Annotated in this window: 50 protein-coding genes, 2 tRNA genes and 1 other RNA gene (1 of these 53 running past the window's edge); 19 read left to right on the plus strand and 34 right to left on the minus strand. The window is 33.8% G+C overall.

Features of this window, described 5'->3' with window-relative positions; translation table 11 throughout:
• Nucleotides 1-58, minus strand: a tRNA-Met gene (locus tag DNU06_RS14195).
• 106 nt (nt 59-164) lie between these two features.
• Here DNU06_RS14195 and era point away from each other — a divergent pair.
• The 4 genes from era (at nt 165) to DNU06_RS17860 (ending at nt 3,662) form a co-directional block, all read left to right on the plus strand.
• Nucleotides 165-1,040 (plus strand): GTPase Era, encoded by an 876-nt coding sequence (era, locus tag DNU06_RS14200; RefSeq protein ID WP_111064161.1) that lies wholly within the window; start codon nt 165-167, stop codon nt 1,038-1,040.
• A 1-nt stretch (nt 1,041) separates the two neighbouring features.
• Nucleotides 1,042-2,349: a ribosome biogenesis GTPase Der gene (gene der, locus DNU06_RS14205; RefSeq protein ID WP_111064162.1), complete on the plus strand. Its 1,308-nt coding sequence runs from the start codon at nt 1,042-1,044 to the stop codon at nt 2,347-2,349.
• 29 nt (nt 2,350-2,378) lie between these two features.
• Nucleotides 2,379-3,386 (plus strand): DNA polymerase III subunit delta, encoded by a 1,008-nt coding sequence (gene holA / locus DNU06_RS14210; RefSeq protein ID WP_111064163.1) that lies wholly within the window; start codon nt 2,379-2,381, stop codon nt 3,384-3,386.
• Between the two features lie 102 nt (nt 3,387-3,488).
• A complete protein-coding gene (locus DNU06_RS17860; protein WP_158526906.1) occupies nt 3,489-3,662 on the plus strand; it encodes a hypothetical protein in 174 nt (57 codons plus the stop codon).
• A gap of 77 nt (nt 3,663-3,739) precedes the next feature.
• Here the strand turns inward: DNU06_RS17860 and DNU06_RS14215 are convergent, their stop codons facing one another.
• Nucleotides 3,740-5,314 carry a T9SS type A sorting domain-containing protein gene (locus DNU06_RS14215; RefSeq protein ID WP_111064164.1) on the minus strand — a complete coding sequence of 525 codons (1,575 nt, stop codon included), beginning with the start codon at nt 5,312-5,314 and terminating at the stop codon, nt 3,740-3,742.
• A gap of 1,597 nt (nt 5,315-6,911) precedes the next feature.
• A complete protein-coding gene (locus DNU06_RS17865; protein WP_158526907.1) occupies nt 6,912-7,049 on the minus strand; it encodes a hypothetical protein in 138 nt (45 codons plus the stop codon).
• Between the two features lie 239 nt (nt 7,050-7,288).
• On the opposite strand from DNU06_RS17865, the gene DNU06_RS14225 reads away from it, so the two are divergent.
• The gene (locus tag DNU06_RS14225; RefSeq protein WP_111064166.1) at nt 7,289-8,122 is read left to right on the plus strand and encodes a CvfB family protein; all 834 of its coding nucleotides are present in this window, start codon (nt 7,289-7,291) and stop codon (nt 8,120-8,122) included.
• Here DNU06_RS14225 and DNU06_RS14230 read toward each other — a convergent pair.
• The 5 genes from DNU06_RS14230 to DNU06_RS18155 form a co-directional block, all read right to left on the minus strand.
• Nucleotides 8,119-8,874 (minus strand): LytR/AlgR family response regulator transcription factor, encoded by a 756-nt coding sequence (locus DNU06_RS14230; RefSeq protein ID WP_111064167.1) that lies wholly within the window; start codon nt 8,872-8,874, stop codon nt 8,119-8,121. The genes DNU06_RS14225 and DNU06_RS14230 overlap by 4 nt on opposite strands.
• Nucleotides 8,871-9,905 carry a sensor histidine kinase gene (locus DNU06_RS14235; protein WP_111064168.1) on the minus strand — a complete coding sequence of 345 codons (1,035 nt, stop codon included), beginning with the start codon at nt 9,903-9,905 and terminating at the stop codon, nt 8,871-8,873. Before DNU06_RS14235 ends, DNU06_RS14230 begins: the two co-directional genes overlap by 4 nt.
• 3 nt (nt 9,906-9,908) lie before the next feature.
• Nucleotides 9,909-10,943, minus strand: a complete 1,035-nt coding sequence (locus tag DNU06_RS14240; protein ID WP_111064169.1) for a DUF2141 domain-containing protein — start codon at nt 10,941-10,943, stop codon at nt 9,909-9,911.
• 106 nt (nt 10,944-11,049) lie between these two features.
• Nucleotides 11,050-13,209, minus strand: coding sequence for a TonB-dependent receptor (locus DNU06_RS14245; protein WP_111064170.1), 2,160 nt, complete (start codon nt 13,207-13,209; stop codon nt 11,050-11,052).
• 97 nt (nt 13,210-13,306) lie between these two features.
• On the minus strand, nt 13,307-13,651 hold the full coding sequence (locus DNU06_RS18155; protein WP_111064171.1) for a DUF6787 family protein: 345 nt from the start codon (nt 13,649-13,651) through the stop codon (nt 13,307-13,309).
• Nucleotides 13,652-13,773: 122 nt separating this feature from the next.
• On the opposite strand from DNU06_RS18155, the gene DNU06_RS14255 reads away from it, so the two are divergent.
• Together DNU06_RS14255 and DNU06_RS14260 are read left to right on the plus strand one after the other, a co-directional pair.
• Nucleotides 13,774-14,733, plus strand: coding sequence for a hypothetical protein (locus tag DNU06_RS14255; protein ID WP_111064172.1), 960 nt, complete (start codon nt 13,774-13,776; stop codon nt 14,731-14,733).
• A 16-nt stretch (nt 14,734-14,749) separates the two neighbouring features.
• On the plus strand, nt 14,750-15,592 hold the full coding sequence (locus tag DNU06_RS14260) for a universal stress protein (RefSeq protein WP_111064173.1): 843 nt from the start codon (nt 14,750-14,752) through the stop codon (nt 15,590-15,592).
• A gap of 17 nt (nt 15,593-15,609) precedes the next feature.
• Here DNU06_RS14260 and DNU06_RS14265 read toward each other — a convergent pair whose 3' ends face one another.
• The 8 genes from DNU06_RS14265 to DNU06_RS14305 all read right to left on the minus strand — a co-directional run bounded on the left by DNU06_RS14265 (nt 15,610) and on the right by DNU06_RS14305 (nt 22,947).
• Nucleotides 15,610-15,984: a 6-phosphogluconate dehydrogenase gene (locus DNU06_RS14265; RefSeq protein ID WP_146239260.1), complete on the minus strand. Its 375-nt coding sequence runs from the start codon at nt 15,982-15,984 to the stop codon at nt 15,610-15,612.
• Between the two features lie 11 nt (nt 15,985-15,995).
• Nucleotides 15,996-16,406 (minus strand): Holliday junction resolvase RuvX, encoded by a 411-nt coding sequence (ruvX, locus tag DNU06_RS14270; protein WP_111064175.1) that lies wholly within the window; start codon nt 16,404-16,406, stop codon nt 15,996-15,998.
• Nucleotides 16,406-18,301 (minus strand): Na+/H+ antiporter NhaC family protein, encoded by a 1,896-nt coding sequence (locus tag DNU06_RS14275; RefSeq protein ID WP_233503042.1) that lies wholly within the window; start codon nt 18,299-18,301, stop codon nt 16,406-16,408. The genes ruvX and DNU06_RS14275 overlap by 1 nt, the downstream gene beginning before the upstream one ends.
• A 528-nt stretch (nt 18,302-18,829) precedes the next feature.
• Nucleotides 18,830-19,468 (minus strand): 16S rRNA (guanine(527)-N(7))-methyltransferase RsmG, encoded by a 639-nt coding sequence (rsmG, locus tag DNU06_RS14285; RefSeq protein WP_111064178.1) that lies wholly within the window; start codon nt 19,466-19,468, stop codon nt 18,830-18,832.
• Nucleotides 19,469-19,963 (minus strand): 5-(carboxyamino)imidazole ribonucleotide mutase, encoded by a 495-nt coding sequence (gene purE / locus DNU06_RS14290; RefSeq protein WP_111064179.1) that lies wholly within the window; start codon nt 19,961-19,963, stop codon nt 19,469-19,471.
• A gap of 11 nt (nt 19,964-19,974) precedes the next feature.
• A complete protein-coding gene (locus tag DNU06_RS14295) occupies nt 19,975-21,123 on the minus strand; it encodes a 5-(carboxyamino)imidazole ribonucleotide synthase (protein WP_111064180.1) in 1,149 nt (382 codons plus the stop codon).
• A 67-nt stretch (nt 21,124-21,190) separates the two neighbouring features.
• Nucleotides 21,191-21,922, minus strand: a complete 732-nt coding sequence (locus DNU06_RS14300; RefSeq protein WP_111064181.1) for a hypothetical protein — start codon at nt 21,920-21,922, stop codon at nt 21,191-21,193.
• Between the two features lie 86 nt (nt 21,923-22,008).
• Complete coding sequence (locus DNU06_RS14305) at nt 22,009-22,947, minus strand: toxin-antitoxin system YwqK family antitoxin (protein WP_111064182.1); 939 nt, start codon at nt 22,945-22,947, stop codon at nt 22,009-22,011.
• A gap of 149 nt (nt 22,948-23,096) precedes the next feature.
• Here DNU06_RS14305 and nadA point away from each other — a divergent pair, with 149 nt between their 5' ends.
• Nucleotides 23,097-24,104: a quinolinate synthase NadA gene (nadA, locus tag DNU06_RS14310; protein ID WP_111064183.1), complete on the plus strand. Its 1,008-nt coding sequence runs from the start codon at nt 23,097-23,099 to the stop codon at nt 24,102-24,104.
• On the plus strand, nt 24,101-25,660 hold the full coding sequence (nadB, locus tag DNU06_RS14315; protein ID WP_111064184.1) for an L-aspartate oxidase: 1,560 nt from the start codon (nt 24,101-24,103) through the stop codon (nt 25,658-25,660). Before nadA ends, nadB begins: the two co-directional genes overlap by 4 nt.
• A gap of 178 nt (nt 25,661-25,838) precedes the next feature.
• On the opposite strand, the gene mqo is transcribed toward nadB, so the two are convergent.
• Nucleotides 25,839-27,326, minus strand: a complete 1,488-nt coding sequence (gene mqo, locus DNU06_RS14320; RefSeq protein WP_111064185.1) for a malate dehydrogenase (quinone) — start codon at nt 27,324-27,326, stop codon at nt 25,839-25,841.
• 78 nt (nt 27,327-27,404) lie between these two features.
• On the opposite strand from mqo, the gene DNU06_RS14325 reads away from it, so the two are divergent.
• Together DNU06_RS14325 and DNU06_RS14330 are read left to right on the plus strand one after the other, a co-directional pair.
• A complete protein-coding gene (locus DNU06_RS14325; RefSeq protein ID WP_111064186.1) occupies nt 27,405-28,205 on the plus strand; it encodes an N-formylglutamate amidohydrolase in 801 nt (266 codons plus the stop codon).
• Nucleotides 28,206-28,230: 25 nt separating this feature from the next.
• A complete protein-coding gene (locus tag DNU06_RS14330; RefSeq protein ID WP_111064187.1) occupies nt 28,231-30,663 on the plus strand; it encodes a CotH kinase family protein in 2,433 nt (810 codons plus the stop codon).
• Nucleotides 30,664-30,806: 143 nt separating this feature from the next.
• On the opposite strand, the gene DNU06_RS14335 is transcribed toward DNU06_RS14330, so the two are convergent.
• Together DNU06_RS14335 and DNU06_RS14340 are read right to left on the minus strand one after the other, a co-directional pair.
• A complete protein-coding gene (locus DNU06_RS14335; protein ID WP_111064188.1) occupies nt 30,807-31,790 on the minus strand; it encodes a glycosyltransferase family 2 protein in 984 nt (327 codons plus the stop codon).
• Nucleotides 31,791-31,792: 2 nt separating this feature from the next.
• Nucleotides 31,793-34,300 (minus strand): DUF5686 and carboxypeptidase regulatory-like domain-containing protein, encoded by a 2,508-nt coding sequence (locus DNU06_RS14340; RefSeq protein WP_111064189.1) that lies wholly within the window; start codon nt 34,298-34,300, stop codon nt 31,793-31,795.
• A gap of 177 nt (nt 34,301-34,477) precedes the next feature.
• Here DNU06_RS14340 and queA point away from each other — a divergent pair, with 177 nt between their 5' ends.
• Both queA and DNU06_RS14350 read left to right on the plus strand, forming a co-directional pair.
• A complete protein-coding gene (gene queA, locus DNU06_RS14345; protein ID WP_111064190.1) occupies nt 34,478-35,533 on the plus strand; it encodes a tRNA preQ1(34) S-adenosylmethionine ribosyltransferase-isomerase QueA in 1,056 nt (351 codons plus the stop codon).
• A gap of 70 nt (nt 35,534-35,603) precedes the next feature.
• Nucleotides 35,604-36,266: a 2-C-methyl-D-erythritol 4-phosphate cytidylyltransferase gene (locus DNU06_RS14350; RefSeq protein ID WP_111064191.1), complete on the plus strand. Its 663-nt coding sequence runs from the start codon at nt 35,604-35,606 to the stop codon at nt 36,264-36,266.
• A gap of 47 nt (nt 36,267-36,313) precedes the next feature.
• On the opposite strand, the gene DNU06_RS14355 is transcribed toward DNU06_RS14350, so the two are convergent.
• From DNU06_RS14355 to DNU06_RS14370, 4 genes are all read right to left on the minus strand, one after another.
• On the minus strand, nt 36,314-40,090 hold the full coding sequence (locus DNU06_RS14355) for a DUF7619 domain-containing protein (protein ID WP_111064192.1): 3,777 nt from the start codon (nt 40,088-40,090) through the stop codon (nt 36,314-36,316).
• Between the two features lie 152 nt (nt 40,091-40,242).
• A complete protein-coding gene (locus DNU06_RS14360; protein ID WP_111064193.1) occupies nt 40,243-41,694 on the minus strand; it encodes a glyceraldehyde-3-phosphate dehydrogenase in 1,452 nt (483 codons plus the stop codon).
• 64 nt (nt 41,695-41,758) lie between these two features.
• Nucleotides 41,759-42,625: a sigma-70 family RNA polymerase sigma factor gene (locus DNU06_RS14365; protein ID WP_111064194.1), complete on the minus strand. Its 867-nt coding sequence runs from the start codon at nt 42,623-42,625 to the stop codon at nt 41,759-41,761.
• Nucleotides 42,626-42,818: 193 nt separating this feature from the next.
• Entirely contained in the window at nt 42,819-44,081 is a 1,263-nt protein-coding gene (locus DNU06_RS14370; RefSeq protein ID WP_317048248.1) for an NAD(P)-dependent oxidoreductase, read from the minus strand.
• An 81-nt stretch (nt 44,082-44,162) separates the two neighbouring features.
• Here DNU06_RS14370 and ssrA point away from each other — a divergent pair.
• The 4 genes from ssrA (at nt 44,163) to DNU06_RS14395 (ending at nt 46,712) form a co-directional block, all read left to right on the plus strand.
• Nucleotides 44,163-44,564: a transfer-messenger RNA gene (gene ssrA / locus DNU06_RS14375) on the plus strand.
• Between the two features lie 96 nt (nt 44,565-44,660).
• Nucleotides 44,661-45,014, plus strand: coding sequence for a four helix bundle protein (locus tag DNU06_RS14380; protein WP_111064195.1), 354 nt, complete (start codon nt 44,661-44,663; stop codon nt 45,012-45,014).
• Between the two features lie 353 nt (nt 45,015-45,367).
• Nucleotides 45,368-46,219, plus strand: a complete 852-nt coding sequence (locus DNU06_RS14390; RefSeq protein WP_146239261.1) for a UbiA family prenyltransferase — start codon at nt 45,368-45,370, stop codon at nt 46,217-46,219.
• Nucleotides 46,206-46,712 carry a hypothetical protein gene (locus DNU06_RS14395; protein ID WP_111064197.1) on the plus strand — a complete coding sequence of 169 codons (507 nt, stop codon included), beginning with the start codon at nt 46,206-46,208 and terminating at the stop codon, nt 46,710-46,712. Before DNU06_RS14390 ends, DNU06_RS14395 begins: the two co-directional genes overlap by 14 nt.
• Here the strand turns inward: DNU06_RS14395 and DNU06_RS14400 are convergent.
• The 3 genes from DNU06_RS14400 to DNU06_RS14410 are packed head-to-tail and all read right to left on the minus strand — an operon-like array spanning nt 46,659 to nt 51,323.
• Nucleotides 46,659-48,773, minus strand: coding sequence for an efflux RND transporter permease subunit (locus DNU06_RS14400; protein WP_111064198.1), 2,115 nt, complete (start codon nt 48,771-48,773; stop codon nt 46,659-46,661). The two genes, DNU06_RS14395 and DNU06_RS14400, sit on opposite strands and share 54 nt — an antisense overlap.
• A gap of 14 nt (nt 48,774-48,787) precedes the next feature.
• Nucleotides 48,788-49,720, minus strand: coding sequence for a hypothetical protein (locus DNU06_RS14405; protein WP_111064199.1), 933 nt, complete (start codon nt 49,718-49,720; stop codon nt 48,788-48,790).
• Complete coding sequence (locus tag DNU06_RS14410) at nt 49,710-51,323, minus strand: hypothetical protein (RefSeq protein ID WP_233503043.1); 1,614 nt, start codon at nt 51,321-51,323, stop codon at nt 49,710-49,712. The genes DNU06_RS14405 and DNU06_RS14410 overlap by 11 nt, the downstream gene beginning before the upstream one ends.
• A 112-nt stretch (nt 51,324-51,435) precedes the next feature.
• Here DNU06_RS14410 and DNU06_RS14415 point away from each other — a divergent pair, with 112 nt between their 5' ends.
• Nucleotides 51,436-52,026: a hypothetical protein gene (locus tag DNU06_RS14415; RefSeq protein ID WP_111064201.1), complete on the plus strand. Its 591-nt coding sequence runs from the start codon at nt 51,436-51,438 to the stop codon at nt 52,024-52,026.
• A gap of 1 nt (nt 52,027) precedes the next feature.
• Here DNU06_RS14415 and DNU06_RS14420 read toward each other — a convergent pair whose 3' ends face one another.
• On the minus strand, nt 52,028-53,506 hold the full coding sequence (locus DNU06_RS14420) for an NAD(P)/FAD-dependent oxidoreductase (protein ID WP_111064202.1): 1,479 nt from the start codon (nt 53,504-53,506) through the stop codon (nt 52,028-52,030).
• A complete protein-coding gene (locus DNU06_RS14425; RefSeq protein WP_111064203.1) occupies nt 53,503-54,522 on the minus strand; it encodes an NADP-dependent oxidoreductase in 1,020 nt (339 codons plus the stop codon). Before DNU06_RS14425 ends, DNU06_RS14420 begins: the two co-directional genes overlap by 4 nt.
• A gap of 173 nt (nt 54,523-54,695) precedes the next feature.
• On the opposite strand from DNU06_RS14425, the gene DNU06_RS14430 reads away from it, so the two are divergent.
• A tRNA-Ala gene (locus tag DNU06_RS14430) sits at nt 54,696-54,769 on the plus strand.
• A 246-nt stretch (nt 54,770-55,015) separates the two neighbouring features.
• Here the strand turns inward: DNU06_RS14430 and DNU06_RS14435 are convergent.
• The 6 genes from DNU06_RS14435 to DNU06_RS14455 all read right to left on the minus strand — a co-directional run.
• Nucleotides 55,016-55,585: a DUF6252 family protein gene (locus DNU06_RS14435; protein WP_111064204.1), complete on the minus strand. Its 570-nt coding sequence runs from the start codon at nt 55,583-55,585 to the stop codon at nt 55,016-55,018.
• Between the two features lie 52 nt (nt 55,586-55,637).
• Nucleotides 55,638-55,976: a LytR/AlgR family response regulator transcription factor gene (locus tag DNU06_RS14440; protein WP_111064205.1), complete on the minus strand. Its 339-nt coding sequence runs from the start codon at nt 55,974-55,976 to the stop codon at nt 55,638-55,640.
• Nucleotides 55,977-55,983: 7 nt separating this feature from the next.
• Nucleotides 55,984-56,145: a hypothetical protein gene (locus DNU06_RS17870; protein ID WP_158526908.1), complete on the minus strand. Its 162-nt coding sequence runs from the start codon at nt 56,143-56,145 to the stop codon at nt 55,984-55,986.
• On the minus strand, nt 56,142-56,579 hold the full coding sequence (locus DNU06_RS14445; RefSeq protein WP_111064206.1) for a hypothetical protein: 438 nt from the start codon (nt 56,577-56,579) through the stop codon (nt 56,142-56,144). The genes DNU06_RS17870 and DNU06_RS14445 overlap by 4 nt, the downstream gene beginning before the upstream one ends.
• On the minus strand, nt 56,576-57,283 hold the full coding sequence (locus DNU06_RS14450) for a hypothetical protein (protein WP_111064207.1): 708 nt from the start codon (nt 57,281-57,283) through the stop codon (nt 56,576-56,578). Before DNU06_RS14450 ends, DNU06_RS14445 begins: the two co-directional genes overlap by 4 nt.
• A 330-nt stretch (nt 57,284-57,613) precedes the next feature.
• Nucleotides 57,614-57,671 carry the 3' portion of a hypothetical protein gene (locus DNU06_RS14455; protein ID WP_111064208.1) on the minus strand. 128 nt of this gene lie beyond the right edge of the window, so 58 of the gene's 186 nt are visible here — the last part of the coding sequence; its start codon lies beyond the right edge, outside the window; its stop codon occupies nt 57,614-57,616.

Below are 57,671 nucleotides of genomic sequence, written 5' to 3' on the forward strand. Positions count from 1 at the left end.
GACAGGACTCGAACCTATGACCTTCGGGTTATGAGCCCGACGAGCTACCAACTGCTCCACCCCGCAATATATTTTTAGTTAAATAACTTCTGTTTTAATTGCGAGTGCAAATATATATTTTGTTTCTTTGCAAAACAAAATATTTTGTCTTTAATTTAAAAAAAATGTCACATAAATCCGGATTCGTAAATATTATTGGAAGTCCAAACGTAGGTAAGTCCACTTTAATGAATCGTTTAGTAGGCGAGAAATTGTCTATAATTACCTCCAAAGCCCAAACAACTCGTCATAGAATTCTTGGAATTGTAAATGAAGAAGACTATCAAATTGTCTTCTCAGATACACCAGGAGTGTTAGACGCGCATTATAAATTGCATGAAAACATGATGAAGTTTGTTAATTCAGCTTTAAAAGATGCAGATGTGCTGTTAGTAATGACAGATATTTTTGAAGAAACCATGAATCACAAAGAAACATTGGCTAGAATTCAAAAAACAAGTATACCTGTAATTGTATTGATTAATAAAATTGATCTAGGAGATCAAACAAAGTTGGAGGCAAAAGTAGCACAGTGGGCAGAAATTTTGCCAAATGCGCAAATTTTACCAATTTCTGCACTTGAAAACTTTAATGTAGACCTCATCTGGGAAAAAATTATAGCATTGATTCCTGAAAATCCACCTTATTATGATAAGGATCAATTAACGGATAAGCCTTTGCGATTTTTTATCTCAGAAATCATTAGAGAAAAAATATTTGAACAATACAAAAAAGAAATACCTTATTCTACTCAAGTAGAAATAGAAGAATATAAAGAAGAATTAAAAATTGTTCGTATTCGAGCAATTATTTATGTAGAACGTAAAACACAAAAAGGAATCATTATTGGACACCAAGGCCAAAAATTAAAATATGTTGGTATTGATGCCCGTAAGGACATTGAACAATTCATAGGGAAACAAGTGTTCTTGGAAATGTTCGTCAAAGTAGATGAGAATTGGCGTGGTAACGATAACAAATTAGAAAAACACGGATATTAATATGTCGAATATAATTGCAATTGTTGGAAGACCCAACGTAGGGAAATCTACTTTATTTAATCGCTTGACAAAGTCAAAAAGTGCGATTGTTGAAGAGATGAGTGGGGTGACTCGCGATAGAATTTATGGCGTTTCAGAGTGGAATGGTCGAGCATTTAGTGTGATTGATACAGGTGGATATGTAAGGGGTTCAGATGATATTTTTGAATCAGAGATACGAAAACAAGTGGAAATTGCTATAGAGGAAGCAAACGCTATCATATTTGTATCTGATGTCACTGTTGGTATTACAGATTTGGACGAATCTGTAGCTGCGATATTAAGAAAGGCTAAAAAACCAGTTTTTGTTGTCGCAAATAAAGTGGATAATGCGACGAGAGCAAATGATGCTTTCGAATTTTTTAATTACGGACTGGGGGATGTTTACAACCTTTCGTCTATTAATGGATCCGGTACCGGTGAATTATTGGATGATTTGGTGAAAGTATTTAAAGATGATGTGGATGAAGAAGAGTCAGATGTTCCTAGAATTTCTATTGTTGGAAAACCAAATGTAGGGAAATCATCTTTTATTAATGCCATCACAGGGGAGCAGCGGAATATAGTAACCGATATTTCTGGGACAACTCGAGATTCGATAGATACAGATTTTAAATTGTTTGGTTTCGACTTTAAATTAGTGGATACGGCAGGTATTCGTAAGAAAAATAAAGTACATGAAGACATTGAATATTATTCTGTTATTCGTTCTGTAAGAAGTATTGAGTATTCTGATGTCTGTGTTTTGATGATAGATGCTACTGAAGGACTACAAAAACAAGATTTAAATATTTTTTATATCATTGAAAAGAATAAAAAAGGTGTTGTTTTATTGGTAAACAAATGGGATTTAATCGAAGATAAAAGTCCAGAGTATGTTAAGGAATATGAGGATAAATTAAGAGAAGATTTAGCACCATTTAATAATGTGCCAATTATTTTCACTTCTACTATTTCTAAACAAAGACTGCACAGAGCACTCGAGAAGACAATGGAGGTATATGCAAATAGAATGCAAAAAATCCCAACTTCTGAATTGAATAACTTCTTGCAAGATGTGATAGAACGAAGTCCGCCACCATCTGTAAAAGGTAAGTTTATTAAAATTAAATTTGTTACCCAATTACCTACGCATTCGCCTTCTTTTGCATTATTTTGTAATTTACCACAATATATTCGTGACGATTATAAACGATTTATTGAAAATAAATTACGCCAACGATTCAATTTTGAAGGGGTGCCAATTCGTATTTTCTTTAGAAAAAAATAAATTTAAGTAACCATCTATACTTTGTTAAAGTGACTTATAAAGACGTAATTAAAAATATAAAAAACAAGCAGTTCTCTCCCATCTATTTATTGCATGGGGAAGAGCCGTTTTATATGGATAAGATTGTCAATTATATTAGCAACAATGTATTGGATGCGTCAGAGCGAGATTTTAACCAAACTATTGTTTACGCAAAAGATACTCCTCCAATTCAAGTAGTAGATGCAGCTTCGCGTCTACCCATGATGGCCGAAAGGCAGGTAGTGATTGTAAAAGAAGCACAAGAGTATACAAAAGCAAGTCAATGGGAGGTGTTTGAAAGCTACTTTACAGCGCCTTCACCAGATACTATTTTGGTATTTGCATTCAAATATAAAAAATTTGATAAGCGATCAAGAATGTATAAGCTATTGGCTAAAACAGCTTTTGTATATGAATCTGTAGGTGTAAAAGACTATGAGCTGGGTAAGTGGATTAGAGCTTACGTAACAGAGCAAAAACAGCAAATTACGGATAAGGGGGTAGCCTTGATTGCGGAATTTGTAGGAAATGATTTGTCGCGACTAGCTAATGAACTAGAAAAATTGTTTTTGTTGGTGGAAGATGGGCAACAAATTACAGAAAAAGATATAGAAAAGAATATAGGAATCAGTAAGGATTATAATGTTTTTGAATTAGTAAATGCCGTTTTGGATAAAGATTTTCAAAAAGCACTAAAAATTATTAATTACTTTGAACAAAATCCAAAAGCAGCGCATATTATTACTGTAATTTCAAATTTATTAACTTTATATCAACGTCTATTTAAGATTCATTTCTTAAAAACTACAGATCCACGACAAATTGCAACGACATTAAAAATTCACCCATATCCGGCAAAAGAGATGCTTTCAAAAAAGTCAAAACATCCACCAAAAATCATATCTAGAAACTTTAATATATTGAGGGAGTATGATTTAACGGCTAAAGGGGTAGATGCTTCAGGTATACCTGATGCCGCCCTGATGAAGGAAATGGTGTTCCGCTTGTTGCACTGATATATGTTAAAAAAATAAAAAAAACAAAATATTTTGTATGTAAATTACAGTTTTGTTAAACTTTTTCCGTTTATTTGATAAACAAATTATTATTTTCAAACCATGGCTAGAAAGAAAACCAAAGAGAAAGTAGAGAAAATTCTTAATGAAATCAAAAATTCTACTCCAAAGTTTAAATTACAATTAGATAGTAAAACAACAATTACTTTAAAAACGCAAGAACAACTTGACAAATGGATGCTATTGTATCCCAAAGCAGAGTTGATTACTGTATAATATTTAAATTTTCAAAAAATTAAAGGCGACATTCATTAGAATGCCGCCTTTTTTGTTGGTGTGTTTTAAAAGCTATTTTATGCTTTAATCAATTTTAAAACCTTTGTTACTTGGTTGTCTTGAATTACTTTTACCATGTAAATACCTTTTGCCTTTGGTGCTTGAATGCGGTCTGTAGCATTCCTGTTTGCGCTTGAAGCAATTAACTTTCCATTCAAATCATAAATTTCAATGGTAAAGGTTCCTTCAACTGAAATACTAAATTGATCTTGAGTAGGGTTGGGAAAAAGCGCTAATTTGTTACTTGCTTCTTGCGTTTCATTTAAACCTAAAACCACTTGTTGACAGTAAAAATGTTGTTGTTCATTATAAAATAATTGCGCACTGTCTGCTACATCCAAAAGTCCATTCACATTCAGTAAGTTATTGCCGCCATTCCTTGAGTAAAGCACGGCATAGTCGTAACAAATAAAATCACCAGGAGCAAAATTATCAATTGGTGTTGAAGCGATAAAAGCGCGCCTGTCACCCACAGTATTTGAAGCGCTGGCTTCATTCCATGAATTTGGATCATTTGGGTTGCCATCATACATGAAATTGTGAGCTGTGTTGCCCCCTAGTCCATTACCTCCGTATGTAAATGGTAATCCATTCCCCCAAGAAGCGTTTAAAGCACGCCAAATACTAGAGTCTACCACTGGGTCACTTTGAATACCTCCTGCATTATTGTAAAATCCTGCTGCATTCATGTTGTGATTTAATAGCTTAACACCACAAGCTGGAGGATTTGCTCCAAACTTATAAGGATTAGACCCGCTATCATCAAAGGAGTCTCCATTATAACCGAAAACCATATTTTTATCGACCGAAGATCCTATGTAATCATCATTAATTCCACCAATGTCAAAATCAACGTAATTTCCAACGATCAATTGATTGTAGGTTTTCTGAGAGCGATTGATCACTTTTAAATTGATAAAGGTGGTGGAGTCCAAAAAACCGTTTACGGCGTATTGATACACCATAAAATGATATTCCATGTCCATATTCTTACCTCCTGAATGTGGGTGGTTGCCATCATTGTCGTTTAAAATAAAGTACATGGCTTCATCTCCTCTGATTAAGGGGTAGTCTCCTAATTGCGGCTCGTAGAGGTCGTTTCCGTTGTTGTCGACAAAAGGAGCTAAAAGTGATGCTTCACCATTGCTTGTATTTCCGTTCCCTGGCCAATTGGCAATATCGTATGGAGTGACATAGCTAGGTTGGCTCCAATGGTTTTTATGGGTTTGAATTTGAGAAGAGGTAATTGTGTAAATATAGTTGTATTGGTCAATAAAGTTTTGATTGCTGTAATTGTTTGCCACCGGTCCAGTCTTAAAATCTTTATTATTTGAGGTAAACATATTGGCACAAACACGTACTGAATCGTCTTCGTCTTTGGCGCCAATCCAAAAAGAACTATTATAAATGGTTTTAATGATTGTGCCCGAAGTGTCCATTATTCCATAGCCTGCAACATAAGTACTTGGATTTGTAAATAAACAAGCATCTGCATTCACATTGGCAAACATTTTATTGATGCTCAAAGTGTCGTATTGCGTCATGCCGAATTGAGAGAGCGTCAAGGTCAGTATCGTTAGTATATTTCTCATAATATTGGGGTTTTATTTATTAATAATCAATTTTGTGTAGTTCGTTTTTCCTTCTGAAATTACCTTTACGACATAAAGTCCATTCGGGATATCTAGTTCNAACTTTTACTGAATTGGTATTGTTTAATTGCTCGAAAACAGTTTTACCATTTAGGTCAATGATAGACAGGTTGTAATCTCCTTCGTAATATAAACTGATTTGATTTTGAGCCGGGTTAGGGTATAGGTTTAATGCTTGATTTGTTTGTTTAAAGTTATTTTCACCTAAAATTACATCTTCACAATAATTAGTTTGTTGGTCATAAAAGTTCTGAACATAGTCCGCCACAGCGAACAAACTGTCTACATTTGTTAAAGAATTCCCACCAGCTCTAGATGTTATTACTGCAAAGTCATAACAAATGATATCTCCTGGTCCGAAATTATCTATTGGGTCAGCGGTCAATAATGTTCGCCTATCTCCTAAAGAATTCATGTTGCTAAACTCTGTTGATGAACTTGTATCTGTAGGAGAACCATCATGCATGTAATTGGTTGGTATTGTACCGTTAAACCCATATCCGCCAACTGTCATTGGACTTCCATCACCCCATTTAGCATTTAAATAATTCCAAAATGTTGTGTCCTCAGTACCTCCTCCGCCATAATTTCCCGCATTTAAAAAAATTGCAGCTGACTGCATGGTTTGATTTAAAAGTTTTATGCCACAAGCAGGTGGATTTTCTCCGAACTTATATGGGTTTGACCCCGCATCATCAATATTGTCTCCATTATAGGCGTAAATTAAATTTCTTATGCTAGAGGATCCAGCAAGGTCATCTTCTGCACCTCCAATGTCAAAATCTGTAAAATTTGCCACTTTGAATTGTTGGTATGTGTTTTCAGACCTGTTGATTACTTTTAAATTAATGAAAGTGGTTGAGTCCAAATTACCACTTTCATGATATTGATATACCATTATATGGACTTCAATATTTAAAGGTGTTCGGTTTGTCATTGAAGTAAAGGGAGAAGCATCATTCAAGATGAAAAATGCAGCTTCATCTCCTCTAATTAATGGTACATCTCCATCCTCAGGTTGGTATAGAAGTGATCCATAATTATTGAAATAAGGGGCGAGAAGTGTGGCTTCTCCATTGCCAAAACTATTTGCTGGCCAATCTAAAATATTATTGGGTGTCACATATCCAGGGTCGTTAAAATGATTTAGATGATATTGAATTTCACTTTTAGTAACTGTATATACTTTAGTGTAACGTAATGGATAGTTAGGATGAAAATAGTCATCTGCAATTGGCCCAAATGATAATTGAACTGTAGAATTTACAGACCTATTTATTGAAGTGTGTAAATCGCCATTATTATCTAATCCACCAAACCAAAAGGAACTATTGTAAATTGTTTTTGGACCAGTAAAATCATTGGTTTTAGGGACTTCGTATCCTGCTCTATTGGTGTTGATGTTTGAAAAAAGAAAAGGCGTTGCCGATAAAAAAGCATTTACTTTATTGGCTTCAAGATGCACATATTGCGCCATTAGGCTTGTGCTAAAAAATAATGCACTAAAAAGAATAAATTTTCTCATAATATTGGGGTTTTATTTATTAATAATCAATTTTGTGTAGTTCGTTTTTTCAGTTGGATTAATTATTCCATAACCTGCTTCATAAGTAATAGGGTTTGTAATTAAACAAGTATCGGCATTCACATTGGCAAACATTTTATGAATGTTCAAAATGTCGCATCCTGCTCATACCAATTGTGTAATTACTATAATTATTAGGTAGATGTTTTTTTCATAGACATTTGGTTATTAATTAGATCCTAAAAGTAGGTTATCATGTTTTTATTTCAAAGTAAATAAAATCAGATGTTTATGAATTTTATACAGGTCTAACTAAAAAAAATAAATTTTATCTGTTATTCAAATAAAATAATTTGTAACTCTTATGGTTTGAATCGTATATTTGCATTATGGTTAATATTGGTAAAATAAATCACCTTACAATTGTAAAAGAGGTTGATTTCGGAATGTATTTAGACGGTGGAGAGGATTTTGGTGAAATATTATTGCCTTTGAGATATATCACGCCAGCTTGTATCGTCGGTGAATCTGTTGATGTTTTCATTTACCTCGATTCAGAGGATAGAATTATTGCGACTACTGATTTTCCATTGGCCATGGTTGATGACTTTGCATTGCTAGAAGTTGTGGATACTGCTCCAATGGGCGCTTTTGTAGATTGGGGCTTAGCCAAAGATTTATTGATTCCATTTGCCGAACAAAAAGCGGATCTAAGAATAGGGGAGAAGGTAATTGTGAAGATTTACCTAGATGAAATGACAGAACGTATTACAGGTTCGACAAAAGTAGACCGATTTTTAGACCAAATACCTCACGAATTTGAAACAGATCAAGAAGTAGGATTAATGGTCTATTCAAAAACTGATTTAGGCTATAAAGTAATTATTAATAATGAATTTTGGGGACTGCTATACGAAAATGAAGTTTTTAAACCTATTCAAAGAGGTGACTTTATTAAAGGATACATCAAGCAAGTCCGTGAAGACGAAAAAATTGATGTTTATTTGCAAAAAGCAGGTTATTGGAATATTGATAACGTAACCAAATCAGTGTTGGATAAATTAAAGTCCCAAGCAGGTTATATGGAAGTGACTGACAAGTCTTCTCCTGACACCATCAAACACATTTTTGGAATCAGTAAAAAGTCATTTAAAAAGGCAATTGGAAGTTTGTATAAAGAAAAGATTATTACAATTGAAGACAAAGGAATACGTTTACTTTAAGCGTCTATCCAACTTTTAAAAGCCTTTACTTTTTCTCTAGCAACCACTACTTCAACTAGGTTTAGGTGCGGAATTACTATTTTTAATCGGCTATTACTGTGTGCTATAATTTCAGTAATGGCTTGAATGTTAACAATGATTTTTCTATTGATTTTAAAGTAAAGCGTAGGGTCTAACAGATGAACTATTTCTTCTAGTGATTGATCTAAAACATAGTTACGCCCTTCATTGGTCAATAAGTAGGTCCCTTTTTGCTCACTGTAAAAGGCATTAATGCTTGTAATTGGGATGGATCTTATCTTTTCCCCAACCTTAATCATAAATCTTGATTTATAGGTTTTTGTCTCTTTGGTAATTTGTTGAATTAAATTTTGTAAATCTATCACTGGAGAAGCTGTTATTTGAAATTGTTCAAATTTGTTAATTGCTTTTTTTAAGCGTTCTTCGGCAATGGGTTTTAATAAATAATCTATACCATTGGTCTCAAAAGCTATGATGGCGTATTGGTCGTAAGCCGTAGTGAATACAATAGGACAATCAACTGAAATTTGACTGTAAATTTCAAAGCTCAACCCGTCTGCCAATTGAATGTCTGAAAAAATGAGGTCAACTTTTGTGGTTTGTAAAAAAGTAATACTCTCCCTTACCGTTTCTAACTTGGCAATAATTTTAAAGTGTGGCGCCAGCATACCTAATAATTTTTCTAAGCGAATTGCCGCTCTCGATTCATCTTCAATAATTAATACATTCATTTATCTGCTGCTTTTAGAATGGGTAATTTTACGATAAAGTAATCACTGTCAAACTTTACTTCAATTTGTTTGTTAAAAAAGGCATACTGCTGCTCCAAATTCTTTAAACCAATTTTGTTAGAGTGTATTTTATCCGTTTTTAATCGTATTTTGTTTTTGATGACTATGGTATCATCTATCCTTTTTATTGTAATATTTAAAGGATTTAGTGTGGAAACTTCATTGTGCTTCACTGCGTTTTCTACAATTAATTGTAAGGCAATGGGGACAATCAAATCGGTAGGGGTGGCATCTAAATCAATGGCCACATTCAGTTTGTCTTCGAATCTAATTTTGAGTAGGAAAATATATTTTTCTAAAAAGATTAATTCTTCTTCTAATGGTCGCAAATCATGGTCTTTGCTTTCTAATACATAGCGATACATGTCGCTGAATTTTTGGATGAATTTTACGGCTAAATCTTGGTCTTCATGAACCAACTCGGTCAACACGTTTAAACTGTTAAACATAAAGTGAGGGTTGATCTGGTTCTTTAATGATTCATATTTATAATTAAGCATTTCAGTTTTTAATTGTTCTCTAATTAATTCAGATTTTTTCCAATTCACAAAAAATCCAATAGCCCCAGTAATTAATGAAATAAAAAATGAAATATAAACCGGTAAGGCCCAATATGAAATTTCTTGTGTAATGGTTACTAAAGGGGATTGGCCTACCACTATCCATGTCATTATTGACTGCACAAAAGCATAAGCTAAAACCGAGTACAAAACAACTGATATTACGGTCCATATAAAACGCTGGAGGGGAAAATTCAACCAGTTGTATTTTTTATTTATTATGCCTTGAATATATGCATGGCCCAACCATTGTGTGATTGAAATGGCTGCAGCCCATACCACAGCAATTGCCATTCTTGTAATAGAAAAATTAAAGTTGAAAAATAAGAGCGTGATGATGCATCCCAGCCCTAGGTTTGCCAACAAAAATGACCACCAATTTTTAAAAGGGTATAGGATGCTGCTTTTCATGTTTTAGTTTCTTGTTTTTAAAGATAAGGTTAAATCTTTATCGAATGTAAAAATAGTCTCCTTGAAATCTGGTGCTTTCATTAATGCTTTTGCATTATTAGAAAATCCATAGCCCTCTGTCGGTCTTCCGTATTTATCACTGTCCATTTTCAGGTTTGAATTTTCATCATGAAAATAGGAGATGGAATATAGACCGGAGGCTAAATTTTTAATGAATATTGTTGATTTGTTCTGCTCAATAGATCCGCTGATGGTTTGAATGACTGTTTCGTTTTCATCTTTCACTTGCAGTAGCACGCTGCCATTGTTTGAAGCCAAATCAGTAATGTTTATCGTTAAAATATTTGACTTACTTGTAGTTATTGTGTCTACTCCCATTATGGTTACTTTTTCTTCTGGCGAACAAGATTTTGCCATGGTAATCAAATAGTTTTTACCCCAAACTGGATGGAATTCACTTTTTGGTGGAAAGCTGTCCCAAGTGGCAAGTAAAGCTTTTGCTTCTTCACATAATGGGGCTGTATCTGTCCCAAAAAATTGCGCTGTTCCATAAGCATTCGCAATTTTCAACTGTCTTGCTCTTAAATTTTCAGGGTCTAAAGCCAATGCCGTGCCTACGGATGTTGCGCTAAGTATTGAATATTTTTGTCCGCGTTCCATAGGATTTATACTCAATCGTGCGGTATAATACAAAGCTTCTAATGCGAACACTTCCGCTTCTTTTGTTGCTGTTTTTTTTAGTTTCTCTATACTTTGTTCAGCTATGTCAAGCAAGGCATCTTTTTCAGCGCCTACACCTGATTTAACATAATAATTTGCCATAATATAACACAGGGCATTATAATATTCAGGAAGCCAATTTTCAGTTGCTACATTCGCAATTTGTTGAAACTTAAAGGAAGTATTAGTGAACTCTTCCACTGTTTTAGAATTTTCATATTGCGTCAATGCTTCTTCCATTTTTTGTGCAAACATTGTATTTTGAGCGGAGCCATGAAAAGAAAGCAAAAGTGTTAGGGTAAGGATTAAAGTTTTCATAATATTCAGATTTAATGGTTAGTGTAAAAATGCTTCTATTCAGTTGTAAATAAAAATAAAGTATGCTGAATTGTTGATTATTACTGTTGAATTGTAATAATGAAGTTTATTGTATTTTATCCAGTTGGTTTTTGTCGCCAGTTTTACTTAAAGTGATGAAACAACCTATGATAAAAAAACGATCTGCTGGAGGAGTGATCAAGGCCTTTTCATAAACTCCTGCTTCATTCGGGGTATTTGCAAATTCATAGCCATAAGATTGTTTGTAGCCCAAAACATTTGTGGCAGAAGCATAAAAAATAACATTTTCGCGGTATAAAAAACTGGCGTTTAAATTCAAGGATTGGTAAGCACGCATTTGTTGGCAGTTAAATGAAATTTCATTGGGATCGTTAAAAAAACGAGGAGAAGCATAGGAAAAAGAAGCACCAAATAAGGTGCGTATTTTTCTAACCCAATGCTTGTATACTACTGATATATTATGTTTACTCGCAAATCGAGGTGTTGCTGTTGATGGGAAATTTAAATAATTTCTTTTGGTATCTAAATAGGAGTATGAAATCCAATAATCCCCATTCTTAATTGTTTTTTTATCCCTAACGAATAAGTCTATACCATAAGCCAAGCCATTTCCTTTATTGCTGTAATAAGCAGGATCGTAAAAAGGTAAAGCTGAATTGAATTTCACTAAGTTTTTGTAAGGTTTACAATATGCCTCTATTTTTAACGAACGTTTGTTTCTAGTGAAAGAATAGTTGAGTAGGTAATGATTGGCCAATTCGAATGTTAATTTGTTACTGTACAGCATAAAATCATTTTTTGGGGTTTGATAAAACTGTCCATAAGCAAATGACATTTGACTGTTTTTACTGATTTTGTAAGCCATGGATATTCTAGGAGAAAGTTTTTCATGTTTTAAATAGGTTGAATGGTCAAATCTTCCTCCAAAGCGTGTCACTAATTTCTTTGATAAATACCAATCAAACTCAATAAAAGATCCCAAGTGTTGGTCTGAAAATTCTTGATTCATGTTGGCTGCCGTACTTTTAAATTGTTGATTGTAATTATTGGTGAATACTTCAGCACCAGTATTCAACTTGAACTTTTTAGAAAAGGAATGTGTAAATTTGGATTTGAAGTGTAAGCCATTTGTCGTTTCTTCAAATAGGTTTGAATTGATATTTATGGTTTCAATATAATTGGTAAATGCACCGCTCAAGTACATTACCCATTCCTTGCCAATAATTCCTTTATATGAAGTGTTGATGTAGGTATTTTTGTTGGCCAAGTTCAATTTGTCTTCCACTTGACTGTCAATGTTAAAATCCATCAAGTCAAACTTTGTTTGAGAATAATTACCGTAGACTTTCCATAAACCTTTTTTTGTTTTTTTTCTGAAACTGATCGCCGATTCAATACTCTCTGGCATTTTGTTCCAATGAATTCCTTGTGGAACTAATTTCATATAGGGTGTTAAATTCGAATAGTCAACACTAGCAGTTACCGCCGTTTTTTTCCATTTCTTTGTACCTGCTAAACCCAGGCCAATTGACAATATTGAAATGTCTAATTGGTCTTCATTTTGCATGCCTTTGGTGTCGAGTAATAATACAGAAGAAAGCGCCTCGCCATATTCGGCAGAAAAGCCACCCGTACTAAAAACATTTCCTTCAAACATAAATGGATTGAATCTACTCCTAACAGAAGTATTGGGAGCAGATGCGTTGTATGGATTTTGTACCAGTGCTCCATCAATGTAGGTTTGACTTTCATCACTGCTGCCACCCCTTACAAATAGCTTTCCTGATTCTCCGTTGTTCGAAGTTCCAGGTAAATATTGTAATGCGTTTACCACATTTCCGCTAGCTCCAGGTGTTGTTATCATGTCTAATGCAGATAAAAGCACGGCTTTCTTTTTGTCGCCTGCTTCAAATGATCCTGCAGTAATTACAACGGCCTCTAATTCGTTGAATTTTTCCTTCATGCGAATATGTAAGTCTAAAGTGTCAGAATTAATGAGGTAAGGGATTTGTTGGGTTTCAAAGCCAATGTACTGGCAAATTAGGAGGATCGAATCGACTTTTTGTGTTTTAAATTTAAATACACCTTTTTGATTAGTGATTGTACCATCATATGTACCAGAAACAATAATGCTGGCACCAAGGAGAGGGGATCCTTTTTCATTGGTTATTTTTCCTGTAATGGTGTGCTGAGAAAAAATGTAATAGGGAGCTAAAAAGATTACGATTATCCATATTGCTTTCATAATATTTGATGGTTTAAGTCAAATATCAGTGAATACGAATGGAATTAAAAACGGTAGTCGACGAATTGTCGTTTGGGGTAGATGAATTGTAATTAAGTTATTTTTTTTTGCTAAATAGCTGTTTTATTCGACGGAAAGTTCGCTTTTCAAACTCCCAGAAAAAGTAAAATTGTCCAAGTATGAAGCCGTAAAACAACAATACAATATTGTAGATGGGTAATATTAGTAGGTAATAAAGAATCGAAAATAAGGTATTTGATTCACCTGATTCGGAAAAAAAACTGAGGACTGGTTTTTTTATTAAAAGAATAGTGGTACCCGTAATGGCAAACACAAACAAAATGGTAAGTACCTGTAAATAATTAACACCCCAACGTTTTTGGAGTTTTTCTATCCAACTCAAGTTAGATAAGTTATTCGGTGGCGTGTTTTTATCTATCATTTTAAATCAGTTGCAAATATAACAACTTTAAAGTTGTGAAATTTTAATTTAATCTTAACCTTTACTTAATAGTTAACACTAATTAATGTGCGTTTTTTGTACTGCATTTTTATGCTAAACGTATGGATTTTTCACTTGTTGTAATGTATTTAGGGTTTACTTTTGCTGCTTATTCAGTGGTAGGAAACGATACCATTCAAACCTTAGGTACTTTTTTAAGTTCTAATGAAAGAAAAAAGTGGTGGGTCCTTTGGCTGTTTGCAGGAGGGATTTTGAGTGTGACATTGATTTATGGTTATTATACACATAACGGTGACGTGTCTTATGGCAGGTTGGAAAAGTATCCGTTGCCCGAACATTTTTCTTGGTATTACCTTTTACCTCCCCTTATATTATTACTGCTTACCCGGACTGGTATTCCGGTGAGTACCTCCTTTTTGATTCTTACTTTTTTTAACGAGAAAAATTTAACCAGTATGGTAACTAAATCAGTTATTGGTTATTTGGTGGCTTTTGGGGCGGCTATATTGTTGTATTTATTGATTTCAAAAATTCTAGAAAAACGATTTATTGAAAACCCAATTTCAAAAAGAAGTAATATCATTTGGACCGTATTACAGTGGTGTTCTACTGGTTTTTTATGGTCCCAATGGTTAATTCAAGATTTTGCAAATATCTATGTCTATTTACCACGTCAGTTAGATATTGGTACCATGATTTTTTCTTTGGTAGTTATTTTAGCGCTATTGGCTTATATTATAGCTTCAAAAGGTGGCGCTATTCAGGGTATTGTGAAATCAAAGACCAATACAGTGGATATTAGATCAGCCACAATTATTGATTTTGTTTATGGCATTATTCTCTTTTATTTTAAAGAAATGAATGATGTACCAATGAGTACCACTTGGGTGTTTATTGGGATTTTGGCTGGTCGAGAAATTTCTTTAAATTTTGTGTTAAGAAAAAAAGAGGCCAGACGGGAAATGTTTAAATCTCTCGGTTCAGACTTAGTAAAAGTTTTAATTGGTCTTGTTGTCAGTATTATACTGGTGTTTATTGTTAAATTTTTTGCTAAATTGTAATGTGAATCATATAAATATGAAAAATATATTATTTCCTACAAACTTTACTGAGCATTCTAATAATGCATTTATCTACGCATTAGAATATGCAAAAAAAACAGGATCTAAGTTAGTGGTTTACCATACTTTTGATCCAAATGCCCCTATTTCAGAAGAGACAATCGCGTTTTATGGGGAAAATGATTTAAAAAACTTTATCTATAAAAAAGAAAAATTTCTTCCTTTTGAAAATTTAAAGGAAGCACACCATGCAAAAGATGTAAAAGTAAAATACATAGTAGAGGAGGGTGAATTTATTGCAAATGTAAAAGCATATATTGAAAAAAAAGAGGATAAGATTTCATTGGTGATTATGGGGGCCCAAAGGAACTCAAACCAATTATTCAATTTTTTTATGGAGACCAAAACATTGCAATTGGTTAGTAAAATTAATAAACCAGTTATTGCTGTTCCTAAACCGTTGAGTTTTGATGGTGCTATTGATAATATTGCCTTTTTAGTCGATTATCGGGAGGATGAAAAAGGACCGCTTTTGGAGATTTTGGCGCAAACCAAAACTTTTAACGCAACCTTACATGTCATACATGTCGACCTTGCCCATAGTGAGTCTATTGTCCCTCAAATGGATCAATTTAAAGACTCTTTAGCTTATGCAAATATAGATAAAGTAACTTTTAAGTCTATTGACTCGATTAATCTGCGCGATTCCTTGTCCGTTTATTGTAAGGAGAATAACATTGACATGGTTTGCTTAATCAATCATTATCGAAATTTTTACCAACGTTTATTTTCTTATAGTCTAGCTGAAATGTTAATTGATCATTTGGATATCCCAGTAATGGCTATCTACCAAGATTAATTGGAAAGAGTAAATGTTTATTGTTTACTTTTTATGTCGTATACAAAGTAATTGGTTTTGCCTTGCCAAGGCATGGCTTTATTAATCTCTTTGTAAGATACAGTGACTTTTTCTCCTTCAAAACCTTGAATCTTTTGATACATGGCTTCATCTTCTATGGAAAAGTCCCAAACGTTCCCCATAATACCTGTTGATTGGTCGGTACCAAAACCACCTAAATTTAATTGGCCTTCGTAGGTTTTGAAGAAGTATCCTTTTTTAGAAGTTTTTATCAAATGCCCAGTCCTAGTACCTTCGCTGTAAGTAAAGTTGGTAAACAAAAAATATAATATGACAAATAGAACCATGCCAATGCCGACAAAAATGATTATTCTTTTAAGAAGAGGGTGCATATTGATTTTTTTTAAAAACTACTCATATAGGATTGTAAAATAATACAAGCTGATATTTCATCTACCAAAGCTTTATTTTGCCTTTTCTTTTTACTTAAACCTGAATCTATCATGGTCTGAAATGCCATTTTGGAAGTAAACCTTTCATCAACCATTTTTATAGAAATATGACCAAATGTTTCTTCTAATTTTTTCTTTATTTCTTGAACCGGTATTGTATTGTGCGTGGGCTCACCATTCAGCCTTTTAGGTTCCCCTAAAATAATAGCGTCAACTTGGTGTTTAGCAAAATAAGTCACTAGGAATTTAAATAACTCTGGTGTGTTAACGGTAGTTAAACCCGAGGCGATTATTTGTAAATCATCTGTTTCGGCTATGCCAGTTCTTTTTGTTCCATAATCAAGTGCTATCAATCTTCCCATTAGGCTACAGATTTTTTTCCAAATATTTCAACAACTCCTATAATAACCAGAAATGCCAAAAGGAATGACATAAGTGGAGGTAAACCTAGCGCTGAAGGAATCGTGCCAGCAAATATGGAGATAGTCCCTACTGTTAATGCATAAGGGATTTGTGTTCTTACATGGTCAATATGATTGCAACCACTTGCTAATGAGCTTAAAATTGTTGTGTCTGAAATGGGAGAGCAATGGTCGCCTAAAACAGAGCCAGCTAATACCGAACTTACCACATTGTAAAAAATAGGCATGGCAATGTCCGGTGACATAGATTCATTCATGCATAATAGCCAAGCTGCTGGTAGAATTAATGGGTATACCAAAGCCATGGTCGACCAAGATGAACCTGTTGAAAAAGCAACAAAAGCAGCCAAGACAAATGTGAAGGCTGGAATTAGCCATGGAGATATTCTTCCATCAATTAAATGTGCTAAAAAGCTTGCCGTGTGCATGTCTTCTGTAACTAATGCAAGGGACCAAGCTAAAATCAATATCAATAAGGCTGGAATCATGGATTTAAACCCTTTAATAATCGTCTCAACAGTGTCTTGAAGATTCATGATTCTTTGAGATAAGGTCATTAATATAGCGACAAACATGGATGTTAGTGAGGCCCATAATAATGCAGTATAGGAATCTGATACACCAATTAAACTGCCTAATTTTTGACCAAAAGTATCGGCCGGCATTTTTAATAAATGCATGTCGTTCCAAATGTCTGACCAACTTTGGTAATTAGCGTTTTCATTTAGGTTTAATAAGTTACTTTCTAAACTTTGAAATCCTGTAACTAGTAATCCCAATAGTGTTCCTAAAACAATAATAGCAACGGGTAAAATCGCATTGATGGCACGGTGAGGAATGTTGCTTACTGGTTCTAAATCTTCTAATTCTGTTATGTCCCCATCATTCTCTTCCGGATTGACTATTACACCTGCTCTAGCCCTTTTTTCTGCAGTTAACATGGAGCCAAAATCCTTTTCTCGCCAAATTAAATAGAACATAAAAAAGAGGGTAAGTATGGGGTAGAATGAATAAGCCAAACTATTTAAAAATATACCGTAAACACCTTCGTCTATTTGCATAGAGTCGACATTAATTTTATCTAATCCATTTTGAATGTAGCCCAACTCGGCACCAATCCATGTGGTGACAAATGCAATGGCCGCAACAGGAGCAGCAGTGGAGTCAACTATGTACGCCAATTTTTCTCTTGAAATTTTTAATTTGTCCGTAATGGCACGCATGGTGTTCCCTACGACTAAAGAATTGGCATAATCATCAAAAAATATAGATAATCCTAAAAAGTAAGTGGTCAATTGTCCGCTTCTTGCATTTTTAGCATACTTTACAATACCATTTACAATACCTTTCATTCCTCCGTTTCGCGAGATTAAGGCGACTATACCACCAATTAAAACAGAGAAAACAATAACGCTTAAGTGTCCAGAGTCATTAAGTGCGTCAATAATATAGGTGTCAATTACCCTTAAAAATCCAGTAAATATTCCTAAAAACCCACTGTCGTAATAGCCAATAATGGCACCTCCTAAAAAAATGCCTGAAAATAAAGAAAAGATAACCTCTTTGTAGATAAGGGCAAAAAAGATGGCGAAAAGAGGAGGTAAAATCGACATCCATAAAGGGATAACTCGGTTAGTGGGCGGGTTGAATTTATAACCTTCTATATCTAATGTTTCCCCTTTTTTAAACTTGTGTGAAAAGCTAGGGTGCTCCCCAGAGAAATCGAGCTCAATTTTTTGATTGTTGACCGTGATGATGGCAGGGAAATTTTCTCCCACATTGGTAATGGATACATCAACTGCTACCCCGTCTAAAATAATTTCGGGGTAGTCCATTTTTAAACTCGATTGCCCAATTGAATTTATGGATATGAGGACAACAGTGAATAAAAAAAGAAATTTCCGCATGAAACAAAAATAAGAAGTTTGTTGAATTAAGCAACAGATAATAGGAGTATTTCGTTTATATCCTATAACTAAAATGAAAGTGCTTGTTTTTTTTCACGTCGTTTAAAACAGAATACCCAATACGGTTCAATTTTGAATGCATAAAGATTAGTAAGTTCTTTCCAATCTAGCGACACGCCCTGTACGGGTGTGGAACCAAGTATATTTACCTTTTGGATATAACAAATTGGTGTAGATTCTTGATATTTAAGTGTTGAAGGAATACTCAATCTTACCAATAAGAATCGTTTATGCCAATTTCTACCCGCGTACAATCTATCCCTAAATACCAATTTACTTTGGGGCGGCTATATCATTCATTCGTTAATTAGTACATTGCTTATACCATCTCTCCTCCTTTTTGAGGTGAAAAACACTGTTTAATTAGGGACTTTAGTCCTTTAGCTATGCTTTGTGTTAAGAATTCAAATCGACGTAAACTACTTTTTTGGTTTCAAAGAATTCCTCTTCAAAATGATCGGCTAAATGTAAAAACTCGTAATACTCTCTTACTGGTTTCATTTCATCTGTCAAGTCACCTCCTTTTAAGTATAAAAGTCCGTTAGGAAAGGCATTTTTGTCATTTTTCTTTATTTTTTTACGGACCCACATTAAAAATTTGGGCATGGCAGTTACTGCTCTGCTGACTACAAAATCAAATTTATGCTGAATATCTTCTGCACGGACTTGTTTGGCAATCACATTGGTGAGACCCAAAGCATCTTTCACTTCATCTACTACCTTAATTTTTTTGCCGATAGAATCTACCAAATAAAAATTTGACTCAGGAAACAGGATGGCTAATGGAATGCCTGGGAAACCACCTCCAGTACCTACATCTAATATGTCTGATCCGGGGACAAAATTAATGGCCTTCGCAATGCCTAAAGAATGCAATACGTGTTTTTCGTAGAAAGTATCAAAGTCTTTTCTACTCACTACATTAATTTGGTCGTTCCAAAGTTTGTAAATATCATACAACTGACCAAACAATTCTTTTTGATGATCGCTTAGGTCGGGGAAATACTTGTAAATTAAATCAACAGTTTGTGTCATTTAAAGCTTGTTATTTTCCATTTCTACTGCAGTTTTCAAAACCTTTTCTTTCAATTCCTCTTTGTAGGCTGTCAGTTTTTCAAATACTGCTGGATTGCTTGCCCCGATAATACTTGCTGCTAATAAACCAGCATTTTTAGCACCGTTTAAAGCAACAGTAGCGACAGGTATACCGCCTGGCATTTGTAGTATAGATAAAACTGAATCCCATCCGTCAATAGAATTACTCGATTTAATTGGAACCCCAATGACTGGCAATGCAGTTAAAGAAGCGGTCATACCTGGTAAATGCGCGGCACCACCAGCACCTGCAATAATTACTTTGATACCTCTGCCGTGTGCAGACTTTGCGTAATCATACATTCTTTCGGGTGTACGGTGAGCCGATACTACCGTGATTTCGTAGTCTATTCCAATTACTTTTAAAGCATCAGCTGCTTCTTGCATAATGGGTAAGTCCGACTTTGACCCCATGATTATTCCAACTTCTATCATTGTATTATATATTATGATTCGCTTTGAACACGAATCGTATTTTTTACTTTTATTGCTATTTCTTTTGCTTTATTTAAAGCGGGGTTGACTACAGTGACATGTCCCATTTTTCTAAACGGTTTGGTTTCTGCTTTGCCATATATATGAGGTGTTACACCAGGTAATGCTAATATTGCTTCCATTCCAGTGTATTTTACTTTTCCTGAATAGCCTTTGTCACCCAATAAATTGATCATGACACTCGGTATTTTGATATCCGTACAACCCAAAGGTAAATTCAAAATAGCCCTTAAATGTTGTTCAAATTGTGAAGTGATATTGCCTTCAATGGTATGGTGACCACTATTGTGTGGGCGTGGCGCAATTTCGTTGACCAATAATTCATTATCCTTGGTTAAAAATAATTCCACTGCTAATATACCGACAAAGTCTAGCTTTAATACAATTTGTTCCGCAATAGCAATGGCTTTTTTGCTGATTTCATCATTAATGTCTGCTGGAGAAAATAAAAATTCTACCAAATTTGCTTCAGGGTTAAACTCCTGTTCCACTAAAGGAAAAGTCTTGATTTCTCCATTTTCATTTCGGGCAACAATGACAGCTAACTCCTTTTCAAAATCTACAAATTTTTCAAGTACGGATGGTGCGTCAAATCCCTCAATGATATCATTCTCGTCGTGTAAAGCTAACACTCCTTTCCCATCATAACCACCCACACGCATTTTTTGCATAAAGGGCAACTCGGTGATGTAAGAAGAAATTTCGTTTCTATTTTCAATTAAATAAAATGGCGCAGTTGGTATTTGGTGCTTTTCGTAAAAAGCTTTCTGCGCACCTTTGTCTTGTATTAACTCAATGATATGCGGTTGAGGATAAACTTTTACGCCTTCTTGTTCTAGCTTTTTTAAAGCAGGAATATTTACATTTTCAATTTCAATGGTCAATACATCTTTGTCTTTACCAAAATTGTAAACGTCCTCGAAATTTTGAATGTCACCGTTTGTATAACTAAAGGCTGCAGATGAAGCAGGGCTTTCACTTCCTTTTTCAAGGATGTGCACATTTACATCAAAATTAATGGCGGCTTGAATAAACATGCGACCTAATTGGCCACCGCCTAAAATACCAAGTTTAAAATTATTGCTATAAAAATGTGACATGAAAAAAGTTTTGGCAAAGTTAAAATTTATTTATGAAATCTAAACAGCAGCCATATATAATCACAGCTTAATTATTTGATTCTGTCTCCTCTTCCACAACCTCTTCGTATTCTGTGAATTCCGCTTCTATAGTTTCTTCATTACCAAATCTTTTCTGTAAATTACCTTGGAAATTAAAATTTTGAAAAGGAGATGCTTTTGCTGTCGCTTCCTTAAAGGATTGACCAGTTAGCAATTTCCCAAGGATAGATGAGCCTCTGGAAATGGCGTTGTATAGCACAAAAACAGCTATAACCATAAAGATAAAACCGAAAAATGGGGTGTCATAAATGTTAATTATCGCGTCTGAAAACCAAGTAGTAATACCGTTTTCTATAAGACTTGGATTTAGAGATCCTAATACAAAAAAAACGATAGCACCAAGGATTAAAGCTACTTCTAATTTAGAGTCAAAACTAGTGGAGAAGCCTTTCATCATTTGACCTGCCATGCTTTTTATTTGTGCAAAAGCAGCTCTGTTTTGAAATTTACCGATTAAATAGAGTGTCATCAATATAGCGCCAATACTTATTGAAATGGCTGATGAATGGATGTACTGAGAATCAATATTGATGGTTTTAATAAATTGAATTGTAGTTCCTACAAATAATATATATTTTACAATTCTTAACGCGTTTGTTTTTACAGGACTTTTAATGCTGCTCGTTATAAAGTTGAAGGCAAATTTAAATAATCCCCATATAAATTCGAAGATGGTAAAACAAACGCCAAGTAAAAATAAGAATTGTAAAATTTTCATGTATGATTTTTTATAATTGTAGCAAAAACCATACGAAGTTAAGAACTAGCTCTAAAATTAGACAAGTTGTCAGTGAATTTTAAAAATTACTTCTTTTCGACTTCCTTTTCGTCAGTTTTATTTGTCTCGTCGCCATTTTCATTGTAAAAATGTTCTTCCAGTAATTTGTTTTTATCCCATTTGGCTTCATATTTTAAGGTGCCATCCTCATAATACTCTTCCCATAGACCGGTTTTTTCGCCCTTTTTGTAGCGTTCAATTATCCAAGTATTGCCATTTTGAAATAATCTTTTTACCTGGCCTTCTTTTTTGCCGTTTTTGAAGTTTTCAGTATATAATAATTTTCCGTCATCATAGTAATAAGAAGCCAAACCATCTTTCTCTCCTTCTTTAAAAAATTGTTCAATGGCTATTTGTCCATTTTCAAAATAGGTTTTATAAGCACCATCAAATTTGCCATTTTTATAGCCAATTTCTTTTTTAAGTTTTCCGGCTTCTCCATTACTTCCTTGAAAAAATTCTTTTTTAATTCCACTCAATCCTCCTGCTTTCCAGTTTTCAATTTTATAAATATTGCCATCAGGAAAATAATAAACATGCTTCCCTTCCGGTGCACCGGCATAATAATTTTTTTCCCATTTTAGTGTTCCATCTTCGTTATAGAATAACCAAGCCCCGTCTTCTTTTCCTAAATAATGAGACCGTATAAGATTAATAGTACCACTTTCGTAATAAATGGTGTCTTGTCCTTCGGCATGCCCGTCCACAAATTGGAGGTACATTTCTAGATTGTCGTTATTAAAACAAGATTTACAGTAACCGGTAAACGGTTTACCAGACTTTTGGTGAAAGACAGCCTTTTGGTCTTCGTCAAAATAAACCATTTCGGCACAATCTTTTACGCGTAAAAATCTGCTGTCGGTGCACTTAATCGCTTCTGTGGTTGGTTTATTATTCAATTCTGGTTGCGAAAAACCAACGGAAAAGAAACAAAGTAAAAAAGTGGTAAGGATATAATTTTTCATATTTTTTGTAGTTGCTAATAAGTTTGGTTCAAAATTTGTGCCTAAGTCTTTAAATAGGTTTTAAAACCTTTAAATTATAAAAAAACTAATTAAAACAGGTACGAATTTAGGTCGATTACTTAAATTTGAACAACGAAGACAACTTTAACATGGACAATACGATAAAAGAGGCAATCAAAAACGTTGAAAAAACAGGGTTTATTGATGTAGCCGTTTCAGAAGAAATTGATTTAGTGGCAGAAATCAATAAATTAAAAAAAGAAAAAAATGCAGTTATTTTAGCGCATTATTATCAGGAAGGTCCGATTCAAGATATTGCTGATTTTGTTGGAGATAGTTTAGCACTTTCTCAAAAAGCGGCAGAAGTAGATGCAGATATGATTGTATTTGCTGGTGTCCACTTTATGGCGGAGACGGCAAAAATTTTAAATCCAGATAAATTAGTGGTATTGCCAGATTTAAGAGCAGGTTGTTCTTTGGCCGAATCTTGTCCGCCAGCAAGTTTTAAAGAATTTGTGGATGCGCACCCTGATCATACTGTAGTGACTTATATCAATTGCTCAGCGGATATAAAAGCCTTGAGTGATATTGTTTGTACTTCCTCCAATGCCGAAAAAATTGTAGCATCTATTCCTGAAGGAACGCCAATTATATTTGCACCGGATAGAAATTTAGGTGCTTATATTCAAAAGAAAACGGGTAGAGAAATGCTTTTGTGGGATGGCGCTTGTTATGTACACGAAGCTTTTGATATTGATAAGATTTTAAAATTAGCCAAAGAAAATCCAGATGCTGAAATTATTGCACATCCAGAATCTCAAGCACATATTTTAAAAGTAGCAAAATACATTGGTTCGACCTCTGGCTTAATTAATCATGTGAAAACTTCTCCAAAAAAGGAGTTTATTATCGCTACGGAAGCAGGTATCTTGCATAAAATGAAAGCCGAAGTGCCGAATAAGAAATTAATTCCAGCACCAGTTGAAAAAGACGTTTCATGTGCTTGTTCAGAATGTCATTTTATGAAAATGAATAGCATGCAAAAATTATACTTATGCATGAAGCATGAATCACCCGCAGTTGTAGTGCCAATGGATATTAGTAAAAGAGCGCTTTTACCAATTGAAAGAATGTTAGAGATCTCCGCAAGAAAATGATACAATCCGATTTTTTAGTCATTGGGTCCGGTATAGCTGGTTTGACTTATGCTATTAAGGTAGCAGCCCAAAACCCAGATAAGACGGTGAACATTATCACCAAAAATAAAATAGACGAGTGCAATACTAAGTATGCGCAAGGCGGTATAGCTGTTGTACTCAATCAACACGATTCATTTCAAAGCCATGTTGATGATACTTTATTGGCAGGCGATAATTTGAATGATAAATCTGTGGTTAAAATTGTGGTGGAAGAAGCACCTGCAAGAATTAACGAAATTATTGAGTGGGGCGCTTCATTTGATAAAAGTCAAAATGGAGAATACGATTTGGGTAAAGAAGGAGGGCATTCTGCCAATAGAATATTACACCACAAAGATATTACGGGGTATGAAGTGGAAAGGGCATTGCTCCAAAAAATAGCCACAGCACCAAATATTCACGTTTACGAACACCATTATGCCATTGATTTAATTACAGATCACCATTTAGGGTTAAGTGTAAATCGTTTTTCTGAAAACCATTGTTATGGTGCTTATGTATTAGACAATAAAACAAAGATAATTCACCGTACCCTGGCAAAAGTTACTTTATTAGCAACAGGTGGCATAGGACAAGTATATATTCATACTACTAATCCAAATGTGGCAACTGGTGATGGCATTGCTATGGCTTATAGGGCTAAAGCAAAGATTTCTGATATGGAATTTGTACAATTCCACCCAACTGCATTGTACGAACCTGATGCTAGTCCAAATTTTTTAATTTCTGAAGCTGTACGTGGATTCGGCGCATACATAAGAAATGTAAAAGGAGAGCGCTTTGTTTTTAAAACGGATGAGAGGGGAGAGCTGGCTTCTAGGGATATTGTATCTCAAGCTATTGATAAAGAATTGAAAGTCTCAGGGGAGCGATTTGTTTATTTAGATTGTACACATTTAGATGCCGTTGATTTTTATAAGCATTTCCCGAATATTTATGATAAATGTAAAAGTATTGGAATTGATCCAACACATGACTTTATTCCTGTTATTCCAGCGGCACATTATATGTGTGGAGGGATTAATGTAGATAAAAAAGGGAGAACAAATATTACAAATTTATTGGCCATTGGAGAATGTTCTCGAACGGGGTTGCATGGAGCAAATCGTTTGGCTTCGAACTCTTTATTGGAAGGGTTGGTGTATGCCCACCGTGCAGCAGAAGAAGTTTCAAAAAGTATTAATAGCATAGAAATGCAGCTTAATATTCCTTCTTGGAACGCAAAAGGAACGCTTGCGCCAAAAGAATTGGTATTGATAACTCACTCCCGTAAGGAGTTAAAAATAATCATGTCCGATTATATGGCAATTGTTCGTTCTAATGTTCGTATTCAACGTGCTTTACGTCGACTGGAAATCCACTACAAAGAAACAGAGGATTTATACAACTCAACAGTAATTTCACCCCAGTTATGTGAACTCAGAAACTTAATAACTATAGCTTATCTAATTGTTTCACAAGCCAGCCGAAGACATGAAAATAAAGGGGCACATTTTAATGTGGATTTTGTTTGATTAAAAAGTAATGCGTGATTAGTGTCAAAAGTAAGTGATAAGGATTAATATTTTTTTGATTTATAAAAACGCATGTCTCTTCCAGTGTTTTTAAGGATACGATAGTGAAATTAAAAATGGTTTGAGAAGTTGTTGAGAAAGTACTGGGTCATTGGTATCAAGAATGAAGTAGTTAGTATTAAATATCCTCTAATTTCAAAACTTTTGTAGTCGCAGCTCGGGTGGCCATACATAAGTTGCCGTCTTCAATTAAGGAATAACCAAAACTTGGTATCATCTGCTTTAATTTGTCTTGCCATTCTTTAGACTCAAATTTTTCTGGGAAACATTGTTGGATTACGTCTAGCATAATCGATACTGAAGTGGATGCCCCAGGAGAGGCTCCTAGTAAAGCTGCCAAGGAACCATCTTTGTCCTTTACAATTTCTGTCCCAAATTTTAATACCCCTCCTCCTTTTTTGTCTTTTTTAATAATCTGTACCCGCTGTCCAGCTTGCACTAATTCCCAGTCTTCAAATTTTGCATCAGGATAATATTTTTGTAGCATTTCAAATCTGTGCTCTGGTGATTGAATAACTTGTTTGACTAAGTATTTTGTCAAGGCGAAATTTTTAATTCCTGCGGATAATAAGGGCCAAATATTATGTACTTCTAAGGATAAAGGCAAGTCGAAATAAGAACCGAATTTTAAGAATTTGGTTGAAAAACCAGCGTATGGTCCAAAAAGTAATGCTTTTTTACCATCTAATATTCTTGTGTCTAAATGGGGGACAGACATGGGGGGAGAACCTGTTTCAGCCATGCCATATACCTTGGCTTCATGTTGAGCAATAACTGCAGGGTTGTCACATTTTAACCATTGTCCACTTACTGGAAAGCCTGCATAACCTTCGGCTTGTTTTAAGTCCGTTTTTTCTAATAAGGGAATAGCACCGCCGCCAGCACCTATAAATACAAAGTCTGTTTTAAATTCAAATTCCTCCTCTTTCTCTAGGTCTTTCACTTCTACTTCCCACTGGCCATAGTCTGATTTTTCTAAGTCCTTTATTTCGTGACCAAGATGCAATGTCACCTGCTCGGTGTTTTGTAGATGCGAAATCATGCCACGCGTTAATGCACCAAAATTTACATCTGTTCCAATTGGCATTCTTGTGACCGCTATTTTATCGCTTTTATCGCGGTTGTGCATGATTAATGGTACCCATTTTTTAATCTGGTCATGATCTTCGGAATAAAGCATGTCCTTGAATATAGCGTATTGTTGATAGGTATGGTATCGCTTTTTTAAAAAAGCTACATTTTCATCCCCCCAAACAAAACTCATGTGGTCAATATCATTAATGAATGGTGTTTTAGATTCAATGAGCTTATTTTTAACCAAAAAAGCCCAAAACTGTTTCGAAATTTCAAAAGATTCTGCAATATGCAATGCCTTTGACATATCAATACTTCCGTCTTCTCGCTGTGGTGTGTAATTTAATTCACAAAAAGCAGAATGACCTGTTCCTGCATTGTTCCATGCGTCAGAACTTTCAGCACCTACACGGTTAAGCCTTTCATAAATATGAATATTCGCATTTGGGTCTAATTGATTGATTATGGTGGCCAATGTTGCGCTCATAATTCCTGCTCCAATGAAGGTGTAATGTTTTGTAGTTACTGACATTATTTTGTAATTGAATCTTTTTATTGAGTTACTAATTTACTAAATTTTGTAACTTAGTGGTGTAACAATTTCATAAACATGCCTGATCCATTTTATATCATTGAGCCAAAAGCGCCAAAAGTTCCCATTATTATTTCTGTCCCACATTCAGGAACTGATTTTCCAGAAGAAATAAAACAAGATTATTTGGAGGGACAATTAAAGGTATTGGATGATACCGATTGGAACGTAGAAGAAGTGTATGATTTTGCAAGCGAATTAGGGATTACTGTTATACATGCCAAATATAGCCGTTGGGTCATTGATTTAAATCGTGATCCAGAAAGTAAACCATTATACAATGATGGCAGAATCATCACTGGTTTATGCTCCTATACCGATTTTTTTGGTAGACCAATTTATAAGGCTGCACAAGACCCAAACCAAGAAGAGGTTGAACGAAGGTTAAAGACTTATTATTGGACATATTATCAAAAAGTACAAGCATTATTAGACGAAAGAAAAGCAGAATTTGGTAAGGTGTTATTGTGGGATGCACATTCAATCAGACACTTGGTACCTTCCATTCAAAAAGAGCCTTTTCCGGATATGATTTTGGGAAATAATGACCATAAAACAGCGGATCAAGAATGGATAGAAACAGCAATCAATACTTTGAGAAAAGGTCCTTTTCAAGTGAATCACAATACGCCTTTTAAAGGTGGGCATATTACCCGTTATTTTGGAAAACCAGCAGAAAATCAACATGCTTTACAATTAGAAATGAACAAAATATTGTACATGAATGAGGAAGAGATGAAGTATGATACGGTGAGAGCAAGTATTGTAAAAACTGTACTGAAACCTGTTTTTCAAGAATTAATAAAAGCAATGGCTTAAAGTTAAATTTGTTATTCAAAAAAAAATGAAAATAGAATGGTCGGCTAAGGTAAATTGGTATTTCGCTTTAGTGTTTTTCTGTTTTCAATTTGGTTTTTACACAAGCGGACAAGTTATTACTGAAATATGTCCTTCTAATAAATTGAATTACAACCATCCAATCGAAGGTTTTGTGGATTGGGTTGAAATATACAACCCCACTGTAAACGACATCAATTTATTGGGGTACGTCATTGTAGATTTAAATGATCCAACAAAAAAGTGGACCATCTACGATACTGTTTTAACAGCTGGAAGTTTTATGGTGTTTCCTGCCAATAGTAATTCTAGTTCAAATAAAACCATCCATTTTAATTTTCCAAAATCTGGTGGGAGAATTGCTATTGCATCTAGTCAGTATTTAATGATTGATTCAATAAATTATCCACCAATGCAAATTGACCATAGTTACGGTAAATTGGGTTTGTATTTCGATCAACCAACCCCGCAAAATAGTAATCAATTGGCCATAGGTTATAAAGGGTATGCACAAAAGCCAAGTATTCGAGTGGAGGAAAACAAACAAGGTAAGGTAGTTCAATTAGCATCCATTCAAGATGACGCGAAAATTCGTTATTCCTTGAATGGCTCTAATCCAGTCAATGGCGCATTGTATACCCATGAAATTGTGGTGGAGGAAAATACTTCCTTTGTTGTGACTGCTCTCCTCGATTCCTTCTTGCCAGCAGATTTTCTATTTTATAACATTTTTGTAAACCCTCCCAAAAAGCTCCCGATAGTGAATTTAACGGTGGATAGTTTAGCCCTTTTTGATGAATTAACAGGGCTGTATATGTTGGGGCCAAATGCAAATACTACGTCACCTTATGCTGGTGCTAACTTTTGGAAGGATACAGCTTTGGATGTACATTACGCTTATTATAATAATTTAGGACAAATTAGAGAAGAACGTCAATGTGTGTTAAAAATGCATGGAGGGGCGGGGTCACGCACAAAAGCCATGAAGCCACTTCAGCTTATTATTAAAAACTATCATGATGAAGCGACTTTTGATTATCCATATTTTCAAGGGAAATCATTCAATTCCTATCAAAAATTGATTTTGAGAAATTCGGGAAATGATTTCGGAGCAACCATGATGAGAGATGGATTAATACATGATTATATTCAACAAAATATGCTGGATATAGATGTTTTAGGGTATCATCCTGTAGTGGTGTATATCAACGGAAATTATTTGGGGATTCATAACATAAGAGAAAAAATAGATGTAGATTATATTAAGGCTAATTATCATACCGATAGTGGTGTTAATATATTAGAAAATCATTATTTGTCCGTTGTTAATGGTAGCGCTGCTACTTTTAATCATATAGTTAATTATGCAAATGGACATGATTTAAAAGAGGAGGGGAATATTAATTGGATTAAAGATAGATTAGACATTCCTTCAATGGTAGATTATTTTATTATAGAATCATTTATTTATAATAAAGACTGGCCCAATAATAATTTAAAATTATGGAATGCAGCTCAGTTTCCAAAATGGCGATATTTATGCTACGACTTAGATGTTAGTTTGAATTATTTTTGGGGATTTGACCTTCCCGATAAACAATATTTAAAATATTTATTAACGCAGCCTGCAACAGCAAATGTGCACATACAATTATTAAAAAATCTATTAGATAATGCTGAATTTAAACGTTATTTTATCAATCGATATGCCGATTTATTAAATACTATTTTTCAGCCCAATCGGTTGAAAGAATTTGTGGTTGGTAAAAAAACACATATAGAATTAGATATGAAAAAACACTGTGATGCATGGAATCAGTCTTATGAAAATTGGCATAAAAATGTGTTTTATCTTATTTCATTTTTTAATGCCAGGGCTGAAATGGTAAGTAAAGAAATAGCCAATACTTTTAATAAGCCAACTGCGGTAGAAATAAGCTTAAATATATACCCATATTTGGCTGGAGCCATTCAGATAAATTCCTTACTTATTGATTCATTCCCTTTTGTGGGAAAGTATTATCCGAAAAATGAGATTGATCTTGAGGCGATTGCTTTTAAAGATCATGTTTTTCATTATTGGTTAAATAATAGAACTGGAGAAAAGTTTTACGCCTCAAAAATACGTGTTAACCCAACTGAATTGGATGATTTTATTGCTGTTTTTAGCCCAGATGAGGATGTTTTTAACTTGGTCGCATTCCCAAATCCTACTTCAAACCAAATAACTATTAATTTTTCTATTCCTAATACTTCTACTTTCAGTTTACGCATCATTGATTTGTCAGGGAAATTAGTAAAAGAAGTGATGCAGGAGGAGATACATGGTGTTGGCGTTTACGAAACGGCTATATTTTTAAATGGATTAATGCCAGGCACTTATTTGTTGTCCTTAAAAAGTGAATATGGATATAAAGCCATCCCAATTGTTAAATGGTAAGATTTTAGTCAAAGCTATATTGGTAGATTCTAAAGGGGGAGGGGTGCACTAAAAATAATGTGCTGTGTTATTGTCGAGAGGGAATGGCTTTGAATGTTCGGAGTTGGGGCTATATTCAAGGCATGCAATTGCAATACCAAATGTTAACAAAACCAAAACGCAGTTACATGGGGCAGTTTGTCTAAAGTGGCTTGAATTAATACTTGCTCTTCAGGTTGTGCTACGGCAATGATGGCTTGGTAGTCAAAGTCTTTTTCAAATACAAGATCAATATCTGCCATGGTTTGGTTATAAATTTCTTGACCTATTTTCTTCGGGTTGTTACATGCCCAAATAAATTCTATACCATGTTGTTGCAGTAAAAGGGCTATGTTTTTCCCTTTTTTTCCACCGCCCCAAAGTACCAGCTTTTTATCTGCTTGGTAATCTAGTTTTAAAAAATACTCCGTTTTCAATTCCTCAAAGGCATTGAATGCATAGTTGGGATCGTTTCTTGAGGTTCTTTCTTGATAGTCGCGCCAAATGTGCACCACTTCTTGTACTGCGACAAATGGTAGTTGATGGGCGTACATTCTCAGTGTTAAATCATAATCTTCGGGATAAGTGTTAGGAGTAAAGCCACCAATTTTGTCAAAAAGGTTTTTTTCCATCATCCATGCAGGAGAAGGGATGACACATTCTCTGTAAATTTGATGATAATGGCTGTGTTCGCTCATGAGCTTGTTCATCCAGATTTCATATTTCAAATAGCCCTCTCTTAAGTTTTCTCCAATGTATTTAATCATCCCCGTAGCCACTGCTTTTGGATTCTCCACCAATACCGTTTTCATTAACCTTAACTTATCAATAGGCATAATATCATCTGCATCCATTCTGGTAATGTAATTGCCTGAAGTGTGCGCATAAGCTTGCTGTAATGCATCAATAATTCCTTTGCCATTGGCAGGATAGATATTAATCCGCTTGTCTTTATTGGCATAGTCTTGTAAAACTATAAAACTATCATCCGTGGAGTGGTCATTCACGACATGTAATTCCCAATTCTGTTCTGATTGGTTTATGATGGAGTCAATGCATTCCTTTAAATAAGGCATGGCATTGCGCATGGGCATTACTATGGAGATCATTCTTAAAAATTAAATTTCATGTCACGGGTGTCTAAAACATCCAAAGATACTTTAATTCTTAGATTGGGCTGTTGGTAATTGGAATCGGAGTAGACCAAGTAGATGGCTGGACGGACAATACTTCTAAATATTTTAAAGTTACGTTCTATGCCTACATAAGCTTCATAATAAAATAAATTATTGTATTCTGGCAGGAATAAAAAACCAGTACCTGCCAAGGATCGAACCCTGGTTTTTTTCATGAAAGGAATTTTGTTGATGATTGCACCATTAAAATGATGAATTGCATGAAACTCAGCATACCATTGATCTGTTACATATTGACTTTTTAAGTTTTGAAAACTGCTTGTAGGTGCAATCATGAGGAACCTAAAAATCGTAGAGTCCGAACGCCTAAAAAATTTCTTATCTACCAGTTCAATATTTTTTTGACTCAAAAATCTCCCAGTTGTAAAATAATAATTTGTCTTACCTAATGTACCAATAGATATTTCTTGTGTAATGTCCAATGCTAAATAGTCAAAGTCAATATCTGAGCCAAATAGCCCTTTTATTCCTTTCTGGTACCTAAGGGAAAAGCTTGGCCATGCACTGCCCAATACTACTTTTCTGTTAGGTTCAGAAACATATTTTTGAAAGGGTGTATAACGTAAAGTAACTGTAGTTCTAGTGGATGTATATGGGTCAAATTGATAAGGCTCTCCTTTGTCCACCAGTGAGTCTAGCCATTTTACATCTACAAATTTCAAATCATTCATAGGATACCGATATTGGACACTCATTTGGGTTGTCAATTGTAAGCCATTAAAAATTTCGAAGGTATGAGACGCGGTGAAATTATCCACATTAAAATAATTACTCAGTTTTAATTGGTCGAGAAAGGCAGAGTTGAAGTTGACGGCGCCTAAGCCGTGTGAGTAGAATAGGTAATACTGTGCCAGTTTTTTAGGTTTATAATAATGGTAGATTCCAGTGTTTCCTCTAAAATCACCATTTAAAAGTCCAATGGATGTGTTTGCCCAAGTGTTGATCCATGTTTCATTTTCAAACTTTTTAAAGTAACCTACTCGTGGACCTAGTCTTGGTGCGCCAATTCCAAGTGGCTCTATAAAATCGACAAGCGAAGAAAAGTGCCATTGCGTTTTCTTATCTCTATTTCTGTAACCTACTCCTTGGTATAACACTTTTAAAAATGTGAGTCGATTAAAGTCGGCATCTATAGAGTCTAAATAAGTTTCTGAAGTGTAAATAGCCGTTAAACTGTCTTGTACAAACTTCTTTCTTTGTTCTTCAGGTGTCAAAGGAATAGGCCTTAAATTGTCCCAGTAAGTGGTGTCTCTTTCCAAAGCTTCTTTTGTTGTTTTTGCAACTTCTGCCCCAAAGAATTTTTTTGGAAAATCAGGGTTTAATTGAAAGTTAGAATACGTTACATCTGTGACGCCAAAAACGGTTTCTTTATAGTATTTTGTTTGGTATTCAAAGCGTTGACTGGTGACTAGCCAAACGGAATCAAATTGGGTATAGGTTTGCTCAATTCTAAACTTATCGTATAGCTTTAAATTCCCCTTTGTAATGGTTAAGTCAACTTTTGTTAATGCCCAGGCATGTTTTTTTATATACAGGTATCCTTCCATACTACTTGATCCGACACTCCTGGGAGTGATTTTCACTTTGTAAATAGTATCCTTTCCTTCCGTGATGATTTCTTTTAGTTTGTATTTGTAAGATAGGATTCCAGATGCATGCAAGGGAGAGACTATGGGGGTTTCATGTAAGAATTCCTGACTCATTAAACCACTGTAAAAGTCAAAACGAATTTTAGGGTAAACTGGTGCTCTGGTTAAGTATAGTTGTTGTGGGCGCCCTATGTTTGATTTTGCAGTGATTTCCTCTTTAATTTTATTTGGATATTCGAAGTTTACCGTTATTTGGCGCTCCATTAAATTCATTCTTTCGCCCTGGTTTATTTTAGATTCCACTTCTTTTTCCTCTTCGTCGAATACGTCTTTTGGCTCTCCTGCACTTTCCAAGTCCTCTTCTTTGTTTTCTTTTTCTTTTTTATCAAAAGTTTCTTTTTCTTTTACGTAGATTTCACAAGTAAAGCCGTCAAAAGGGGCCAATAAATTATCGCGATTGGCAATTACATTCTTTACTATTTCATAGCCAACATTGCCTCGCTTACTGGATACTTCTACCTCTGCAAGTTCCATGTTTTTTTCTTCTAAAAATATGGTCTGTGTAACATCTTGGTTTCTACGGACAACGGTTTTTAAGGTCTTAGATTCAAAACCAATACTGGAATAAATCACTTCGTACTGTCCATCCGGTATATAAAACTGATAAAATCCTTCCAAATTTGTTTTAGCCCCCAAATTGGCAAAATTTTTAACGTTGATCATGGCAAATGGAATAGGGTTATTTTGTTCGTCCATCACGTAGCCACTCAAAGTTTGACTGAAGCCAACTTTTGCTAAAAGAAAAAATATGAAGAAAAGATGCTTAAACGCCATATTAATAAGACAGTAATACCTATGTATTTGTTACAGTTAAATAAAAGTTTTTTTGCAAAAGGTTACAAGATATACAAAGTAAACTATCCAAGATTAAAAAAATTGTATATATCGCCAAAATTAACTACCTTTGTAGGCTTTAAACAAAAATAATTCTGTAATAAAACAATATAATTCATGAAATTATCCGCATTTGATTTTGATTTACCTGACAATTTAATCGCAGAACATCCAGTACCGAATAGAGACGAGTCGAGATTGATGGTTTTGAACAGAGAAAAACAAACTATCGAGCATAAGGTTTTTAAAGACGTTATTGATTATTTTGATGATGGTGATGTTATGATCATGAATAACACTAAAGTTTTTCCAGCACGTATGTATGGAAATAAAGAAAAAACTGGTGCTAGAATTGAAGTATTTTTATTGCGTGAATTAAACCGTGAGAGTTTATTGTGGGATGTATTAGTAGACCCAGCAAGAAAAATTAGAATTGGTAATAAGTTGTATTTTACCGAAGATGATTCTTTGGTAGCTGAGGTTATTGATAATACCACTTCAAGAGGTAGAACGATTCGGTTTTTATTTGATGGTTCTTACGACGAGTTTAAGAAAAAAATCACTGAATTAGGAGAAACGCCTATCCCGCCTTATATTAAAGGTTTAAGAGATGTGGTTCCTGAAGATGAAGAAAGATACCAAACAATTTATGCAAAAGAAGAAGGGGCTGTTGCTGCGCCAACTGCAGGACTTCACTTTTCAAGAGAATTGTTAAAAAGACTAGAAATTAAAGGCGTTCAAACAGCTGATGTTACTTTGCATATTGGTTTAGGTACATTTAGAAATGTTGAGGTTGAAGATTTGACCAAACACAAAATGGATTCCGAGCAATGTATTATTTTGCCTGAAGCATGTGATATTGTGAACAATGCAAAGAAAAAGAAAAAACGTATTTGTGCAGTGGGTACCACAGCCATGCGTGCTATCGAATCTTCCGTGAGTACAAGCGGCATGTTAAATCCATATAATGGTTGGACAAATAAATTTATTTTCCCGCCTTACGATTTTAGTATTGCAGATAGTTTAATTACAAACTTCCATACGCCTCAGTCAACTTTATTGATGATGGTTAGTGCTTTTGCGGATTATGACTTTGTGAAAAAAGCATACGCTGAGGCCGTTAAAGAAAAATATAGATTCTTTTCTTATGGTGATGCCATGTTAATTATCTAATTTGATAAAAGTTTAAACTTTTATTTATTAATTTTAGGACTGCAAATCATTTTTGGTTTGCAGTTTTTTTATGACAAAATCTATTATTATAACCGCAGGTGGTAAAGGTCTTCGAATGGGGTCCGAAATTCCAAAACAATTTTTAACAATTGGAGAACAGCCTATATTGATGGCAACTATAACCCAATTCTATCGCTTTGATCCTAGCATGACCATTGTTATTGTATTGCCTAAAACTCACCTAGAATATTGGGACTCATTGGTAGAAAAACATCAATTTGAAATTGATCACCAAGTGGTAAAAGGTGGAGAGACGCGATTCCATTCTATCCAAAATGGTTTGGAAGTTGTTCATTCCGATTTGGTAGGCGTGCATGATGGTGTTCGTCCTTTTGTATCGCGGAAGGTAATTGAAAATACTTTCAAAGTTGCTGCTACAAGCGGTGCCGCAATTCCTGTAATTTCCTTAAAGGATTCTATTCGTAAAGTTAGTGGTTTAAATTCTCAAGCCGTCAATAGAGAGGATTATCAATTGGTGCAAACGCCCCAATGTTTTAAAACAACTATAATCAAAGCGGCTTATGCAAATGGTTACCAAGCTAGTTTTACAGATGATGCTTCAGTTGTAGAAGCTGCCGGTCATAGTATACAATTAGTGGAAGGGAATGATGAGAATGTCAAAATAACTACCCCAAATGACCTTAAAATGGCCAATTGGTTTTTGAATCAATAAAAAAGCCCCGCTTGAATAAACGAGGCTTTTTATAAAAGGTTTATTTCTTATTTTAAAATAATTCTTCTGTTTATAATTGTACCTGCTGTTGTTATTTTAACGACATACATGCCAGTGCTTAAATTTGATAAATCAACTTGAATGTGATTATTGGAATCGTTTTGGTAAAACACTTGTTTTCCAGATAAATCAAATACCCTAATTTCATTTATCATTTCGCTTGAAACAACATGGAAGAGTCCACTGGATGGATTTGGGTATATGTTTAATACTGTTGAATTCAATGTGGATCCACTACTCAATACCGAGTTGATATTACTGGTGGTATTGGTAACAATTGCAGGGTTCATATCAAAGTATATACTTGCTGTGTTTTCGATTGGTACATTTAGAGGAACATTGATATTTTCTTTGATTTTAAAAGAAACAAATCCTTTGCTCAATGGTTCATTACTAGTGCTATCTGGCAACCAAATTTGTGGAAATGTAAAAGTTATTTTTCCATTTACATCTAGTGAATAATACATGTTGTGCGACTTACTGATCACCTGTATACTATTCCAATCTAAGTATTGACTCAAATCATCTTCAATACGCACATCTTGTGCAGGGGCTGTACCTGTGTTTTGAAAGTTGATGGTGTAGATTAGTTCTTCCTGAATTCCAGCATTGATATACTGCGGCAAGTTTACCAATTTGTTATTTGGGTCATAACTCGATCCTACAATGGCCGTGTAATTCACCGTATTATTCGTAGAATCACAATCCAAATTAAGACCAGAAATTGTTGCAGTGTAGTTGTGCTGTGTACTGTCTGCTATGCCAGCGTCAATATTAAAATCGATCAATAAAGAATCGAAACCATTTATGGTTTGTGTCCATGTTAATGTGTTTCCAATTAAAGTATAGTTGGTTATTGAAAAACTACTGGTATCGAGAGAGCTTCCGTTTGGAATTGTAATACTGATGGTATAAATTGATCCTGGAAAAGTAATATTTGAATTACCAAAGTTTAAAGCCAAGGTATTGGTCCAGTTTTGGTAATAAGGTCCCGATCCAAAGATATTAATCCAAGTATTGTCACAAGGTATTGGGATGTTACAGTCCACGCCAAGGTTGGTATTTATGCTACAGTCGAGCAATGAAACTGTCACTGAAGATAATGGATTGTAATTATTATTGTTCAACCAATAGCTTGGAATGTTGACGCTTACACTATCCATTCCAGGGTGATAGTTTTGGTAGGTATAATTTCCTAATGAGTCAGTAAAAGTGGTAAAGCTACCTGTTCCGTTTAATAATGTGATGGTTACTGGAGCGTTTGGAAGTACGGATTCGTTCGGGTCTAAAATACCATTATTGTTTTGATCACAAAATATTGTTCCGCCCACACATATGGTATCGGCAGCAGTTGCATTACAAACAATTGGAATATTGAAATGAGTATTGCAATCTAAAATAGAGTCACTGTTATTAATGCTTGGATAATCAAAATAGAAGGTACTGTTGTTTGCAATGTAACCATTTGTATTTAACCACGCTTGATCTAAGTTCACATTGAAATATGCGGTATCATATATGGTAAAAGGGAAGTTATAATATCCTAAAGCGTCAGTTGAATCTATGGTATTAATAGCGCCTGAATAGGCAACGTTACTATTTACTTCAATTGGTGCATTTGGGATTGTGCTTTCATTTCCATCTAAGATTCCATTACCGTTATCATCACAAAACACATATCCATTCAAACAAACTTGATTTTGAACACAGTTAAAAGTATTGGTTATATTTTGAATTGGTCCATTGTTGGGCATAGTAATTGAATTTCCAGGAATACTAGACAACCATGACAAATCAAAACTGTCTAACGCGCTTTGTAAAATACCTAAAGTGTATGTCCCTGCCGGCATTGAGTCTGGCCAAGATACCATTTGAGTGTATGTTTGACAAGCATTGGCAAAAATAGTGTCCGTCGCATTATACAAGTAGAAAGAAGAATAATGTAGGATATAATTATAGGTGATATTTGGCCAACTCGATACATTGTAAATTGTAGCATCTTGATTACCATTTCCGTCACAGTCTAAAATATTATTGATATTTAAGAAATAGTCCGGACATATAGATGAATTAACATAGTAAATGTTCAGTGACTTGGAATGTTGTGTAGCAGTTTTCGTTAAAGTCAGACCAATTTGGTATACACTATCTATTGTGTACGCGTGAGAAAGTGCAGGGGTCCAAACAATGGCTTGGTTAGCTAATGTAGTAGTTCCAGTATGTGTAGATGTTGTATTGTCGCCCCAATTTACTTGGACAGAATATTGTTGATTTAATATATTGACTCCTGTAAAATAAATATCAATATCTTCATTTATGGTTGAATCGATTCCAATAGGACTAATTGATAAAGTTACTGTGTCGCATACAGGGTTATAGGTTCCTGCATTTGAAACAATCGTGCTTATAGAATTAAAGTTAGGGGCTGACAAAGAAATATTAGTAGTATGGTTACTATTGCAATCGTAGTTTAACAATTCTATAGGACCATTTGTTGTAAAATTATTATTGTTTAGCCAATTTTGAAAAACACTAATTATTAAACTGTCAATTCCGCCAACGTTTACACCAGTATAGGAAAAATAGCCATTAGTATCACTAAAAATATATTGGGAACTTCCATCAATGTTAACATTGATGGGTACATTTGTAAAAGTATTTTCATTTGAGTCAAGCGTTCCATTAGCGTTCAAATCTTCAAAAATAATTCCGTCAAAACAAACAGAATCAGCATTTGTTAGATTACAATTTAATGGAATATTAAATGGAGGATTAGCCACACAGTTAGAATCTAAATAGCTCGTGTCAACCATATAGTGGTTGTTAGCAGAGTAATATCCATTCGCAGCCAACCAACTAGTCGGCATTGGTAAATATTGACTAGTTGTAATAGGCCATGATCCGCCGACTATTGTACTATAGAAGCCATTTGTGTCTGATATACCTGATAAAACTGGCATGTTATGCACAGGACTTTCTGTTAATGAATCGTAAATACCATTATTGTTGTCATCACAGAAAACTGTTCCGCTAAAACAACTCTGATATGGGCAGTTTAGAATTGCAGTTACATTAGGGGATGGGCCTGTTATTGGAAATGTTATTGTTGAAGGTGTAATGGATGAAATCAAAAGGTTGGAGTTAAGCCCAATACTATATGTTCCAGGTAATATTTTAGGAAATCCATATAAAGGCAAAACTCCTGAAGTTCTATTTTGTGCATAAATCGTATCTGTGGAATTATATAAGTATAAATCTGTAGGAAAAAAAAACGTATGTAATGTATCTATAATGCCATCATTATCACAGTCAACATTTGCGACAAAATTTAATTCTTCACAGGAGTTACTATAGTATAAGCTTTGTTTAAAAAGGCTATCGCCAGAAACTGACTCGCTCAAAACAATCTTTATTGCATTTGGCCCCGTATAAGATAAATTGTTAACTAAAGCAGGTGACCATATAATTGCAGTGTGGTTAGAAACGGACGAACCTGTATGTGTTGTAACTGTGCTGTCCCCCCAAGTTACGGTCAAGTTGTAGTTTATACCTAAAAGGTTTGTCCCAGTAAAACTATAATTGATATCGGCAGAATTTACGGTATCTAAGCCATTTGGAGCGATACTTAAACTGATGGAGTCACAAGTAAGAGGTCTTAGATATATAGTAGACTCTTGATTAATACTTGTTAAGGCTGTTTGAGAAAAGCTAATACTTGCAAAAAAAATAAAAATGCTTGAATAAAATATATTAAGTAGCTTCATAAGAATGTATTTCTTATAAGACACATTTGGTGAAGGTTAGGTTGCTTTAAAAATTAATTTTATTTTATTGCGCGTTTGAAAGTGCTAGGGATAATAAAAAAAAGCCCCGTTTAACTGAATAAACGAGGCTTTTTAATAATATTTAAAATAGATTAATAATAAATCAATCTTCTTACTTTGGCAATGTACTTAGCCAATCTGATTACCTGTTTAGTATAGCCAAACTCGTTATCGTACCAAGTGTAGATTACAGCATTCTTTTTATCTTCTGATAAAATAGTAGCTGGTGCATCATAAACTGCACAACAAGTGTTTCCAATAATGTCATTGGATACCAATTCAGGATCAACTGAAAAATAAATTTGGTTCACTAAGTTTCCGTTTAAAGCAGCATCTTTAATGGTTGCATTTAACTCTTCAACCGTGGTTGCTTTGTTTAATGATAAGTTTAAAATTGCCAAAGAACCGTTTGGTGTAGGTACACGTACAGCATTGGCAGTTAATTTGTCTTTTAAGTCAGGAATTACTTTAGTTACCGCTTTACCAGCACCTGTTGAAGTAATTACCATGTTAATGGCTGCAGAACGACCTCTTCTTGGTTTTTTGTGAAAGTTATCCAATAAGTTTTGATCGTTTGTATAAGCATGAATAGTTTCAATATGACCTTTTTCAACGCCAAATTTATCATTTACGACTTTTAAGATAGGTGAAATTGCATTCGTTGTACAAGATGCAGCGGAAAAAATATTTTCTTTTTCTAAATCTAAGTCACTATGATTGATTCCGTAAACAATGTTTGGAATTTCTTTTCCTGGTGCAGTCAATAATACTTTGTCTGCTCCTTTTGCTTTTAAATGTCTACTTAATGCTTCTCTATCTGTAAATACACCAGTGTTGTCAATAATTAAAGCATTGTCAATCCCATAGCTAGTATAGTCTATGTCTTCTGGATTGCTTGCTTGGATCATTTTTACAATTTGTCCGTTTACAATCAATGCTTTGTTTTCCAAATCTACAGTTACAGTTCCTTTAAAGTCACCATGAATAGAATCATTTCTTAATAAAGCAGCTCTTTTGATGATTTGATCATCTGCATTGTTTCTAGTTACAATGGCTCTCAATCTTAATTGTTGTCCTTTACCTGCTTGTTTAATTAATTCACGAGCAGCCAAACGACCAATTCTACCAAATCCGTATAAAACGACATCTCTAGGCTCAATGTTATGATCATTATTGTCGATCATGCCACCAAGTTTGTTTTCTAAGAAAGCTTTTTTAGAATCATATTTATCTCCTTCTTGTATCCATTCGTAAGCTAATTTACCAATATCAATTTTAGCTGGAGAAACATTCAAGTCTAAAATTTCTTTTGCTAATGCCGCAGTAGTGGAAATATAAACTTTTTTACCAACTACTTTTTCAGAATAATCATGCAAGTTGATGATTTCTGAAATGGTAATGTTTGTCAAGTGATTTCTAAATAAAACCAATTCAATTCCTTTGTCGTACAATAATTCTCCTACATACCTTGAAAGCTGTACAGCCGCTCTTTCATGGTCTATATAATTCTGTAGTTCTTTTTCGTAACCAACTTCTGTTGCCATTTTTATGTATTTATTTAATTTTTACTTAAAAAAAGAGCCGCCCAAATAGGCAGCCCAATAATCATTAGCCTAAATAGGCTTTTAATAATTTATTTCTCGACGTGTGTCGCAATCTTCTAATCGCTTTTTCTTTAATTTGTCGAACACGTTCTCTGGTTAAATTGAATTTTGATCCAATTTCTTCCAATGTTAATCCGTGATTCATACCAATTCCGAAAAATAACCTGATGATTTCTCTTTCTTTATCTGTTAGTGTAGATAAGGAACGTTCGATTTCTTTTTGTAACGACTCTGCTAATAATAATCTATCGGCATCTGGGGAATCATCATTCGCCATCACATCCATTAATGTACCGCCATCTTCACTTGAAGAAAGTGGTGCATCCATGGAAACATGTCTACCCGCTACTTTCATACTCTCTTTAATCTTGTCTTCCGGTACTTCCAATACTTCCGCTAATTCTTCCGCTGAAGGTGGCCTTTCGTACTCTTGTTCAAGCTTAGAAAAAGCTTTGTTAATTTTGTTTAATGACCCTACTTGATTTAAAGGTAAACGAACAATTCTTGCTTGCTCAGCTAAAGCTTGTAAAATTGATTGACGAATCCACCATACGGCATAGGATATAAACTTAAATCCTCTTGTTTCATCAAATTTTTGTGCTGCTTTAATTAAGCCTAAGTTTCCTTCGTTTATTAAATCTGGTAAAGTAAGTCCTTGATTCTGATACTGTTTAGCAACTGAAACAACAAATCGTAAATTAGCTCTAGTTAGTTTTTCAAGTGCCCATTGGTCTCCTTGCTTGATTCTTTTGGCTAATTCAACTTCCATTTCAGCAGTTATTAGTTCTTCCTTACCGATATCCTGCAAGTACTTATCTAACGATTGACTTTCACGATTGGTAATTGATTTTGTAATTTTTAACTGCCTCATTTTACTTTATAATTTATTTAATTAATAAACCGACTGCAAATCTAAGCTAATAATAGATACGTGTCAAGTATTTATTTGTAATTAAATTGCAATGGATATAGTTTTAACTATTTTTTTTGTAAATGGTTTCATTTTAGGGTAATTATTCTGGCTTTTTTTAACACAAATTTTAATTTAAGTCAAGGCCAAGATATTACTCTATTCCTGCAAGGTATTCTTTTAAATAAGCAAACTTAGGGGTTAACTCTCCATTTAAATTGGTTTCACTTGCTCTTTCAATAATGCCATCCTCATCTTTACCAAAAAGGCTTGGTAAAATGTTTTTGAGTAATTCATTACCAAAGTCTTCAGAAGCATCTTTAGGTAGTTCACATGGTAAGTTATCTACCGCCATGACGCATATTACACCCTCTTTCTGGTAATCATCTTCTTTTTCTGTGGTCGGATTATAACCGTATAATGGCTCAGCAATAGTCGAAGGTCTAATGGTTGAAGCAACAGGACCATCAATATCGCAAGAAATATCAGCAACTACTTTTGTTTTTATGGCAGGATCCTTCAAATCCTCTCTCGTAAAAATAAATGGAGAAGTTGCCCCCCAATAGTGACAGGCAATGTACATGTCGGCAGTTTTTAAATACCTTTTAAAAGTAGATTTATGCCCTATTCCAGACGCGTAAAAAGCATAACGATCGAAATTAGAGCCATCTGATTTTTCAAAATAGTCATCCACATCTAATTGCGTATAAACTGGTTCTTCAAACGTTTTATTTAAAAAATCTGCCGCATTTACTTCTTTCAATTTTAATTTTTCTAAAATTTCTCTTGCACCGTGGCCAACTCTTCCATAGCCAGTTAATACAATTTTAGTGTCCTTTGGAAGAACTACTTTACTTAATTCTCCTTCCATTTCAACTCGGTCCTCGCACAAGTTAGCTGGTTTTAAATCATAAGTTTGTTGCTTTTTTCCAAAAGCTAAAAACCCGTTATAAGTGCCAACAATGCCAGCGTACCTTCCAAAACCAATTAAGCGTGTTTCATTTTTATTGGTCAAAACTTCATAGTCGACTAATTGGATTTTTTTATCCAAAATGGTTTGAAGAAGCGCTCGGTTATAAGGTTGTTTTTTATAGGTGTGTGAGAAGAATAAGTAAGTTTTATTCGGAATTAAATCGGCTTTATTGACCTCTTTTACTCCCATTAAAATGTCACAATCTGAAACATCATCCACCACCTTGATCCCGGCAGCAATATAAGCTTCGTCTTTTATTTTCCTTACTTTACTCGATTGTACAACAATGTCTACATGTGGATATTGTTGTGCAATAGTTGCACATTGTGCTGGGGTTAATGGAACTCTTTTATCTGGAGGGGTTTTACCTTCTCGTATAATGCCTAACTTCATTGGTTGGATAATCTTTTTATTTGAATAGGCTATAATAACTAAAATTTTCAAAAAAATGATGCTTTTTTAGGAATTTTAAGTTGAAAAATACTGGTTTCATTAAATTTTGGATTAGTTTTGTATCAGTTCTTTGGGGCCGACTTGGATTTGACAGCATCTGATTTGGAATGTAAGCATGCCGAGTAACGTACACACACTCGTAAATCAGAGGTACATACAGAATAATTGACAACAATAATTCTTACGCGTTAGCTGCGTAATTAAACCAAGTTTAATTACCTTAATTCCCCCCAAGTATAGTAAGGGGAACTGACTGTCCTCGAGGACGCCCGCCTAAAGTGGACTCGATCAAGGGCATTAAAATTTTGGGATAGTTCAATGGGAGTCTCGACTATTGGATAAAATTAAGAGAAGTAGGGTAAAGGTAGGGTGTTTGTGTCCAGTCTTTATCTGAAATTAAATCACAGAATAAGCACGTAGAAATCATTTTAACTCTTTGTTTGGACGCGGGTTCGATACCCGCCGGCTCCACAAAACAGATTTGAGTGTGAGTTTCGAGCAAGAGCGAGAAACTTGCACACAAAAATGTTTTGTCCCTCATTACTCTTGCTCCAACACAAACTGAAAAGTATGTTCGATTTTGAAAAATTAGAGGTTTACTCAAAAGCAAAACGGTTCAACAAATCGGTGACAATTTTTCTTGCTTCCTCTAAAGTTGATAAAACTACCAAAGACCAATTACGCAGGGCTTCTTTTAGTATCCTGCTTAATATTGCTGAAGGTTCGGGGAGATTTACAAAACCAGATAAACGAAATTTTTATATCATAGCTAGAGGTTCTGCTTTCGAATGTGTGGCAATTTTTGATTATTTAAAAGATATGGACTCGATAGACGAGTCTGTTTTTAGACAGTATTATACTTATTTGGAAGAGATTTCAAAAATGTTATTTGCTTTAATCAAGGGCCTTTCAAAACAGATTTGAGTGTGAGTTTCGAGCAAGAGCGAGAAACTTGCACACAAAAATGTTTTGTCCCTCAGAACCCTTGCTCCAACACAAACTGAAAAGTATGTTCGATTTTGAAAAATTAGAGGTTTACTCAAAAGCAAAACGGTTCAACAAATCGGTGACAATTTTTCTTGCTTCCTCTAAAGTTGATAAAAATAGATGCTTATTTCTAGCTGTTATTTTCAGCATTCGAAAATATACGATATTCACCATGAATACAATTAGTTGTAGAATAATCAATTGTCAAAACTATAAAATTAGTTTTTAAAATGTATGAAAAATAAAATGGTTAGTTTAGCTGACATGTTTATCATACCAATAGTTATTGAGTGGTTAAAGGTATCCAATCTATGAACGAAGTCAATTTATTTTCACAAAGAGTGAGAAGACTATCCATGTTTTTAATAGGGGTATTGTCTTTGTTGTTCGGTGGAATTATTTTAGGAGAAAATTTTGATTTAAATCAGTGTATAATTTTATCTATTGCTGCTGTTTGTGGTGTCATGCTGTTGTATGATGTTAAAAATAAATTACCTAATGAAAATTGGTTCAAAATTTTAATATGGTTTTTAAAAATCAAATCAAATGCACTATTTGTTTGGATACTTTTAGTCCTTTTTCCTTTTGCATTCAAGTATTTATCCATCCTTAGTTTTGTCTTATTAACCGTAATTATGGTTCTTGGTGTACTGTATTCCCTTCCGCACAGAATTGGAAAAATAACGTTTAAACTTAAAAATATCTTGTTTTTAAAAAATATTCTAATTGGCTTGGCTTGGGGGGGACTAGTTATTGTTGGTGCAGGTTCAATTCATAGTCAGGTTCTTTACCTAGCGGGTTTTATGATGCTGCAGGTATTTTTGGGGAGTATAATACGTGATCTTGCAGATGTAAAAAGCGATAATAGTAATGGCGTAAATAGCTTGCCTGTTGCTTTTGGTATTTCTAATACCATTTGGATTATGCACTTTATTAATCTGTTGTCCTTATTATTTTTATTTCGCCAAAATGATTTTCAATCTAATGCCGTTATTTTTGTTTTAGTAACTTGGAGATTGCTTAATTTAATTTTTATAAAAGTTTTTGGGGTGAATAAACATTTGATTCAGACATTTAACTTAAGCACTTGTTATTTATTTTTTATAATTTTATTTATTCAACATTATTATGAACTTAATTGAAGACGTAAATCCCTTTTATTGGGCAACTATTGTATTGGTTTCCACTACTGGGTTTACCATCTTGTGGCTGTTGGATGCTGTAACACATAAACACTTAGTGCATGTTGATATTACGGATAAAGAACTGCAAACGCATAGAAATATTCTTCTAGCCTCTGTATTAATGGAACTTTCACTAGTTTGCATGTATTGGTGGTCAGTGGAAGTACTTCCTTTTTTTATCACCTTTGTCATAGTTCGGACCGTTCATGAATTTATTGATGAACTGCATTTTCATACTGGCAGGTGTACAGCATATGAATCAAGCTTACACTTAGGCATGTGGGTTTTTGTTTTTATTAAAACAATTGCTCTTTTTATGTGGGGCTTTTTTAGCCAATATAAAGGGGTTGAAAATTTACCTCTGATTTATTATGTCTGGGGTGGAATAGTGTTAATATTAATGTTTTTTGTCAGTATTGCGGAGTGGAGAAGAGGGAAGTTTACTTCCTAAATCTAACAAAAATGGCAGCAAGGTTAAATCGGCAATCATGGTAGAAAGAAAAACCAATGCCGATACATATCCAAATGTTTGACAAGGTTCAAAACTACTCAGTAAAAAAATTAAAAATCCAATGACTAAAATTATAGAGGTGGTTAGTATTCCTTCTCCAAGTTCATCATCATCTTTCTTTAAAATTTGCTTTCTATAAATAACATGCAAAGTATCGTCAACGATAATGCCAAGACAGACTACTGTGGTAATTGCAGTGAGGATATTCAAGTCCAGTTTTGCAAAATAAAATATAATGGCAATAAATGATAAGGGAATAATATTGGCAAAGATACTGATGAGGGTGATGAGGAATGATTTGGTAAGTATCAAAAAGCAAAGAAAAATAAAGATAAATGAAAATAATAAGGAGTAGAATAAGGATTTTGCAACACCTTGATTGACCTCGTCAATTAATAAGGCCTTGCAATAAATAGTGGTGTGGTATTCATTATTATATTGATTTAAAATTTCTATTATTTGATTGTTAACAGATTGTAGATCGTTTATGTTTTTCAACCTAACTTCCACTCTGTAAGTTTGCTTGTCTTCACTTCTATATGGGTTATTTTTTGAAGGTAAACGAATGGCATTTGCAAATGGTCCGAATCGTGTTTTAAATTTAATTTGATCTTGAATTGATTTTATTGTGCCAATTGCTTCCAAGTTCTTTAATTTATTGACAATACTTAAAATGTCCTTTTCAATCGCTTTAGAATTCTTTGAATTACTTACTGAATCCTTTTCAATTAATATGGAAATTGCAAGTTGCGAATTAAATTTATCGGATAGTTCTTTTCTGTTTTCTGATATAGCTGTATTTTTAGGGATAAAGCTATCGAAATCGGTGTCAAATGATAACTGTCCAATGAGTGGTATCGAAAGTAAAGCGATAAGTATTAAAATATATGAAATTGGTTTTCGTTTTTGCTTAAAATAGGCCAATAGTGATTTTAGCTTGCTTTTAGGAATGCTTTTTGGTTTTAATTTCTTTAAGAGAAAAGGAGAAATCATGTAGGTTAAGAAGAAGGATGGCATGACCGAAAAAGAGACAATTAATCCAAAGTTTTGAACATTTTCTGCATCATTTAATAAAAATGAAAAGAAGGCAATAGTTGTCGTTAATGAGGTTAGAAAAGAGGGGACAATATATGATTTCATGGTGCCAATGATACGTTGTTCGGGATTAATTTCCGTAGCATTATAATAGCCGGTTAAAAGATGAATAGCATCTGCTAAGGAAAGCACTAAGATAATTGGAATTGCAAGTGCTGTAATTAGGTTGATGGGGATATCGAGAATGGTAAACAAGAAAAAAGTTGGTGTAATCGAAATTAGCAAAATAATAACCGCGTACAATAATGCAGCAAAGTTGCGGTAAGTGTAGATAATAAATAAGGATAAGAGTAAAATAATGATTGCCGATATCAGTAGCACGTCTTGACGTAGTGAGGTTGCAATTTGTGCTTCAACATGAAAAGTACTCATGCATTTAATATCTTTAATGCCATTATAATGCATATGGATAATACGATTAAATTTAGCCAGGTCAAAATTTTCCTTGGATGTTAACTTTACAACTAAAAGAAATGATTTTAAATCATTACTGATCAAATCTTGAATTATTGGTATTTTCGAAGCCTTTTCTAGTAAGGGCCATATACTATAATTGGAATCTAATTCGTTTTGAAATAATGTCTTTGCTTGGTGTATGGAAACAACCTCTATGTGAGGTAGAGAGTCCTTTAAGTTTTGTTCAATTTCAAGTAAACTATTAAAAATATTATTCGTACGCGTGTTTTCGGGTATTATTTCTACTTCAATTATTTCGGAAAGCTTAAAAAATGTGGCAACTTGCTCACCTGCCTTATAATATTTTGTGTTTTCAATATTTAATCCAGAAAGCTGTCCATCTATCGGTGGTATGCGAGAACTTAAACCCAATAAAATAATGAGTATAGAGGAGAAAATGGTGTATTTTGTACTGTGTCGATATAAGTGGTCAACCCATTTTTTAAGCATTGCTAAATCCGATTTTATAGTTTACTGAATAATATACAGGCTTGTTTATATTTAGAGTCTTTTTTCCAACTTAAATTAAAACGTTTCATTAAATATTTTTCATAAAAATAGAGTATACTTGAGCCCATCTCTTTTTGGTAGTATTTGTTTTCAACTTCATATTCTAATATTTTCACATTTAGTATTTTACCATTTATTTCTTTGAAAAAGACGGAGCTGTCAAGAGAAGACTCTAATAACCAGTTGTATTGCCTGTTTTCTTGGAAAAACACAGGTAATTTGTCAATTTTAATTTTATTTTGTCCAATGGTGAATTGACTTTGATTATTTGCATAAATATGACTTCTGAGTCGAGTGGATTTACCAAATAATTCAGGTTTTAAACTTTGTATGTCGGTTACTTTAAAGCCTAGAGCAATCAGTTTTTGAAATGGTGCAATTGCACCATTTGCTTTAAAATGTATCCAACGCAGTAGCATGGAAACGGCATTTTGTGTTGCAGTCGTTTTAAATTCACTATGGTTTTCAAGGGGATAAAAAATACTGTCTAATATATCTGTTAGAGGAATCCATTTTTTATGTCCTTGTACATAATAAAAATACAATTCTTTTTCCTCCACTTCCATTCTTAAGGAGTTGATACTATCCATTTCATTTTTTAACTGGAAAGCATAAGTGCTGTTGGTAGAATCTACCATACGCTTCCTAAACCGAAGAGATAAATTATTTTTTAAAAGTAATTGACTAGGCGTGTCTAAGTAAATGTCTAAATAAATATCCTTAGCATGAAAATGAGTTAATAATGCTTCGTTCGATTCCTTTGACAGTATAAACGATTTAAAAATTTCAAAGTTTTGAATGGCATACTTTCTTTGTTCTTCGGTTTGACAAAAACTAAAGAAAGAGGTGGTAAGTACTAATAATATGATAAAAGATTTAATTCCCATAATTTCTCAAACGTCCTTTTTTATTTAGAAAACTTTCAGGGTTTTCTTTTTTTTCATAGTCTATAATTAATTGACCATTTTTTACCACTTCAACTTCTTTATAAACGATATTAACCTTTTTATCAAAAGGTATTGGGTGAGGATCTGTGATGTTAAAAGCCTTAAGAATGGAAGCTCGCCTTGAAGCGAGTTTATGGAAATATAATACTGCAATGGGATAAGGCCAATGGGCTTTTTTAATCATTTTACGCAGATTGTATGCATCTATTTTGGCAATTTTATTTGCCATCCAAAGTAAATCATCATAGTTTGCATTTTTATAAAATGGTAGCATTGCATTGATTCGATTCGTACACACAATTTTATTTTTTTTCCTTTTTACAACTTCCCAAGGAAGCTCATTTACCAGTCCAACCTTAAAATCTCGATTAAAAGGGTTTATACTTACTCCTAAACTGGTTCCTAAATCCGAAAAAACCGCAGACATTTTATACTTGTAATTGCCTAAATGAACTGTCGTTAACAAAGTGTTTGCTTCTCGGGTGTCCCAATTACCAATAAAATGATGCGCAAGTAATGCACCTTTTAAGGCTTTTCGATTAGCATTGGAGGCTTCAAAAGGTAGAAAAGAGCCAATACGCTTTACGCGGTCAGGTCTTGCCTCAATAGAACATTTAAAAAAACGTACATACGGTTTGCCAATAAAGGGTGCAAGTTGTTTGTTAATGGCTGCCATTTCTTTTGAAATTATGCCAAAATTGGAGACAAATAAAGATAAGTCAATATGGTAAATATTATAAATAGCTGCTAGTAGTTCACTTGCGTTTTTCACAGGAAGGTCTTCCTCAAAAACAAGTGTGAGCTTATCTTTCCCATAAAAATAGGGATGGTCAACATCATAGCCTAAAGCAGCAAAAATTCGAGAACCTAAAATATCTGTATGTACTTCATCTCCCCATTTCAAAACCCATTCATTATCCAAATCTAAATCCCTTGTGTTAATTTTTGGTGCAGATCCACTTAAACTTAGTGATTTAAATAAAACAACCATTTCTTTCTTTTGTTTAATCTTCTTTTGTTTGGCTAAACTGGCAAACTGTTTGTGTAATGGAATGTTCTGGTTTAAATTACTGTAAAAAGGTGAGTTTTTAGGTGCAAAGTTTAGGGCAGGATTTTGATTTGGTATTTTATATTTAAATATATTTTTGCTCCGATATGTAGCATAAAGCATGTCCAGTTTCTGGTAAAAGGATACTGTTGTTTCTGCATTTCGGATTGTTTTTTGTTTGAAAGATGCTTCTAAAAAATATAATTCAAAAACAATATTGATTATTTCTGTATTTATTTTTTGATGATCTTGGTAATGACATTCACAAATTTCACTCAAGTGTTTTACATGCCTGATAAATGCATTTTTTCGCCTTGGAATAGTTTGATTGTCATATAGGCGAATATCTCTGTTTGTTAAAAAATTACTTGTATTTCTTAACACTTTTAAATTGATGTAACCATGAAGGAAAAATGAATCAATCGAAGGTGGGATAAATGGTCGATCACTAGGTCCTTTATCAAATTGTGTAAAAGCTGATAAAGCATTTAACATTAGGATTAAAGAGAATGTGACAGTCTTAAGAAACATAGTTTGAAGCTACAAAAATAAATTATTAAAGTGGTTATTTATCTCTATCTTTAACAAAACCCATAAATTAAAAATAATGAAAAATTTATTATATGGATCAATCATACTTTTATTACTATTCACTAATGTTTCCAATTCGTTTTGTCAAAATGATTACAAAGAAAGAAATTGGCAAATAGAGGTGGAACCTTCTTTGTTTTTATTGAAAGGTTATAGCTTCCAAATTGGAAGATACTTAACGGAAAGTAAAAGATTAAATATGGCACTTTACAGTGCAGCTGGTAATGTGCCTGAAATCTTAAAACAAAATATTTTTTCTAATTTGGAAGTGACAGATGATCTTAGAATTGGCTTGCAAATTGCTTTAAATACAAGGTATAGGTTTAATGTTTTTAAAGATAAAGAAAGTAATCCTTATGTTGGTTTAATCACGGGTTGGGAGTATTTTAGTCTGAATAATTCAGTAAAAGAAGAATTAAGAATTGATGTGTTATTACTAACGCCTTATGTGGGTGCTGAAATATACCTCTATCAAAATATCTTATATGTAAATCCACAATTAAGATTGGTTACTTATTTGAATACAAAATATAGTATTAAAAATAGGGTGGAAAAAGTGAATAGTGTTTTGTTTTTACCACAAATTTCATTAGGGATAAGGTTTTAATTTAAGGCTTAAATAGAAACTTTAATTCTTTTAATTCTAGCTTAAAATAGGCCCATAGTGATTTAAATAAAAGGTGGATGGGGACAAAAATAAAACGCCAGTTTTTAGGAACACGTACACTGGAATAAGTAATCTCATTTTTTCCAATCACTGAAATACGCTTTTGAGCGGTTCTTCTCTCGATAATTTTATCAAACCTTTTTGTAAAATATTTTAATCCAATTCGCTCTATTAAATTAAAAGTTAAGGGTTCTTTTAACCTGTTTTTGAAAAGAACGGAGGGAAAAACTATCCATCCAAAATAAATGTAGTTCCCTTGTTTTAGCCATGCAGAAAATATATCATAAGAATGCATAAAATCATAGGCTTTTACATAAATGCTAAGGCGTGACGAATAGGCTTTGTAAAATGTTTTACTGTATTTTTTCCAAGCGTTGGCTTTGAATTTATTATTGCTTTTATCTTCGGTCAATAATTCTGCTAACCAAATAGATTGCTGACCAATGAGTTCCATTCCTGGACTAATTAAAGGGTCAATAAAAGCGCCACTGTCACCAATGAGTGCAATACCTTTTGAATAAAGCTTGTCACAAACGTAAGGGAGTGCTTCTACGTGATTGATTTTACTTCTGCTTGCATCTTTTGTTATTATAGAAAGTTGTGCATCTGTTGAAATTTGATCTATAAAATAGTTTTCATAATCATTGAAATGCACTTTGTTTTTGTCGAATACAACACCAATACTGGTAGTTGTTTCGTTCAGTCTAATAATCCACCACCAACTACTTTTTCGCATTAAATGGGTGGTACTGAATTTTCGTAAACCAACAGCATTCTTGTCCCAATATGCATTCGTTTTTGTATCCCATGTTGTTTCAGGTGCGATATTTTTGAAATGCGCCGTGATTGCGCCTGTTTTTAGTGGAATATTTTTAAAATTCCAATTTAATTTATTTGCAATAAACCTATTTCTTCCTGAACCATCTACCAACCACTTTGATTGTACAATTTTTAAAACATTTCCTGTTTTTATTTTTAAAATATTTTCGAAATCTCTAAAGGAGGTGTCGATTATGTTGACGGGACGATAAACAACGGCACCTTTTGAAACCACTTCGTCTAACATTTGTTGGTCAAAAATACTTCGGTCTAAATGGTATCCATTTATTAAACCTGGCAAAGTGGGACTAGCAAATTCAGCTATTCCAGAAAGGTCATTTTGGTTCGATTCATTAAAAAGAAAACGAACTCCGGTCTTTTTAGTGTGTGCTTTTAAAAGGTGTTTGATGTCTAAGGAATCCACAAAGACAGCAGTTAAATCTACAAGTGACTCACCAACTTTTTGCGGAAAAGTTTCATTTTTTTCTAGGATTAATATTTTAAAACTTGGGTTTATTTTGTAAATCGATAAGCAAAGGAATGTGGAAGACACGCCAGCGCCAATAATAATTAAATCGTATATTTCTTTGTCTTCCTTCAACTTATTACTGCTTCTTTTATCTTTATGGTTACTTTCCCTTTCGCCCTATTGGTTCTCAAATATGCTAAAGCTTCTGCTGCTTTCTCAAAAGGAAATTCCTTGTCGTTGACGGGCTTAATTTTTTCTGACTCAATGAGTACGCGGATGTAATTTAATTTTTTTTTGTTTGGGTAGCTCCATACATGTTTGTAAAATACACCTTTTCTTTTCATCCGATACATTAAAATACTTCCTTTGATTTGAAAAAGGATTCGAAAGAACTTCGAAATACCAACTTTTTTTAAGGTGGCATCATCATGGTGACCAGCAATTGAAATAATTTTACCTCCTTTTTTTATCACTGAAAGTGCTTGTCTAGTATATTTTCTACCAAGGGTGTCGTAAACAACATCTAGGTCTTTTACTATTTTTCTATAATCTTGCTTTTTATAGTCAATCACCACATCTGCACCTAAGGATTTTACCAATGCAACATTTTTAGTACTGGTAGTAGTATACACATAAGCACCTAAATACTTTGCGTATTGAATGGCAAATGTCCCAATACCACCGGATCCTGCATGAATTAAAATTTTTGAACCTTTTTTTATATTAGCTACCTGAAAAGAATCTAAAACGGTACAAGCAACTAAAGGCAGTCCAGCAGCTGCAGCGAATGTTGTGTTTTTTGGTTTAAGTGCCACCATATTAGCCCTGACCAGAATTTGTTCTGATATGGTACCCATTTGGTCCCAAGGTACTTTTGAATAGACTTTGTCTCCAATATTTAAATCCGTTACTGCATCTCCTTTTTTAACCACAATTCCCGCAAGGTCGAATCCCAAAGGAAAGGGTCGTTTTGGCTTCATGATAATTAATGCCAATCCAAAAATTATTTTCTGATCGATTGGATTCAATCCTGCTGCATAAGTTTCAATGCGTACTTCATCCCGTTTTGGATCATCAATTTCTCGTTCAAAAAATTTGACATTTTTGTTAATACTTAGACCATACCGTGTTAAAAAAAGTGCTTTCATGAATAAGTAAAGTTAATATCTTTATTGAGTGCAGGTTTTGAAAGGTGCATGATAAAATTAGACATTCTTTCCCTAAATACGACCTAGTTTAATTCCTCATCCTTTAAAGATGAGATAGCTACTGAATTAAAAAAATAAAATTATATTTGTAATGGTCCTGTATGAAATATAATGGGGGATTAGCTCAGTTGGCTAGAGCGCTTGCCTGGCAGGCAAGAGGTCACCGGTTCGAATCCGGTATTCTCCACAAAACAGATTTGCGTGTGAGTTTCGAGCAAGTGCGAGAAACTTGCACACAAAAATGTTTTATCCCTCGTTACTCTTGCTCCAACACCAACTGAAAAGCAAAACGGTTCAATAAATCGTTGACCATTTTTCTTGCTTCCTCTAAAGTTGATAAAACCACCAAAAACCAATTACGCAGGATACTTTTAGTATCATGCTCAATATCGCTGAGGGTTTATAAAATTACTTTCTGTTCTAAAGTTATGATCTATGGACGGTTGTAGTTCCATTGACTGTCAAAAATTCCTTTTTTTACATAAACGGTATCTATGGAGTCGTGACTGACTGCAGTAAAGCTAAATTCACCTGAAATCGTTTTATTAATGGTGTCGAAGTTTGTAATGTTTACAAAATTTGGACCTAATGTACTGTCCAACCAAAAGGTACATATTCCAATGTCGTTTGAACGATAGTAACAAATTAAATCAGGACTTCCGTATGTATAGATTTGTTCATCTATTAGTGGATAGGCCCCCGTGTTGTGAACCCCCTTTAAGTTTAAATGTAGATGACTTAAATAATTAAAGTGCTTTATGTTTAGAGTTTGAAGTTGATAAGAACTGTCATGTGTATTGTAATTGGAAACAAATTCTAACTTCCTTCTCCATCCAAATTTTGCATATGGAATGTAAATTGAATCATTGATATAACAGCCTAAAGTATTTTGTCCGTCCGTCGTGGATTCAGGCAATGTAATATCTACATATTGTTTTTCACATGAAATACTTATGGTGCATAGGATTAAGATTGTTATGGTTGTCAATAACTTGTTAGTCATGTAGTAAAGATAGTTTTTTTAATCCGATTTTAAAAAGAGATGATTAAACCCGTCAATTCTTGATGTAATTGGCTAAAAACTGTTCCTTATATACGCCTCCAATTGGAATTATTTGATTGCCTGCAAGATGAATTTGCTTTCCTGATGCCTTTTCAATTTTTGAGACATTGACTAAATAAGACTTGTGTACGCGTATGAACTGAAACGGCTTTAGTTTTTGTTCCCAATACGAAAGTGTTTCGGAACTTAAATCTTTTTTTGTCGATTGATAAATTTCAGTAGAATCCGTGTCCGATTTAATAAATACAACGTCATTACTGTTGATCGAAATGTAATCGTGTCCTGATTTGATGAAGAAATTTGAGTGATTGACGTTTTTCCTTTGATCCATTACTTTTTCAATGGCCTTTTGAAAACGTGTCTTTATATGTTTTTAGCAATAAGGTATCATTAATCAAAATTTCATAATACCCATTCTCTTGTTCAATAATAAACTTTATGGTTCCCGTTTGAGCATGGGTTATTACAGAGAAAAGAAATAAAATACTTAATAATTTCATGCTACCACACAATAAGTTATTTTACCATAATTTGCCACTCCTCCTTCAACGTTAAAGTAAGCATTAAAACACCTCTCATTTTCCTCCTTGTGTATTCCATCCAATTTAACTGAAAAATACGGGCTATTTTTGGTTTTCACAACCTTCACGTACGAATGAGGTTCAGTTGATAAATGACTGATTTTTATAGAAATAGTAAAAGAATTTTCTAACAAATAGCTATTTGTTATTTCAAATACAATTGTAAGATAATAATAATCATCAAACCAAGTACTATAGTCTTTTTTAGCTTTGTAAAACTTAAACCATTCTCCATCTATATTATTCTCTAGTCCATCTATCAATGCAAATTTTGAATTTATTTCCAATGGTTCAATATCTTTTAAACATGACTGAAAGGAAAGACAGATAATTAATAGTACTAAAAACTTCATAATTTTAAATTTAGACCTAACCCATAAGTAGTTGGATAAATTGATAGTTTTAGTTCTCCAATTCCGAAAGGACTTACTGGCTTGAATTTACCAGGTTTCTTGTAAAACTTGTGAAATAGATAAGTAATACCGATATTACTCAACAACATTGCAGAACTTGCAAATACAAGTGCTACATATTGTCTCCTTCTTTTAATATATTGAGCAGAAAGAAAGTCAAAACTATGCTCAGTCTTTGCCATAAAATTTAGGTCAAGTGATGAAGTATAAGCATTACTTAAGTTGGAAATGTCAGAATAAATTACTTTCGCTTGCTTGAATTTAGTATATGTTAAATAGCTAACAATTCCCGTTGGAATGTATGTTACAAAAAGTAAAGATTTTCTAATGGTGTATTCAATTCTATCTTTTTTATTTTGAGCAATTTTTGGATTTACTTTTACATTACTGTACTGATACAAATTATAAGAACTTGGATTTACCAAAATAGAATCGGTTTTTAATTCTAAACCTTGAACCCAAATTTCAATTTTATGCCGTCCTTCAGTTAAATAAAAATTCTTTTTATCATATATGTCTGCTTCATCTACTCTAATTTCAAAAACGTCAGCGCTCGGAAAAATGAAGTGGACAGCAATTGAATCCTGTGAAATTCCCTTAAAAGAAATTAAAAATAGCAAACTAATGGATAGAAATTTGAACATAAATATTTAATAATATGCAATATACGAAAAGATTGATACTTTCCAGCAAATGCAAGTATTTTCTGATTTTGAATATTATCATGAATAAATTATATCGATAACTTAATGGATTATGTTAACAATATCTAACTAAAATGACTACTTCCCAACCAACAAAACCAAATTAGGACTTCTGTATGTATAGATTTGTTCATCTATTAGTGGATAGGTCCCCGTTTTGTGAACCCCCCTTTAAGTTTAAATGTAGATGACTTAAATAATTAAAGTGCTTTATGTTTAGAGTTTGAAGTTGATAAGAACTGTCATGTGTATTGTAATTGGAAACAAATTCTAACTTCCTTCTCCATCCAAATTTTGCATATGGAATGTAATTGAATCATTGATATAA

The organism is Putridiphycobacter roseus (genome assembly GCF_003234935.1).
GTDB classification, from domain to species: domain Bacteria; phylum Bacteroidota; class Bacteroidia; order Flavobacteriales_D; family Crocinitomicaceae; genus Putridiphycobacter; species Putridiphycobacter roseus.

Excerpts from the sequence above, each read along its gene's own strand:
- DNU06_RS14425 (WP_111064203.1), bottom strand. The coding sequence starts at position 54,522 with ATGAAAGCACTTTTTTTAACACGGTATGGTCTAAGTATTAACAAAAAT.
- DNU06_RS14225 (WP_111064166.1), top strand. The coding sequence starts at position 7,289 with ATGGTTAATATTGGTAAAATAAATCACCTTACAATTGTAAAAGAGGTT.
- DNU06_RS14435 (WP_111064204.1), bottom strand. The coding sequence starts at position 55,585 with ATGACTAACAAGTTATTGACAACCATAACAATCTTAATCCTATGCACC.
- ruvX (WP_111064175.1), bottom strand. The coding sequence starts at position 16,406 with ATGGGAAGATTGATAGCACTTGATTATGGAACAAAAAGAACTGGCATA.
- der (WP_111064162.1), top strand. The coding sequence starts at position 1,042 with ATGTCGAATATAATTGCAATTGTTGGAAGACCCAACGTAGGGAAATCT.
- DNU06_RS14400 (WP_111064198.1), bottom strand. The coding sequence starts at position 48,773 with ATGCTTAAAAAATGGGTTGACCACTTATATCGACACAGTACAAAATAC.
- DNU06_RS14450 (WP_111064207.1), bottom strand. The coding sequence starts at position 57,283 with ATGTTCAAATTTCTATCCATTAGTTTGCTATTTTTAATTTCTTTTAAG.
- nadA (WP_111064183.1), top strand. The coding sequence starts at position 23,097 with ATGGACAATACGATAAAAGAGGCAATCAAAAACGTTGAAAAAACAGGG.
- DNU06_RS17860 (WP_158526906.1), top strand. The coding sequence starts at position 3,489 with ATGGCTAGAAAGAAAACCAAAGAGAAAGTAGAGAAAATTCTTAATGAA.
- rsmG (WP_111064178.1), bottom strand. The coding sequence starts at position 19,468 with ATGACACAAACTGTTGATTTAATTTACAAGTATTTCCCCGACCTAAGC.
- DNU06_RS14405 (WP_111064199.1), bottom strand. The coding sequence starts at position 49,720 with ATGGGAATTAAATCTTTTATCATATTATTAGTACTTACCACCTCTTTC.
- mqo (WP_111064185.1), bottom strand. The coding sequence starts at position 27,326 with ATGTCAGTAACTACAAAACATTACACCTTCATTGGAGCAGGAATTATG.
- DNU06_RS14410 (WP_233503043.1), bottom strand. The coding sequence starts at position 51,323 with ATGTTAAATGCTTTATCAGCTTTTACACAATTTGATAAAGGACCTAGT.
- era (WP_111064161.1), top strand. The coding sequence starts at position 165 with ATGTCACATAAATCCGGATTCGTAAATATTATTGGAAGTCCAAACGTA.
- DNU06_RS14415 (WP_111064201.1), top strand. The coding sequence starts at position 51,436 with ATGAAAAATTTATTATATGGATCAATCATACTTTTATTACTATTCACT.
- DNU06_RS14445 (WP_111064206.1), bottom strand. The coding sequence starts at position 56,579 with ATGAAGTTTTTAGTACTATTAATTATCTGTCTTTCCTTTCAGTCATGT.
- purE (WP_111064179.1), bottom strand. The coding sequence starts at position 19,963 with ATGATAGAAGTTGGAATAATCATGGGGTCAAAGTCGGACTTACCCATT.
- nadB (WP_111064184.1), top strand. The coding sequence starts at position 24,101 with ATGATACAATCCGATTTTTTAGTCATTGGGTCCGGTATAGCTGGTTTG.
- queA (WP_111064190.1), top strand. The coding sequence starts at position 34,478 with ATGAAATTATCCGCATTTGATTTTGATTTACCTGACAATTTAATCGCA.
- DNU06_RS14380 (WP_111064195.1), top strand. The coding sequence starts at position 44,661 with ATGTTCGATTTTGAAAAATTAGAGGTTTACTCAAAAGCAAAACGGTTC.
- DNU06_RS14245 (WP_111064170.1), bottom strand. The coding sequence starts at position 13,209 with ATGAAAGCAATATGGATAATCGTAATCTTTTTAGCTCCCTATTACATT.
- DNU06_RS17870 (WP_158526908.1), bottom strand. The coding sequence starts at position 56,145 with ATGAAATTATTAAGTATTTTATTTCTTTTCTCTGTAATAACCCATGCT.
- DNU06_RS14230 (WP_111064167.1), bottom strand. The coding sequence starts at position 8,874 with ATGAATGTATTAATTATTGAAGATGAATCGAGAGCGGCAATTCGCTTA.
- DNU06_RS14350 (WP_111064191.1), top strand. The coding sequence starts at position 35,604 with ATGACAAAATCTATTATTATAACCGCAGGTGGTAAAGGTCTTCGAATG.
- DNU06_RS14340 (WP_111064189.1), bottom strand. The coding sequence starts at position 34,300 with ATGGCGTTTAAGCATCTTTTCTTCATATTTTTTCTTTTAGCAAAAGTT.
- DNU06_RS14235 (WP_111064168.1), bottom strand. The coding sequence starts at position 9,905 with ATGAAAAGCAGCATCCTATACCCTTTTAAAAATTGGTGGTCATTTTTG.
- DNU06_RS14365 (WP_111064194.1), bottom strand. The coding sequence starts at position 42,625 with ATGAGGCAGTTAAAAATTACAAAATCAATTACCAATCGTGAAAGTCAA.
- DNU06_RS14440 (WP_111064205.1), bottom strand. The coding sequence starts at position 55,976 with ATGGATCAAAGGAAAAACGTCAATCACTCAAATTTCTTCATCAAATCA.
- DNU06_RS14260 (WP_111064173.1), top strand. The coding sequence starts at position 14,750 with ATGAAAAATATATTATTTCCTACAAACTTTACTGAGCATTCTAATAAT.
- DNU06_RS14265 (WP_146239260.1), bottom strand. The coding sequence starts at position 15,984 with ATGCACCCTCTTCTTAAAAGAATAATCATTTTTGTCGGCATTGGCATG.
- DNU06_RS14325 (WP_111064186.1), top strand. The coding sequence starts at position 27,405 with ATGCCTGATCCATTTTATATCATTGAGCCAAAAGCGCCAAAAGTTCCC.
- DNU06_RS14255 (WP_111064172.1), top strand. The coding sequence starts at position 13,774 with ATGGATTTTTCACTTGTTGTAATGTATTTAGGGTTTACTTTTGCTGCT.
- DNU06_RS14360 (WP_111064193.1), bottom strand. The coding sequence starts at position 41,694 with ATGGCAACAGAAGTTGGTTACGAAAAAGAACTACAGAATTATATAGAC.
- DNU06_RS14275 (WP_233503042.1), bottom strand. The coding sequence starts at position 18,301 with ATGGACTACCCCGAAATTATTTTAGACGGGGTAGCAGTTGATGTATCC.
- DNU06_RS14305 (WP_111064182.1), bottom strand. The coding sequence starts at position 22,947 with ATGAAAAATTATATCCTTACCACTTTTTTACTTTGTTTCTTTTCCGTT.
- DNU06_RS14335 (WP_111064188.1), bottom strand. The coding sequence starts at position 31,790 with ATGATCTCCATAGTAATGCCCATGCGCAATGCCATGCCTTATTTAAAG.
- DNU06_RS14395 (WP_111064197.1), top strand. The coding sequence starts at position 46,206 with ATGAACTTAATTGAAGACGTAAATCCCTTTTATTGGGCAACTATTGTA.
- DNU06_RS14295 (WP_111064180.1), bottom strand. The coding sequence starts at position 21,123 with ATGTCACATTTTTATAGCAATAATTTTAAACTTGGTATTTTAGGCGGT.
- DNU06_RS14330 (WP_111064187.1), top strand. The coding sequence starts at position 28,231 with ATGAAAATAGAATGGTCGGCTAAGGTAAATTGGTATTTCGCTTTAGTG.
- DNU06_RS14240 (WP_111064169.1), bottom strand. The coding sequence starts at position 10,943 with ATGAAAACTTTAATCCTTACCCTAACACTTTTGCTTTCTTTTCATGGC.
- DNU06_RS14215 (WP_111064164.1), bottom strand. The coding sequence starts at position 5,314 with ATGAGAAATATACTAACGATACTGACCTTGACGCTCTCTCAATTCGGC.
- DNU06_RS14300 (WP_111064181.1), bottom strand. The coding sequence starts at position 21,922 with ATGAAAATTTTACAATTCTTATTTTTACTTGGCGTTTGTTTTACCATC.
- DNU06_RS14355 (WP_111064192.1), bottom strand. The coding sequence starts at position 40,090 with ATGAAGCTACTTAATATATTTTATTCAAGCATTTTTATTTTTTTTGCA.
- DNU06_RS18155 (WP_111064171.1), bottom strand. The coding sequence starts at position 13,651 with ATGATAGATAAAAACACGCCACCGAATAACTTATCTAACTTGAGTTGG.